The organism is Bacillus sp. CH_48, assembly GCF_038008465.1.
Classification (GTDB): domain Bacteria; phylum Bacillota; class Bacilli; order Bacillales; family Bacillaceae_G; genus Bacillus_A; species Bacillus_A thuringiensis_S.
On record NZ_JBBOZF010000001.1, the window covers coordinates 1973872 to 2031542 of the forward strand.

Below are 57671 nucleotides of genomic sequence, written 5' to 3' on the forward strand. Positions count from 1 at the left end.
ATACTTCAGTCGAGATAGAAGCGATGTTATTAAGTGAAGCATTCATTTCTTCAGCACTTGCAGCCATCTCTTCAGCAGTTGCTGATATGTCTTGCATTTGAGTAGATACTTTATTTACTTGTTCTACAATTGTTGTGAAAGAAGTACCAGCTTCACGAATAACATGAATGCCTTCAAATGCTTCAGAACGGCCTTGAGACATCATAGAGCTAGCAGTTTCTGTATCATTTTGAATTTGATGTAGTAATTGATTAATGTCTGTTGCAGCTGTTTTAGATTGTTCAGCAAGCTTTCGAACTTCGTCAGCTACGACAGCAAATCCTTTTCCTTGCTCGCCAGCACGAGCTGCCTCAATAGAAGCATTTAAAGCAAGTAAGTTTGTTTGCTCAGCGATATTAGAAATAGATTGTACAGCGGTATCGATATATTTCGTATGAGTGATTAGACGTTCAACCACTTCTGACGTAGCATTTACAGCTTCGTGTATCGTTGTCATTTGTGAAACGGATTTTTGGATAACGGTACTTCCATCGCTAGCATGTTCAGATGTGGCAACAGCAAGTTCCGCTACAGATGAAGCAGATTCAGCAATACGTTGAACACTTACTGCCATATCGTCCATTGCAGTTGAACTTTCTTCCATACTAGAAGCTTGTGATTGAATACTTGCGTTTAAGTTAGACATTGAGCTTTGGACTCTTACTGTCGCCTCACGTGATGTATTCGTTTTTTCTAGCATGTTTTCAGAAGCGGTTTGTACTTCCACTGATGTTTTTTGAACACGATTAATAATATGTTGTAGGTTTTCTAACATTTTATTAAATGATGCTGCGATAGCACCGATTTCATCGTTGCTATTTACTTGTAGACGTGCCGTTAAGTCACCTTCTTGAGAAGCTAACTCTTTTAGTTTCGTGTCAATTTGTTGAATTGGTTTCACAAGTTTACCAGAGAACCACCATGCAAGAATAATTGCAGCGACAATACAAATAACAAGTGATAAGAAAATAACATATTCGATTAAGAGTGCAGATTGGTCAATTTTTTCAATAGATTGTTCACGTAATGTAGCTTGTTCATTACTATAATTTGTGAAGTCACCAATTACTTTATAGACAGTTCCGTTTTCTGAAGAAGCTACTTGTAAAGCTTCTTCCCATTTTTGTTCTTTTGCAAGAGTGAATACTTTTTCTTCAACGAACTTTCTCCAAGTAGACCCTAATTCCATTGTGCTTTTTACGGATGAAGAAAGATTTGGATTAGAAAGAAGTTTATCTTTTGAATCCTCAAGACGTTTACTCATCTCATTAAACTTGTCTAATTCGACTTGATCATGTTGTAGTAAATAACCTCTTAAAGCAGAGAGCTGTACTTGATAAGCATCTCCACGTTCTTTCAATTCTGTTGCCAGTGGAGAAATTTCTTTTTGTAATGTTTCAGCTTTACGAGATTGGTCAATAGCAAAAAATAAAATAAATGCTAAGGCGATACCAAATAAAGCGCAAATCGTTCCCATCATGAACATAAGTTTTTTTCTGATACTTACAAAATTCATATGATAAAAAGCCTCCTTTGTGAAATCTTAGTATTAGAATTAATTAATGTAAAAAATGAAAGAAAGCTTTACTCCAGTTGGAATAAAGCTTTCTTATTTCCTTTAGGAATTATAGCAGACGGAATGAGAGATAGAAAGATATATTTTAAAGTGAAAAAAGAGAGACTGTAAAACTTTCTTTCCTATACCTTTGAGCTTTTGTCATTTTCACTTTAAGCGTTTGTTTTGAAATGAGAAACGAGAATTTCAAGTTCTTGTACGATTGTTTTCATTTCAGATGATTTGTTAGCCACGATACTCATTTTGTTTACTTGATCACCAGCTGAATGTGCTGTTTGTGATGTTTCTGCAGCAACTTCGTTTGAAATAGAAGCGATATTATTTAAAGCTGCGTTCATTTCTTCAGAGCTTGCAGCCATCTCTTCAGCAGTTGCAGACATTTCTTGCATTTGCGTAGAGACTTTGTTAATGTGGTTAACAATTTCTGAGAATGAAGATCCAGCGGTACGAATAACCGTAATTCCTTCAGAAGCCTCTGCTTGACCTTGTGTCATCATGTCATTTGCTATTTTTGTATCGGCTTGAATTTGATGCAGTAAATGGTTAATGTCAGTTGCGGCTAGTTGAGATTGTTCAGCAAGTTTTCTAACTTCATCAGCAACAACAGCGAATCCTTTGCCGTGTTCACCAGCACGAGCTGCTTCAATAGAAGCATTTAAAGCGAGTAAATTTGTTTGCTCGGCGATATTAGAAATAGATTGAAGTGCAGTATCGATATGATTTGTATGTGTAATGAGTCGCTCAACTACTTGTGATGTAGCGTTAACAGCTTCGTTAATTGTATGCATTTGTGTAATAGATTTCTCAATGACTTTATTCCCATCATCTGCTTTTTCTGAGGTTGTGACAGCTAAACTAGTAACAGAAGAGGCGGCCTCAGCAATACGCTGAACACTCGTTGCCATGTCATCCATTGAGGTTGAACTTTCTTCAATGCTAGAAACTTGTGAACGAATATTGTGTTCAAGAGCATTCATAGTTTCTTGTGTCCTTGCGGTATTTTCCATAGAAGCGGTTGTTTCGATAAATACATTTTCGGAAGCTTCTTTTACACTTGTTGATGTTTGTTGAACTTGTTTTATTATATGCTGTAAGTTAGTGAGCATTTGATTAAAGGAATTTGCAATGTCACCAATTTCATCTTTACTCGTTACGTGTAATCTAGCCGTTAAATCTCCATCTTGAGAAGCTAATTCTTTCAACTTCTCATCAATTTGTCGAATTGGTTTAACGAGTTTACCAGAGAACCACCATGCTAATAAAATAGACGTTAATGTACATGTAATGAGTGAGAAGAAAATAATATATTGAATAAGTGATGAAGAAGACTCGACGTCAGCAATTAATGCGTCACGTTTCTCATTTTCTTCATTTGTATATTTATTAAAACGACCTAACAGATCATTTACATAATCTGTTTGTGCTAAAGCAATTTTAGATGCTTCGTCCCATTTTCCTTCATGCGCAAGAGGTAGTACCTCATTATCTATGACGCTACGCCATTTTCCTCCCATTAAAATGGCTTCTTTCATTCCTTCTGGGAGCTTCTTGTCACTTGTTACTTTCTCTCTAGTATCAGCTAATTTTTTCCCTTCTCGGTTGAACTTATCTAATCCTTTTTGATCATGTGATAGCAAATATTCTTGTAAACCAGCAACTTGTGCCTGGAACCAATCGCCACGTTCTTTTAAAATCGTCGCTCTTTTCGATACATCATTTTTTAACGTTTCGATTTCACTTGCTTGATTCATGGCGAATGAAAGAATAACAATAAGAGCAATGCTAAATAAAGAAGAAATGCTTAAGAGTGTGAACAGTAGTTTTTTTCGAATACTAACATATTTCATCGTTACCCCTACCCTCATTTAAACTGTTTATTATGATTTATAGATATTTGAAGCGGAATTAATAAAAACATTATTATGAAGTTATTAATCTGTTCAATGAAAATTATAGCAGATAATGGAAGGAGTCAGATTGGTATTAGAAAAAGTTCTTAAAATGTATACATTTGTATATCATAAAATCCATAAATAAATATTAGAAATGCTATTGAAATTTGAAATAACATCATGTATACTTCTAATTAGTTGATAACGATTATCAGTATCAACTAAAACATTACTCTTCGTTATGTTGGTCATACCCCTTTTTGACGACGTAAGTCAGAGACGAAATGTTGAAATATCTTGTGTCCTATTCTACAGAATTATGGTAATCTCCAACCTCAACTTATATGCGCGAGCATGCAAAAAGGATCCTATCCGTGAAGGGATCCTTTTTTGCATGCTCGCGCAATTATTGTATATAGACCGGGTATTTGTTCTTCAATTCCTTCTGGGGCAGTAGAAGGGAAGACCCACTTTTGATGAGGTCCCTGTTCTTCAATTAGTTTTTCAATCTTAAAATGTTCTTCGGCGAGTGTTGTAATAATTTCTCCTAATGTCCAGCGACGGATGGTTGTTTTCGGTAACGATTCTTTCTGCGCTTCTGTAAGAAGAATGCTATAAGCAACATCATCTTCAATCAATTCTTCATCGAAATAATTTCCATTGGCCCGAAACGATGGGTGGTCTACTCCTAATAGCTTTGTGTATATTGGATGGTAATCGCGGAGGATAAGTATTCCATCTGGCTTTAGTAGTTGAGAGATTTTGGTGAAAAGTGGTTTTAAATCTAGAAAGTAATGAAGTACACCAAGCTCCAGTAATACGATATCAAATGATTTGGAGAGATTTACATCTAGTACATCAGAAACGATGTAATGAATAGAAACGCCTGCGGCATCAGCAAGTTCATTTGCATATTTTGCATTACTTGCTGAAATATCAACAACTGTTACGTCAGAGCCTAAAAGGGCGAGAGCAACGGCCTTATTCCCTTTTGATCCTAGTAAATTAATAATACGTTTTCCTTTCGGAGATTGTATGTAAGGTAAATAGTGATCTACCTCGCGCATAGGGTCTTCCATGATTTTTTTCGCATAATCCTCCGGTGCCCCATGGCGATTCGTCCAAGCTTCATAAGCAGCTGTATTCCAGCTTTTTTCATTAATAGTGCTTAGTTGTTTTTGGTTCAATGTTATCACTCCTTTTGTGAACGTATAGTTATTCGGCAGGGGGATGGGATTTCCTTTTCTTTCTGAATAAAAGTTTGATTTTTCTGTGATTAAGTCGTACAATACTTTTTATACGTAAAAGCGTTGAAAAGGAAAAGTAGGATGAACACATTCTTTCCAGAGAGCTTCGGTAGCTGAGAAGAAGCAAGAATATTCATTTGAACAATGGCCTTTGAGCTTCGTCCTGAACTTATCAAATGATAATAGTAGGCGGCGACGAGAGTTGGTACTCGTTATCAAAACCACAGTATAAGAGCATATAGCTCCGTACTTGTTAAGGCTAATTATGTGAGTAATTGGCGAAATAAGGTGGTACCGCGACTGTTTATACAGCCCCGCCCTTATCTTTTTTAAGATAAGGGCGGGGCTTTTTTATATTTAAAAGGAGGAATGTAAGATGAGTATTTTTATTGGAGGCGCTTGGCCGTATGCAAATGGCTCGTTACATCTTGGTCATATTGCGAGTTTGTTACCTGGAGATATTTTAGCACGTTATTACCGGGCAAAAGGTGAGAATGTGTTGTATGTTTCGGGCAGTGATTGTAATGGAACACCGATTGCAATTAGAGCAAAACAAGAAGGTGTGACAGCAAAAGAAATTGCTAATAAGTACCATGAAGAATTCCAGCGATGTTTTCGTGATCTCGGTTTTACGTATGATTGCTATACACGTACCGATAGCGAGCATCATCATGAAACTGTTCAAAAAGTTTTTTTACGTTTATTGGAAGAAGGCTATATTTATAAAAAAACAGTGGAACAAGCGTACTGTAAAACGTGTACGCAGTTTTTACCGGATCGTTATGTAGAAGGAATATGTCCACATTGCCATGAAGCAGCAAGAGGCGATCAATGCGATGCGTGTTCAGCTATTTTAGATCCACTCGATTTGTTAGAAAAGACATGCAAGTTATGTGGTAGTACACCATCTGTAGAGGAAACAGAGCATTTTTATTTTGCATTGCATACATTTCAGCAGCAAATTAAAAAAGTTGTAGAAATCGCAAAAGAAAAAGGAACATGGCGTGATAATGCAATTCAATTAACGGAAAGATATGTAAAGGAAGGGTTACAAGATAGGGCTGTATCAAGAGATTTACCAATCGGGGTACCAATTCCAGTGAAAGGGTATGAAGATAAGAAAATTTACGTATGGATAGAAGCAGTGGCAGGATATTATTCAGCGAGTAAATATTGGGCTGAAGAAACAGGAAAAGATGATCATGAGTTTTGGAATAGCGATGCGCAAACATATTATGTACACGGCAAGGATAATATTCCATTTCACTCCATCATTTGGCCAGCGGTTTTACTTGGAATAGGAGAGGAAGCAATCCCGCGTCATATCGTTTCGAATGAGTATTTAACAGTTGAAAAAAGAAAGTTATCTACGAGTAAAAACTGGGCAGTATGGGTGCCTGACATATTAGAACGTTACAATCCAGATTCTATTCGTTACTTTTTAACAGTAAATGCACCAGAAAATCGTGATACTGATTTTTCATGGCGTGAATTCATTTACAGTCATAATAGTGAACTGTTAGGTGCATACGGGAACTTCGTGAACCGGACATTAAAGTTTATTGAAAAATATTATGATGGCATTGTGCCGCAGGGAACTATCAATGTAGAACTGAAGGATAAAGTAGAAGGATTATATAAAAATGTAGGAGAGGCGATTGAGCAAACTACATTTAAGGTGGCGCTAGAAACAATATTCGATGCCGTACGTTTTGCAAATAAATACTTTGATGAGAGGCAGCCTTGGAAAGAAAGAGAAGATAATCCAGTTTCATGTGAAGAAACGATTTATAATTGTATTTATCTTATTGCTAATTTTGCAAATCTCCTTGAACCATTTTTACCATTTTCAAGTGAAAGAGTTCGAAGCACATTGTCGATTGTGAACCGAAATTGGGAACCGCAAAATACGTTGCCGAATAGAATTGATAGCGTGCAGCCATTATTTGAGCGAATCGATGTAAAACAAATTGAGCATGAGATAGAGAAGCTGTATGGAGCGGCAAAATGAGATAGAGAAAAAGACCTTTCAAGTAAATGAAAGGTCTTTTGTTATGCAGTATGATTCTCTTTCTTATCTTTCAAAAAGAAAAGTACAGCAAGGATTACAAGAATAATAGCTGCAATATCATACGTTATTTTAAATGTAGTATTAAAGTTTAAGTACTCTACGAAAGGAGTTTTCACTGCTCCTGCATATATACAAACGGGAATGAGAAGTAAATCGTAAAATTTCTTTTCTTTCATATATCTTATTAGGAAGAAGATACACATAATAGCAAAAAATACGATGCTTAAAATAGTCATTTATACCTCCCGATAAATTTACTTATTTTAATTGCAGTTATATTTTTATCCCGCATTAACGGGCAGTAAGACTCCACCTCAAAATTCAGCGAAAGCGAAGCAGTTAGGTGGGGATCAACTGCCCGTAAAAGCCCGATTGGTGAGGGCTGATAATCAGTGGGGGATGAACAAAACCCCCACTAATTAAAGTTTTACTTTATATAAATTCTGTATTTTTTTCAAGCGCTATGCACGCGATTATGTTTCCTTTCTTTCCTAGCCGTAAGCAGCTGGGGAGTGAAAATTCCAAGCAATATAAAAATAATTCCAATCCACTGCATGAAGGTTACGACTTCATGTACAAGTGTAATAGAAGCGATAATAGCAGTTGGTAATTCAGCTGCACCTAATATCGTGCTAAGTCCTGTTCCAACTTTTGGTACACCGATTGAAAAACAAATGACAGGTACAACAACGCCGAATAATCCGAGGAAGAAAGCATATTTCCATAGACCAGCTTGCAGGGCACCATCTGTTAAAAAGGTCGGCGGGAAGAATAGGCATACGATAAGAGTTGCACTTGTTGTCATAAGAAAGCTTTTCGTATAAGGGGGAACATCTGTAGCAACGCGTCCGCTTGCAAAAACATAGAATGAAAAAGAGACAGCAGCTAATAGTCCAAAGATAATCCCTTTCGTAGAAAAACTTTGTCCGAGGCCTTCAAATATACCACCTGCAAACAATGTACCAGCAAATAAAATAAGGATAGATATGATCTTATCGCGGCTTGGAAATGTTCGATTTGCAATTGCTTCGATAATGACACCAATCCAAGTGAACTGAAAGAGTAGGACGACAGCGATAGATGCGGGTAGCTCTTCTACAGAAATAGCGTAGAAAATTCCAGTCATACTCATTGTTGTTCCGACGGTTAGTAATGAAAAGAATTGTTTTTTTGTTACTTTATGACGTGAAAAGAAAAGAACGAGTAGAAATAGTCCAATCCATCCGAAGACATATTGTCCCCCTAATAGTTGATGTGCTGAAAATCCACTTAGGAATCCGAGTTTGAAAATAGTTGAAAGTATGCCGTAGCTGCAAGCACCGAATAAAACGAGCAATGAATATTTAAACTTATCCATAAAAAATCCTCCTTTTAAGTAATAAAAAACGCCCGCTATCCAAATAAGGATAACGGGCGAACGAAACAGAGTAAGACACTCTACAAAATTCCGCCACTCACACATAAAGTATGAGTTTGGGGTATGTAATTATAGTGAATGCTACATTGCTTTTGGGAATACAATGGAGCATTTTACACCTTGAGCTGTGTTTTGTATTCCGTAAGGAAATTGATGTTTATCTAATATTTGTTTCACGATATATAATCCAAGACCGCTACCTTGTACTAAACCGTGTTTATCAGGGTTTGCACGATAGAAAGGCTCAAATAAATGAGCAAGTTTATCTTCATCAATTTGTGAACCTGTATTTAATACTTCTAATGCGTAACCGTTTGGTTTTTCATAAAGCTTTATATATACGTGCTGGTGGTCAATTGTATAATGAATTGCATTTGAAATAATGTTAAAAATAGCAGTTTGAATAAATTTAGGATCAGCTAAAATTTGTACGTCGTGTTTAATATTAGATTGTACATTTAATTGTTTTACAGATACAAAGTAATCTACTTTCTTCATAACATCCTCAATAATATTAGATAAAGAAATGACTTCTAAATTCGGTTTAAATTGAGGGTTTTGTATTTTGGATAATTCCGACATTTTTTCCGTTAATATGTTAATATCTTGCATCATTTCATAGGAACGTTTTAAATATTTATCTCTATCTTTATAAGCTCCAATTCCGTGAATCATGCCATCTAGTTGTCCCATAACGGCTGCGATTGGTGTTTTTAATTCATGGGATACCATAGACATAAATTCTTTACGAGATTGCTCTAATTGTTGTTCCTTTTTGAGCTCATTTCTTAAATCTTGATTGCTTGCATGTAAATTCTTCACAATATTTGGTACTTGTGAAGCGGCTACTTGCAAATTAAAATCTGTTTGATCTGTATTTTTGTTAAGTAGTTTTTTATCTGAGAAATCAAGATTCATAATATCTTTTAAAGCATCGCTCATATATTGAAAAGGTTTGGCAATTAGTTTTGTATAAATTAAAGATCCGAGTAGTGATAATGCAAGCATTGTCGCGCCAATATGTGGAGCTAATTGCTGCAACGCATCTGCTAACTTTGGATTATCATTTATATCATTTATTTTACTTGCTGCATTTTGTGTATGTAAGGCATCATTATTAGCGGCTTTCTTTTCTGCTTCTGTAAGCGGATTAGAAGTGCTATTTTTCCCCGAAAGGTTTTGTGTATGTTCTTTTGCTTTTGCAGTTTGGCTAGGCTGCAAAAGGTGATTGATAGCTGTAGAAAGAGATTTATAATCTATAATAGAAGATTGGAAATTGGAAATACTTCCCTCTGACACAGCTTTATTTTGATTCGTTTTACTTTGATTGTTTTGCCTATCTAAATCCGCCTGTTCTGTAGTCGGCGTTCCATTTTCTTTCGCAAAATGTTCTTTATCGTAGTTTGAAGCTAGAAAGTAAATAATTTGATAAAGACAAAGTGATAAAAGAATACAAAATAATAAGGTTTTGATGAAAATATTTTTGGTGATGTTGTCTTTGCTACGATTCGATTTTGTAGCCAATGCCTTTCACCGTTTTAATATAAGTAATTCCTAATTTTTTTCTTAAGTTTTTAATATGTGTATCTATAACTCTTACATCACCATAATGTTCATAGCCCCATACCTTATTCAACAAATCACTTCTTGATAATACTTTTCCTCGATTTTGCAGTAAAGTATAAATAATTTCAAATTCTTTTGTTGTCAATTCAATTTGATTACCATGAACATAAGCTGCATATGCTGTAGAGTTTAACATCAATTCATGGAATTGTAGTATAGTTGCAGCTTCTGCTTCCTTCGTTGCTGCCCTTCTTAATACAGCCTCTACACGCTTAATAAATACAGTGTAATGGAACGGTTTCGTAATATAGTCATCAATACCTAACTCAAATCCTTTAATTTCACTTTCTTCATTATGTAAGCCTGTTAACATAATGATTGGTACATCAGATTGTCCTCGCATAATTTTACAAATACTATAGCCATCTATATCTGGTAACATTACATCGAGGAGGACAAGATCGTATGAATTTTTTTGGAAAAGAAGAATACCTTCTGTTCCAGCACCAACTACATCAACAGTAAAGTTTTGTGCCATTAGAAATTCACGAATTAGTTCTTGTATATCTGGGTTGTCTTCAATCACCAGTATATGCGTCATAGTAACACCTCCTAAATAACGCTTTTTACTGCAATATTCGAATTCATCATTTTTCGAGTGACTCAGATTGTTTATACATATAATAAGCCCCCGCTATAAAATAATCATGAAGGTAGCAAGGGGAATAGTTTAGTGTTACTGAATAGTTCAGAATTACAGTAGTTCTATTATAGTATGTATTATAAAATTTATAAAACATTATAACTGTATAATTTTAATATCTACGTTTATCAATGTTTAAATATCAGCTAATCAAATCTATTCCTATTATATATGTAAATACAGTTGTTTTGCTACTGTAAATGAATAAATAAAATAAGCCAAGACATAAAATTCTTGGCTACACATAAATCTTGTTTTTAGGCTATTTTACAGTGACAGTAGCTTGCTGCTGAACGCGCTCAAATAACCAGTGTATATCATTGTTATACATACGAATACAACCAAGTGTTGTTGCTTTGCCGATTGCTTGATTATTGTTAGTTCCGTGAATTGCATAAGTTGTTCCGTAAGTTCCTGCCATATTTAATCCGAGCCAACGGTCACCAAGTGGATTACGTGGATCGCCGCCTTTAATTTTGCCTGTATAATAAGGGCGGTTTTTAATTTTATTTACGATTTGAAAAGTTCCTTTAGGTGTAGGTGTTGCTGCTTTTCCAGTAGCGACAGTAAAACTTTTTATAAATTTTCCATCCTGATAATAATCCATTTTATTTAACTGAGTGTTTACGATTAATTGATCTTTCGTTGTAGCGGCCTCTGCGCTAGCGAATGGAAGAGTTAAAAATCCTAATGATAATAGTGCGCTTAATAATAATTTTTTCATTGTTATTCTCCTTTTACTATCGTAATAGTCTTACATACAATGAAGTTGTAATCCTCGTAAAGCTTTATTTACATTTTCATCTAATGTTTCAAAGAATGCAGTGATTTTGCTGTTGTGTTTGTTGTTTTTATCAATAAGTAATCTTTCATTTAATAAAAGCTCACCACGTAGTCCAAAACTTTGAACTTGAATATTTAGCTCATCTTCATTTTCAGAAATGATTGGTAAGAAATAATGAAAAGCTTTTGTTGGAATGATGTAGCTTTTGCCAATCATGCTTTCTTGATTTGAATTAATCCATTTTTTCGTGACAATTTTAATATTCTTTTTTGAAACGATAAAAGATAGTGTTGTAGATTTTGTTAAACTTACGTCAAATTCACTTGTTTCACACATGTGTAAATTAAAAACGGTTTCATTTTGATGAGATTCAACATTTGTATTAATAAAATCGTGCATTTTATATGCTTCCATTTCGTATTCACCCTTTTTTCAATTTCGAAAACGACTTATATTTATTCAAATTAATGCTTAGTCATATATTGGTTAAATTTTTCAACAAATTCCGATATAATCTTACAATACGTATATGAAGCTAATATGAAGTTAGGATGAGTTTGTGGTGGTTTTTTATTGAGAACAAAATTAGAGGGGTTTTTAAGTGTTAAAAAATGGATAAAATTTGCATGATATTAATGCGTCTTTTTGTTATTTTGACTTAAAAAATGATTTTTACTAATTAATAAAGAACAGAAATCATTAGTGTGACCCTTACAAAAATGTAATAAAAATGTAAGCTATTGTGATAGTTATTTCGACAATTTTTTTATACAATAATAGTAAGAAGTTGTACGTGATTGAAAGGAGAGATGACATGGAATGGATTCATGAATTATTTCAGCAATACGGGTACTATGTTGTACTTGTCGGCTTGCTGTTAGAATATATTGCACTTCCGTTTCCGGGAGAGCCCACATTAGCATATGCGGGATTTTTAGCGCAGAAGGGTGATTTAAGTTTACCGATTTTAATCATTCTATCCTTTATTGGGACAAGTGTAGGAATGACGATTCAATACTTTTTAGGAAATAAATTAGGTATGCCTTTCATTCAAAAGTATGGAAAATACGTATTTTTAACACAAAGAAAAATTGATTTAACGAGAATGTGGTTTGATAAGTATGGGTACTTCCTGATTTTTATTGGTTTCTTTATTCCTGGTGTACGTCATTTCACAGGATACTTTGCAGGAATTATTAATTTACCATTCCGTCGTTTTGCCATTACAATTTATTCAGGCGCTCTATTTTGGGTATCATTCTTCTTAATCGGTGGTTACTGGTTAGGTGGAAACTTACATGATATCTTTGGAGCGTTAGAAGGTCATATCGGTAAAATCATTTTTGGAGTGATTGTGATTGTAGCGGTTACGTTAAGTATTCGTTTCCGTAAGCAGTTAAAACGAGTATTACTACAAAACGCAAGCTAATATGAAATCCATTCTATGTCAGAATTTAGGAGAGCAGTGCAAAAGCACTGCCTTTTTTATTTTATCCCGCTATTTGCCGGGCGGTAAGACCCACACCTCAAAATTCAGCGGAAGCAAAGAAGTTAGGTGGGGGCCCTGTTGCCCGTAAAAGCCCGATTGGTGAGGGTTGATTAAAATTTTACTTTATATTCCAATCTATTTTTAACTTTCCTTTTAGCTGATTTCCACTAACTATAATGTAATAAGTTCCTGTCTTAATTGCCGCGAAATGATATGTATTAGGGCCAGCTGGAGCTAAGTAATTTTCTTCCTCTTGAAATTCACTAGCCATTTTTACGTCTCCCATGTAGCCATTCGAATTTTCAGCTCGTGATTCAATGGTGAATTCTAATATGTCACCTCGTTTTAGTTCAATTGGGACTTTATGTTCACCACTAAAATGTTGAAAAGATGCTTCGAAAGAGTTATCTGTTTTTGTTTCGACCCATTGTTCTTTTGATGTTCCAAACCTTTCTAAATCTACTAATTTGATTGTAATAAATATAATAAACATAATGCTTGGTACGAAATATTGTACCCACTTAAATTTTGTTGCTATGACTGTAAATAAAAAGAAAGAAAGAGAACATACTGCTCCAATTGATCCGAGTAACAAGAACTGTATTAGACTAGCTTCTTTAAATATTAGGAAGGGAAGAAAAAATAAATAGCCGCAAAAAATATAAAGTAATATTGTCTTCATTCTTGTATGTGTTTTTAATTTCAATTTATCGATGCAAATAGAACAAAAAATTGCATATGCAGCAAGAATAGGAACGAAGGGAACAAATAGTAGTTCTCGTAATCCAGCTAAGAAACTATATAATGTTTGTTGACTAGTTGTTAAGAGAAGCGTGCTAATAAGTGATAATAACAAGAAAGTCGCTGTAAGCTTAGTAAGAATATAGGAAAAAGTAGATATTTTATTCATATGTCACTTCCTTTGTTTAATATTTCACATTCATTATATAGGTTATTTCCATCATAATACATATTTATTTTTGTCAATTATTAACGTCAAAATGACAATTATAATTGACAAAAATAAGGATATTATTTACAATTTTAATTAAATAAATGAAAAAGAGGGAAGACATGAAGCTTCAAAATCGAGTGAGGGAATTGCGAGCAAAGCATCGTTTATCACAAGGGGATTTAGGGAAAGCGATTGGATCATCACGGCAAACGATTAGTTTAATTGAGCGCGGGGATTATGCACCATCTATTGTATTGTCGTTAAAAATCGCACAAATTTTCAATGTATCGGTGGAGGAAATATTCACGTTAGTGGAGGGGGAAGAGGATGATGAAGAGTAAACGAAAAAAACAATTTGATTCTGTGGGGAAAATAGCATTAAGTATGATGGGTGGCTTTTTAACGTCTTATATAGCTTTAAATTTACTCTCGGATGAACCGAGAAAATTATCATCCAATACATTTATAGGCATATGTACTATTTTTGGAATCTTAATGATGTACTACACTTGGAAGAATACGCGTATGTTAGCGGAGGCACGCGATGAAGAAGAGAGCGTACAAGGCAGAAAATTAGGCATTATAAGTATATATTTACGTGTAGGTGATATAGTGACGCAGGCATGGTTTGTATATGCAGTTATTACATGTAGACGTGCACTGTTGCAGGATACTAATGTTTCATTTGCGGTGTGGAATTTAGTAGCTTCTATTGTTTGTTTAACTACTGTAGTGATTATCGGGCTCATAACAAAAAATCGTTATAATAAGCTATACCCTGAACAAGGTGTAACGTATATGGAATCTATGAAAATGTGGACGAAAAACGCAGATGAAGGATTAAAGCACATTGTGCATGAGGCTGGATATAAAGCGTATGAATTTACGAATACAATATTGGCATATGTATGGTGGGCTGCCGTTATATATACAGCTGCTAGTGATATCGATTTTGTGTTAATTGGTTTAATCTCATTTATTTGGATATTGCATCTCGGGAAGTTCATGTACGAAATGCAGAGAAAAATGATTTATTAAGGGGAGAAAAAGGTGGATATTTTAAGAAGGCCAGCTGGCTCAATGACAGTGGCGCTAATTCTGTCCATTTTATACGGAGTAATCCGAACTGGGAAATTAGAAGTAATTTTGAACCTATGGGCAATAGTTGGAATTTCATTGTTAGTGTTAGCCATTCATGAGCTAGGACATGTAGTATTTGGTGTAATAGGTGGTTTAACATTTAAATTTATGACAGTAGGACCCATTACTATTCAAAAAGAAAAGGGAAAATTACGCATTCGAGAAAATAAATTATGGGCGTACTTTGGAGGTGTTGCAACATTAGTACCACCTTCTATAGAGACACCGAATCTTTCGAAAAAGTGGGCGTGGCTCACTTTAGGTGGACCGATTACGAGTTTACTATTTGGTATTACTTCCGGTTACATATACATGGTGAGTTATTATCAATATCTTTTATATTTTTCCTTTTTCCATTTTGCAATCTTTGCGGTTACAATTGTGCCGATAAAAGGAATGCTTATGAGTGATGGGATGCAATTTCTTATTTTAATTAAAGATGATGAAAGAGCTAGAAATCACTTATATGAGATTCAAATATCGAGTGAGTTATTTAGTTATAAAAGACCGAAAGATTGGGATGAAAGATTAGTAGAACTTAGTGAGGAGAAAATAAAAGAGAATAAAGGGATAAGGGAGATAATGAGTAGACTTATGCTCGTCTTTTTTGCTCGTGCAGATCAAGAGGGAATGGAAAGAGCGATACCGTATATAGAACGAATTGTTCAATTACCTGTAACGAAAGAAAATAAGTTTTTCGTTAGTAGTTTTCATAGTTGGTACCTTTTATATAAAGCCCTTTATCAGATGGATAGTCTTTCTTTGCAAGAAGCAAAGGAACATGCAAAGGCTATTACAAAAATGGACCTAAGTGGATATTACCGTACACAAGGGATTATTAAATATGTAGAGGGCAATATGGAAGCGTCCCGTACTTATATGAAGAAAGCCGATCAAGAATTAAAGAGCGCCGAGAAGAGTGAGATGGGATATTTACAATTAGAAAGAGAATGGTTTAAGCAGCTGAAAGAGAGGGTATCTTACGATGGGTGAGGTATCCTCTTTTTTATATGTCATCTTATGCCGTTCCATAAACAGCCTAGGGCGAGTAAAATGAGATAAGAAGAGCAAAGCTTGGAGGAAGTAAATATGGAAATTTTATCAATTATTTTGATAGTCTTGCTCATTTATGTTGTTTTTAAAGTAGCATATGTAGCATTAAAGATACTCGCGATCCTATTGATTATCTTTTTAATCGTAGAGTTCGGCAGTAAGTTGCTTGGGGGATAGGGTATGTTGTACGTTTTGGATGTCTAAGGTTGTCGTTAAATCGATATCTTGTGCCGAATCGTTGATATAATGAAAAAATCGTTGATATAAGTGGAGAAACGATCGATATATTTGAAAAATCGTTGATATATTTAAGTGAATACGAAGTGGGGTATGTGGAAAAGAAGTTGCCGTTGGGTAGCTTCTTTTTATTGTAGTGCCGGTGTATGCAAACCAACATAAAAAAGCTGGAAGAATTCCTTCCAGCTTAAGAGTTACTTTCAATTTGGCGACCGCTATCTTCTTCATTGTCTTGTAATAGGTTGAATACGTCTGCTAAGCAGAATGCAATGAACCAAGTCCATAGACCGTGGAAGAAAGCTGAGCTTAATTGAAGTGGTAATGTATAGTTTGTCATTGAGTAGGAAATACATCCACCAACGATTCCAATCATTGTTAATAACATTGTTTTCTGAGCATTTTCTTCTGGATTGAAGAGGAAGTAAATGTATCCGCCTAAAATTGAAGCGCTTACAAGTGTTTCGATTCCATTAAAAATGATATTCTCTCCAAGCTGTGTGTTTGTCCAGAAACAAATCGTACCGCCGATAATAGCAAACAGGACAGCTATTGTATATCGTATATATTGATTCATATGTTCATCTCCCTATGTAATAAGATGATTTGGAAGTCAAAAAGGTAGGTATAGTATATTGAAGTGAGTTTTAATTGTACGTATCTTTTTATAAAAAGATCATTGAAGAGTAACTAAGATGATCGGTTGTTTAAACCGTTACGTGTATGGTGTCTGAAATATACCCGACTGCTCGTTTCTTTTTGCTTGTAAAATAAGAGAAACTTCCAAGTCTATATACTCTTTTTTTGTGAGTCTGCTTTCATTATAACACATTTAGGGACATAATAATAGAATTATCTGATTTTGTAATAAGTGTAAAAAATAAAAAGCGTAAGGAAATACCATTAACAATGCAGTTTAGTGGAAGAAGGATTTTAATTTATTATGATGAAATATGTAATCAAGGTGAGATCTAAGAAGGAGGCTTAAATACAATAAAAAATGTTTTGTAGCATGAATGTAAGGGAGGGGAGCTAACTTGGAGATCACAACAGAAAGATTAATAATTAGACCTTTTAAGAGTACTGATTTACAGGATGTATTTGCTATTTATAATAATGATGATACATGTAAGTTCCTATTACATAATAAGTGGACTCATGAAGACATGCAGAAAAGATTTAATAAGAAGCTAGCAAACAATGCACTTACTGAAGAATCAATATTAAGTTTGGCAGTTATATACAAGACTAAAGTAGTTGGTGATTTATCCGTATGGTACACAAATATGAAGGATACTGTTGAGATTGGTTATAGTTTTTCAAATGAAGTAGTTGGAAGAGGTTTGGCAACAGAAGCAGTAAGTAGTTTGGTATTTAAATTATTTAATGAATGTAATGTACATCGTATACAAGCTAATCTTGATGCACGTAATACAGCTTCAAAAAAATTGTGTGAACGAATAGGTATGAGAAAGGAAGCCCATTTCATACAAGATTTTTGGAATAAAAATGAATGGACAGATAGTTTTGTATATGGAATGCTATCCTCCGATTTGTAGTAATAAACTTCGTGATTTTATTATGCTAAAGGGTGCGTTAGTTGAATAACAAAGGGCATAACATAGTATATATGACTAATATGTTATGCCCTTTAATGTATTAACCTTTTTTATATACGTTTGAAACGGCCGACAATTTCAACTGTTTCAGTAATGTTCATAAATGCTTTGTTATCCACTTGACGGATAATACGTTTCATTTCGCCTAACTCATAGCGAGTCACGACAGTGTAAATCATTTTTTTCTTATGGTTTGTATAGCCGCCGACAGCGTCTACCATTGTCACCCCGCGTATGCCGTGATGTAGTAGTGCGCTTTTTATTTCCTCGCCTTTTTCTGTAATAGTCATTATCGTTAATTTAATATGTTTCGTATGCACAGCATCGATAACTTTGCTGACTACAAATCGACTAATTAACGTATAAAGTGTAATATCCCATCCGAAAATAAAACCTGCTGCGACAAGTAAGATTAAGTTGAATACAAATATGATTGCTCCAATTGAAACATCTCGATATTTTGCTACAATCAATCCAACAACATCAAAACCACCTGTTGAAGAAGCAAATCGGAATATAATTCCTGAAGCTGCTCCGCAGATAACACCACCGAATACAGAAGAAAGTAAAATATCGTCTGAAACTTGGTGTACCGGGATAATATTCATCGCTAAAGATGACACAGCTACAAAGTACGCTGTTAAAAAGGTTGTCTTCTTGCCTAAGTAAAAGTGACTTAAAATAAGAAGAGGAATGTTTAGTAAAAAGATAAGTGCACCGATATTGTAGTGCATTAAATAACCGATAATCATCCCTACACCAGCGAATCCACCGCTAATCATATTATGCGGGATAAAAAACATATTCATAGAAATTGCATACAAAATAGAAGCTATAAAAATAACAACCAACTGTATCATAAATTCTAAATGAAATGTTTTAGCTGCTGGGAAGGATAAAAAGGCGGTGTCGGGAACGTAATCGGCGTCTCCTAGTTGACCCATAGTATGTTTCATCTCCATATTCATTTTTGATTACAAGAAGAGAATAAAGGTTTTTTCAAAAACTGGCAATAGTTTTATTATAATGCAAAAATTTTATAAATTTCTAATAAATCAAGCCTATTCATTGATGTGCGTGAATATACTAAAGAAAGCGAATACAACGTTTCTTAATTATTGTTTTCTTGAGAAAATATGCAAAATACTTTTTTTGAAAATAAAAGGAAATAGAGAATGTTTGCCTAATGTGCTAAAATGACCTTATTAAGGATGTGAAGCGATGGAATTTTTATTGCAGGATGCAATTTTATATATATCGTTTGTAACGACGGCACTTTGTTTATTAGAAGTTTTCTTCCTTGCTAATGTTTCTCGCTTTGTGCGTCAACAAGCATCAAGCGGTAGACAAAGAGCTTTTGCGTTAGTTGATACATGTGAAGATAGTGCGGGAAATGTACCGCTATTTTCTATTTTTTATAAATATGGAATGATTCGTTCTGTACGTAGACAAGAATCAAGTGAAGAGAATGATGAGGTCGGTCCGTATACACCAATGTTTCGCTAAATAATTACGAAACATTGGAGGAATGAACATGTTAAAATCATACCGAGCTGTGCTCGTTAGTTTATCATTATTACTTGTTTTTGTTTTATCTGGCTGCAGTAATGCAGCCCCAATTGATGCACATAGTACTGGGATTTGGGATCATTATTTCGTATATCCAATCTCGTTTATGATTCAATTTGTTGCTCATCATATACCTGGAGCTAGCTTTGGGATTGCAATCATTATTATGACGCTCGTTATTCGTTCAGCAATGATTCCATTAGCTGTTTCACAATATCGTAGCCAAGCGAAAATGAAGAAAATGCAACCTGAATTGCAGAAGCTAAAGAAAAAGTACGGTGATGTAGGCAAAGATCTTGAAAAACAAAAGCAGTATCAAAAAGAAATGTCAGAGCTAATGAAATCAGGCGGTTGGAATCCACTTGCTGGTTGCTGGCCAATTTTTATACAAATGCCGATTTTCTCTGCTTTGTATTATGCGATTAGCAGAACGGAAGAGATTCGCACATCTTCTTTTTTATGGGTGAACTTAGGACATGCAGATCCATATCATATATTACCGATTATTGCAGCGTTAACGACATTTATTCAGATGAAAGTTTTCCAATCTAATATTACACCTGGAGAACAAGTACAGATGCTAAAGATACAGCAAATTATGATGCCGGCAATGATTCTATTTATGGGGTTTGCGGCGCCATCAGGACTTGTATTGTACTGGATAACAGGTAACTTATTTACAATGACACAAACAATCGTATTAAGAAAAATAATGGAACGTGAAGAGTTACAATTACAAAAAGCATAGAGAAACACCGCTCATTATGAGCGGTGTTTTTTATTCGAAACGTTAAGGGAATTTTAAGAAACCAACATTACTATTGGCATTGTATACGAAAGTGTACATGCTTTAGAAATATGAAGGAGGAAATTTCCTATGAAGAAGAAAACAGTTGGGTATTTAGCGATTGCAGGTGCTTTATCATTCGGAATCATTGGAGGAGTCGGTATTCCGGCATTCGCGGCAACGAATACTCCAGCAGCTGAACAGTCTACAAAAACGGCGAAAAAGGATTTGGATGACGCTACAAAACAAAAAGTAAAAACAATTATGGACGATACAAAGAAACAGTTAGAGAAACTAGGTGTAAAGCTTCCGGAGAAAGAGAAGCGTAAAGACATGTTTGCAGGATTAGATGATCAGGCGAAAGCAAAAGCGAAGTCGATTTTAGAGCAAAAGAAATCTGGAAAATTAACGCATGAGCAAGCAAAAGAGGAATTAACAAAGCTAGGCGTGAAAATGCCGGAGAAAGGTAAGCATGGAGACATGTTTGCTAACTTAGATGAACAGGCGAAAGAGAAAGCGAAGTCGATTTTAGAGCAAAAGAAATCTGGAAAATTAACGCATGAGCAAGCAAAAGAAGAATTAACAAAATTAGGTGTGAAACTTCCAGAAAAAGAGAAGCGTGAAGACATCTTTGCGGGATTAGATGAAGCAACAAAAACAAAAGCAAAAGCGATTTTAGACAATGAAAAGAAACAATTAGAGGAATTAAATGTGGATCTTCCGCATCACAAGTTTTTTATGAAAAAAGAAGATAAATAATTGATTTATGTATCTTTCGTGGGGCAACCGGAAGGTACATGCGAGGACCGATTTCTACTTATAGAAATCGGTCTCTTTTAATGATTCAATAAGATTCTTTTCATTGTTAGTATGTATCCGAAGACGCAGTAGAAGATTGCAAAACCGATAAACACTTCCGTATATTGATATTTACCCAATACGTAGAAGGAAACAGCTGGTATAATAGCTACCGCTAAAATGCTATAACCAGGATACTTGTTTCGATACATGATAGCGAATAGAACAGAGAGAAACGTAGCGATGATACAAAAGACAGCAATCATTATTGGTACACCTCCTAAATGAATTATACCATTTTTAGGGAATTAGAGAAGTTTTGTATCTTCTGTTATAATATAAGAAGAGAAATATTTCCTATGTTATATAAAAAAATATATTGATTTTTTCTAACAATTCAATATAATGAACAATAACTACAAAATTCGACATCAAGAAGTGATGATGAGGACACGATTAATTTTTTACGATTCCCAGAGAGGGAAGCCTTTGGCTGTGAGCTTCCTAATACGGAAAAATAGATTACCACCTCTGAACTGCAGCAGTGAACGAACATCTAGTAATTGCTTGCCGGCAAAAACCGTTATTTAGACTTGAGAAATTGGTGAAGTGTGTTACTTTGCGAATTGAAACAAGGGTGGAACCACGAATACAACACTCGTCCCTTTTTTAGGGAGGAGTGTTTTTTTATTTCATTTTTGCATCACACTAGAATTGGAAGGAGGATACGCAGCATGCATCATGATGAGAAGAACAAAATTGGTTTAACAGTAGCACTTTCTATCGTAGTAGGAACGATTATCGGGTCTGGTGTATTTATGAAACCAGGAAGCGTATTAGATTACTCAGGGAGTTCTAATATGGCCATTCTTGCTTGGGTAATTGGTGGTCTGTTGACGTTAGCGAGTGGTTTAACAGTAGCCGAAATTGGAGCGCAAATCCCGAAAAATGGTGGGTTGTATACGTATTTAGAGGAGATTTACGGAAGTTTTTGGGGATATTTATCAGGCTGGATGCAAACAATTGTTTATGGACCAGCTATTATCGGAACATTAGGTTTATACTTTAGTTCTTTAATGATTAATTTTTTCTATTTAGATAAAGTGTGGAATTTACCAATCGCAATCGGAACAGTTGTGTTCCTTGGCTTTGTAAATAGTATGGGAACAAAATACGGAGGTATCGTTCAAACAATCACGACAATTGGGAAAATGATTCCGATTGTATTAATTGTCGTGTTAGGTTTTTGGAAAGGAAACAGTGATATTTTTAACGTAGTAGTGCCGATATCAGAAAATCAAAGTATCGGTATGGCAATTTTAGCAACGTTATTTGCTTATGACGGCTGGATTTTACTTGCTTCGATTGGTGGAGAAATGAAGAATCCAACAAAGTTATTACCGAAAGCAATGACAGTGGGGATTTTAATCGTAACTGCTGCTTACGTATTAATTAACTTGGCGTTATTAAATGTATTACCAGCAGCAAAAATTGTAGACCTTGGAGAAAATGCAACAGCGACAGCTGCTGGTATGTTACTTGGAGAATATGGTGGGAAAATTATTAGTATCGGTATTATCGTTTCTATTTTCGGTTGTTTAAATGGAAAGATTTTAACGTTCCCACGTATTCCAATGTCTATGGCAGAACGTGGACAACTTCCATTTGCTAAGTTTATTGCAAAGGAAAGTCCGAGATTTAAAACACCAGCAAATGCGATTACTGTTGAAATCATTTTAGGAATTATTTTAATGATTATTAGTGATCCAAATAAGCTATCTGAGATTTCCGTATTCATTATTTATATTTTCTATGTAATGACGTTTATTGGTGTCTTCATTTTAAGGAAACGTAATAAGAATAAAGAGCGTGCATATAGTGTACCGTTATTCCCAATCGTACCAATCGTTGCGATTTTAGGTTCGTTCTTTGTAATCGGTAGTGCGATTATTAATGATCCGGTAAGTTGTTTCTTATCAATTGGAATTGTCTTTACGGGACTTCCGGTGTATTGGTACTTGAATAAGAAGAAAGAAACAGAATGATGGAAGGGTAGGCGTATAATACGCCTACCTTTTTTACTGTAAAAAAATTGTACTTGCGTCCACTTTCTATTTTGGTTACTATAGTCGTAGTAACCAAAATAGAAAGCGTGGGGAAAGACTTGAATTTTCGTGTTTATATTTTAGCTATCGCGGCTTTCGTAGTCGGAACGGTTGAGCTAATTATAGGAGGAACGCTCGATTTAGTTGCCAATGATTTAGGAGTATCTATTAGCGCAGCTGGTCAGCTTATAACAATATTTTCGGTAGTATTTGCTTTGTCAGGTCCAGTTTTATTAGCTTTGACAGGGAAGTTTGAAAGAAAAACATTGTATGTTGGAGCATTATCGATTTTCTTAATCGGAAATATTATTTCGGCATTTAGTGTGAATTACGGAATGCTAATGTTCTCAAGGGTTATTTGTGCGGCGAGTGGTTCATTAATTATTGCACTATCGGTAACACTTGCTTCTAGTGTAGTAGAACCGCATTTTCGTGCGCGTGCAATTGGAATCATTTTTATGGGAATTAGTGGATCACTTGTACTTGGAGTACCGCTCGGTCTTGTACTCGGAAATGCATACGGATGGCGTGCGCCATTTGTATTGATTTCAGTATTAACAGTTATGGCAATTGCTTGTATTTCATTGTTCTTAACGAAAGTACCACCGACATCGGTATTATCAATAAAAGAACAACTTGCTACTTTAAAAGATAAAAAAATTGTAAGTGCACAGTTAACATCATTTTTGTTTTTAACGGGGCATTTAACATTGTATGCATATTTAACACCGTTTTTAAAAGATGTTATGCATGTTGAAGCAAATTGGATTAGTGTGTTTTACTTCATTTTCGGAATCGCAGCAGTAATCGGCGGTGGATTCGGTGGATGGCTTGCTGATAAATGGGGATCGAAGAAAAGTATTATCTCGATTATTATCGTATTTGCATGTGCAATCTTCATGTTGCCATTAATGACATTCTCATTCCCACTCTTCATCATTATGATGGGACTTTGGAGTATGCTGAGCTGGGCGATTTCACCAGCACAGCAAAATTATTTAATTGAAATTGCACCGGAATCAGCTGGTATCCAGCAAGGTTTAAATAACTCTGCGCTTCATTTAGGAATTGCACTCGGTTCAACAGTAGGCGGAGTTGTTATTGAAAAATCATCTGTTATATATAACGCTTGGGTAGGCGGTGGCTTTATTATATTAGCACTGCTTTGCGCGATTTTCTCGATTACGAGAGGACGCTCTACTCAGTTTGCGAAAGGAGAATCTATCGTTTGATAGGTTCTTTTTTTATTTGTAAAAAATTGCAGGTTTTAGTAGGGAAATGGAGAAAGGGTGTATAGCGAGGTGAGGTATATGTATACGAATTTTTCAATTATTGGTCTTCTAATTTCAATGCTCCCTTTGTTTCTTATTATTCTTGCACTTAGATGGGTTCGTTTCATCTATAAAAATTCAGAGAAACAGGTAGAGCAAAATGAGAAAATCATTGAGCTGTTGATGGAGATAAAGGAACAAAACGAAAAGGAGTCTAAGTGAAAAACTAGACTCCTGTTTATTATTTAATTAGTATCTTAACTTCATCAACAAACTCTTAATTTCCTCATCTTCCATAAAGAGATCATGGTGTTTTTGAGTAATCTTTGCAAGTGCAACGTCGTGATAGAAAAATTCTGTAAAGAACTTTACGAAAGGTTGTGACATTGTTTTCATCGCTTGCCATGACTCTTGTTCTACGCCAGCAAATAAAATTTCACGATCGTCAACGATGAGTAGCAAGTAGCGCTCTAATGCATTAGGCTCTTCAGCTGGGATTAGAAAATGCATGTTTTCTAAGTCTGTTTCTACTTCTCCAACAATAAGGGATTCAATTTGAACACCTTGTTTTGCTTTTTGTTCTAGTAAAGGAAGATATTCTAAAAGAGTATCATTCCAAGCTGAAATACGGATTGATTCTTTTGCACTTTCAATGAGTTCTTTACTTTGAACTCGAATAGAAGATTGCATCTTTAAGCTCCAAACACGGTCATCTGTAAATGATTTTTTTGATATATTTGTTTCCAGTTCCTTAATATTTGATTGAAATTCTGTCGTTAATTTTTCAATTGCTAGCTTTAGTGGTAATGCTGTATACAATTTTTTCTTTTCTGAAACAGAATCCATTACCATTCCTTTATCGATTAGGCGTGCTAGTACTTCATATATTTTTGCTTTTGGAACACCTGAATGCTTCACAATTGTTGTAGCATCTAATGGTTCATTGCTTGATACGACAACTTCATAAGCTTGGCTTTCATATTGTGAGAAACCGAATTTTTGTAACATAGTTCCCTCCGAACGAATGAGATTATATTTTAAGGATAATGAACTATTTGTTTTTGCACAAGTGGTAGTCCGTTTTCTAATTGTATTAAGGTGAGAATTAATTTCAATTTTTTAATTTTATCTATTATACTTAATATAATGATTAATAATATTTCAATTTAATGCGAAGGGGATGCTGGGGGGAAGATGTTAAGAAGTTTACGTTTAAAAATTGCGGTAGTGTTTTCAGTACTTATTTCTATGATGTTCGTAATATTGGGTACAGCTGTGTATCAATTACAGAAAGAAAAGGAAGTGCGTTCCTTAGACGAGTATTCTCAAAATGCGATGGATCTTGTGACAGAGCAACTTACGACATTTGTTCAAAGAACGGATGAAGATATGGGGTATTACGCGAACAGTGAGATGATTCGTAATATGCTTCAAGGTGGGGTTACTCCAGAAGAGGAAGCGTTTTTAACGAAAGAGTTTGCGGAGTATAAAAAGAATCATCCTGGTATTTTAGATTTATATATTGGTACGAAAGATAAAAAAACATTAAGTGCCAATCTTGCTGAAGGTGGGCAAGTGCCAGAAGGATATGATCCAACGACAAGACCATGGTATAAAGATTCAGAGGCTGATGTAAAAAAGGTCCATTGGGGACAACCTTCTTATGAAATTGCAACAGGAAAGTTAAGTGTAGGTGTTTCTAAAGCAATTACAGCTCAAGATGGATCTGTATTAGGCGTTGTTGCGATGGATGTATCGCTTGGGACGATTCAGAAGTTGCTTCACAATATTCAATATAATAATGACGGAGAAATGTTTATTATAAATGATAAAAATATGGCTCTTGTTTATCCAGAAAAGATAGGGAAAGATGTTTCTAAAGAGCCACTTATAAAGAGCTTAAATAAAGAGGTAACAAAATATGCGGTCACTACAATAAAAGGTGAAGATGTAGTTGTTTATAGTCAATCATTTGATACGATGAAATGGACGATAGGAATCTTTTATCCGAAAGAAACGATCGATGGGCTATTAAATAGTACGAGAAATACAGTCATTATGATGGCGTGTATTAGTTTATTAGTTGGAATCGTAGCTTCCTACTTGTTCTCAAGAAGATTAGCAAGACCACTGCAATTATTAAAGAATCACGTTCAAAAAGTAGCAGAAGGGGATTTAACGCTGCGAATGAAGGTGACAAGTAAAGATGAAGTTGGAGAGTTGACGAAGCACTTTAATGATATGGTTGAACAAATGAATGAAATGGTAAGTAAAATTAAAAACAGCGTATCAACAGTGCAACAATCAACGAATAGTTTACATTATTTAACGAACGAAACAGTAGCGGCTAGTAGAGAAGTTTCCGGAGCAATGGATGATGTGAGCGGGGGAGCTTCTACTCTTGCGAATAGTGTGGATGAAGTTTCAGCTCAGCTCGAGAATATGGCAGAGTCAGTGGAACAAATGAATAGCTCCGTTGGTGAAATAAAAGGAGTGACTGGCAAAGCGGAAGAGGCATCTAAGCAAGGATTAAATACAATGAGGAACTTAGTCCGTACGAGGGGACAATCATCTTCGATTGTTGTTCATACAGAAGAAGCATCGGATAAGTTAGAACAAAGAGTTGGATCGATTCAAAATGTTGTTGAGCTTATAAAAGGTATTTCGGATCAAACAAATTTACTTGCTTTAAATGCCTCGATTGAAGCTGCCCGTGCAGGTGAGCAAGGTAAGGGATTTGCGGTTGTTGCTGAAGAGGTTCGGAAATTAGCGGAACAATCAAAAGAGGCAACAGGAGAAATCACAACGATGATTGGTGATGTGCAATTAGAAGTAAAAAGGGTTGTAGAAGTTGTAAGTAAATTGAAAGACATTGCAGATGTGCAAAATAAAGTGACGACAGAGGCAGAAATGGAGTTCCGCACAATTATGTCAGTTGTAAATACGATTAGTACTTCAGTTGAAAAAATTGTAGAAGAGGTACATAACATAGGTTACGAGCAAGGAGAAATTACAGCGGTAATGCATACAATTGCTGGTACGAGTCAAGAAAGTGCAGCTGTTTCTGAAGAGGTACATGCTGCAACGGAATCACAGGTTAATCATCTAGAAAAGGTAGCCCACACGATGGAAAGTTTGACAGAGCATATGAAAGATTTAGAAAGATTAGTTGAGCAGTTTAAAGTGGAAGAGTAACATATTAGTAAAATGATGAGGATTTCGGTAAAATAGACAATGGATATATAAGAAGCGATTATAGGAGGAAGACTACTATGGCAATTGTTGACGTATCGATTATTCCGGTAGGAACAGGTAATCCAAGTGTTAGTGAATATGTAGCAGAAGTACAAAAGGTGCTAGAGAAAAATGCGGATCGCGTGAAGTATCAATTAACACCGATGAATACAATTATTGAAGGAGATCTTCCTGTCATTCTAGAAGTAATTCAACAAATGCATGAAGTTCCATATACGAAAGGTGCACAGCGTGTTGCAACAACGATTCGTATTGATGATCGTCGTGATAAAGTAAGCACAATGGAGAAAAAATTAAACTCTGTCCGATCAAAATTATAAGAAAAAGCAGCGATCTTCGCTGCTTTTTTCATATAGGAGGTAAATAAAATGAGTGAAAAGTTTAACGAGCAGTTTGACGGTTTACTAGAGAAATACACTGAGCTGTTACTTGGCGAGAGTAATGAAGAGCGAAAAGAACAGGTAAAGAAGTGGGCACTTTATTCTTACATAGCGAAGACGATGCCAGCTTTAGTGAAGCATTGGAATGAAACTTATCCAGATGCGAAAGAAGAGATGGTACAGTTAATTACGGATATTAAAAGGCTGAATGAGGAGAAGCGAAATGAGAATTAAAAAACTTAGGTGATGCTACTTTAAGTTTTTCTTATTAATATCCTTATATAATTTACATGGAATATTAAGGGTTTTATAGGCATGTCGAATATTTTCGGTATGCCTATTTTTGCCCTAGTAAACCCGTTTTTTCTAAATGTCGAAAAATATTCCCTTCATATTTGCATGCGAGAATATAGGTTTTTAAATGTTTTTATAGTATTTTATAAATTATCTAAATAATTATTTGTATCCAATAATTTTAAACAGTGATATAATTTTGAAGAGGGGTAAAAAACAGATAAATTACAGTCATAGGGGTGAATTACATGGAACAATTAATGCGAAATTCGTTTCTTTTCTTATCTAAAAATAAAGCGCTAACAAAACTGGCTAAAAAGTACGGTTTACGCTTTGGTGCAGGTCGCTTCGTCGCAGGGGAGACGATTGAATTAGCGACAGCTGCCATTCAGGCATTAAATAAGCAAGGTCTTTGTGTAACAATCGATTATTTAGGTGAATTCGTTGATAATGAAGCGGAAGCAAATGAAATGGCTAACCAATCGATTGAAGCGATCCGTGCAATTGGAAGAGAAGGTCTTGATTCGCAGCTTTCTTTAAAGATGACTTCTATGGGATTAGATATCTCTGATGAAATCGTAATGAACAATATGCGCCGTATTTTAGAAGCTGCAAAAGAAAATGGTGTGTTCGTTACCATTGATATGGAAGACTATACACGCTGTGGTAAAACAATTGATATCTTTAAACAATTAAAATCTGAATACGATAATATTGGTACTGTTATTCAAGCTTACCTATATCGTACAGAAAAAGATATTGAAGATTTAAATGCTTATAATCCTAATTTACGTCTTGTAAAAGGTGCTTATAAAGAACCTGAAGAAGTGGCGTTCCCGGATAAGAAAGATGTAGATGACAATTATAAAAAAATTATTAAAATGCACTTATTAAATGGAAATTATACTGCAATTGCTTCACATGATGAAGCGATTATTGAATATACAAAAAAACTTGCTGAAGAACACAACATTCCAAGGGATCAATTTGAATTCCAAATGTTATATGGAATTCGTAATGAGCGTCAACTTGAGCTAGTAAAAGAAGGTTACAAAATGCGTGTTTACGTACCTTATGGAAACGACTGGTATGGCTACTTCATGCGTCGTCTAGCAGAGCGTCCAGCAAACGTTGCGTTCGTATTAAAAGGTATGGTTAAAAAATAACCAAGGAGAAAATACTCCTTGGTTATTTTAATTGCTGAAATGCATAATGTGCCATTTTCTTCGTATCAGGATATAGTTGCGCGCGAGTAGAAGATAATACGACGTTAATGACGCGTTTACCGTCTTTTTCATCGACTGTTACGACTGTATATTTGCCAAGTGCTGATAGACCACTTTTACTTCCAATCGCATATGGATCGTCATATAGTTCTTCTCGTCCATAGTTTGCGATGTTTGGAGAGCGTTCTGAAGTATGTAGAGTTGTACGTGTTGAATTCATATATTCTAAAACAACTGGATACTTTAATGCTTCTTTCGTAATAATAGCAATGTCATATGGTGATACTTTATTCCCAATTGCATCAGCACCACTTGCATTCTTGAAAGTCGCATGCTTTGTACCAAGTTCCTTCGCTCTAGCATTCATCATCTTCACAAATTCATTTTTTGATCCTGCGATATGTTCTGCAATTGATTCAGCTATTGGATCTGCACTAATGATAAGCATAAGTTTTAATGCCTCATCACGCTTTAATTTTTCCCCAGCACGAAGTTTAATTTTCTTACTTTGACTTTCTGTTTTAATTGCGTTTTCTGTAACTGTAATTTCTTCATCTTCTTTTACATTCTCTAGTAAAAGAAGGGTTGTCATCATTTTGGCTATACTAGCCGGATAAGAACGTTCGTCTTCGCGTTTCCCATACAAAATTTCACCTGTGTCTGCATCGATTGTAACGCCATATTGCCCAGTAATCTTAGGTTGATCAGCTCTTACAGCTTGTTGCCTCTGTGCATAAGAGAAGAAAATCATCCCTGTAAATAGTGTAGCAATCATTACAATCATAACTATTGTTCGTTTCATCATCGTTCCCTCTTTTGTTTTCCATATGTACAAATAAATTGGGCAGAAAAAGCAGCCATTAATCATTATGCCACGTTCTCTGCCCAAAAATATAGCGTTATTTTTCGCCCATATTATGCTTCTTATATTGTTGATTATTACCTTGGCGTCCTTTTTCAACACCGTGATTATGCGGACCTGCATTTCCAGTTACACTAGCTGCACTAATTCCAGCCTTTGAAGGGTTCTTCTTAAGTTTTGCCATATATATTCCTCCAGTTTCGTCAGATTATAAAAAGGAAAAGTGCATTTAAACAAAGAAAATACACATGTATAGCATAGCCAAATGAAAGAAAAATATTTATTTCAGAAAATTTTATCAATAAATATATTGCGAAAATTTAAACAGTATCATATATTTATTAGTAGAGGCTCACTCATTGATTGCGACTTATGTCGAAAAATTGAATGAGCATTCATTCAAGAATAGGGGGAGAATTGGATGTTCCAAATTAAAAAGGCTGCTGTTCTAGGTTCAGGCGTAATGGGTTCAGGGATTGCGGCACACTTAGCTAATATTGGTATTCCGACATTATTGCTTGATATTGTACCACCTGCGCTAACAAAAGAAGAGGAAGCGAAGGGACTTACATTAGAACATAAAAGTGTGAGAAATCGTTTTAGTAATACGGCTGTGCAAAAATTATTAAAGCAAAAACCAGCTCCTCTGACAGTGAAAGGAAATTTAGCACTGATTGAAGCAGGTAACTTAGAAGATGATCTTGAGCGTCTAGCTGATGTAGATTGGATTATTGAAGTAGTAGTTGAAAACTTAGATATTAAAAAGAAATTATTTGAAAAAGTAGACGCTGTTCGTAAACCGGGTTCTATTGTAAGCTCGAATACGTCAGGCATCTCAGTTGAAAAAATGGCAGAAGGTCGTTCAGACGACTTCCAGAAACACTTCTTAGGCACACACTTTTTTAACCCACCACGATATTTAAAACTTCTAGAGGTAATACCGACGAAAGAAACAGATCCACAAGTATTAAGCTTCATGAAACTATTTGGCGAAGACGTTCTTGGAAAAGGCGTTGTTATCGCAAAAGACACACCAAACTTTATTGGAAACCGCATCGGTACGTACGGTTTATTAGTAACTCTTCAAGAGATGATAAAACGCGGCTATAGCATTGGGGAAGTTGATTCTGTAACAGGCCCACTTATTGGTCGTCCGAAGAGCGCGACGTTCCGTACATTAGATGTTGTCGGTTTAGATACATTCGTACACGTTGCAAATAACGTATATGAAAACGTACAAGAAGAAGAGCGTGATGTATTTAAAGTACCAGCTTTCATGCATGACATGCTTGAGAAAAAATGGCTTGGAAGTAAAACGGGTCAAGGCTTCTTCTTAAAACAAGGAAAAGAAATTTTAGAATTAAATCCTGAAACGATGGAATACGAAGCGCGTAAAAAATTAAAAGCTGCATCCGTAGAGTTAAGTAAACAAGAAAAAGGATTAGCGAATAAATTGAAAGCGCTTGTATACGCGAAAGACCGTGCAGGAGAGTTGTTATGGAACATCATTACACCAACTCTTTTATACTCTGCAAAACTTCATAAAGAGATTGCTGACGATATCGTTGCAATTGACCAAGCGATGAAGTGGGGCTTCGGCTGGGAGCAAGGGCCATTTGAAGTGTGGGATGCAATTGGTGTTGAAAAATCTGTTCAAAAGATGGAAGAAAACGGCGTAGTTGTTCCTACTTGGGTGAAAGAAATGTTAGAGAAAGGTTTCACTACTTTCCACAAACATGATAACGGAGATAGCTACTATTACGATAATGGCGAATATAAGCGAATCGAACGTAATAAAAAGGCAATTTCTCTTAAGCAATTAAAAGCGAAAAATGGCGTATTAAAGAAAAATAGCGGAGCGAGCTTAATTGATTTAGGTGACGGTATCCTTTGCTTAGAATTCCATTCGAAGAGCAATGCAATTGGTATGGATATTACGCAAATGATTAACTACGCTGTTGATGAAGTAGAAAAGAATTATAAAGGTCTTGTTATCGGTAACCAATCGAAGAACTTCTGCGTTGGTGCGAACCTAGCAATGATCTTAATGGAAGCACAAGACGACAATTACTTTGAAATTGAGTTGGTTGTGAAAAACTTCCAAGATGCAATGACGAAAATTAAGTACTCTTCTAAGCCAGTTGTAGCAGCACCATACGGTATGACGCTTGGCGGAGGTACAGAAGTTTGCTTACCAGCAGCTAGCATTCAAGCTTCTAGTGAAACGTATATGGGCTTAGTAGAAGTTGGTGTTGGTTTAATTCCTGGCGGAGGCGGTAATAAAGAGCTATACATTAAACACTTAAATAAAATGCCAAACGGTGTAGAGTTTGACCTGCAAAAAGTTGCGAATAAAGTGTTCGAATCTGTAGCGATGGCGAAAGTTTCTACATCAGCACAAGAAGCTGTATCGAACAACTTCTTAGGCGATAAAGACGGTATTAGTGTGAATGGTGATCACTTACTATATGATGCGAAACAAAAAGCACTTGCTTTATATGAAGCTGGCTATAAAGCGCCGATTCGTAAAAAGATACCAGTTGTTGGTGAAACAGGATATGCAACTCTTGTACTTGGTGCAGAAGCAATGCATTTATCAGGTTACATTTCTGAACATGATCTTCACATTGCGAAGAAACTTGCATATGTCATCGCGGGCGGAAAAGTACCGTACGGAACAGAAGTTGATGAGCAGTATTTATTAGATGTAGAACGTGAAGCATTTATTAGCTTAGTAAGTGAGATGAAATCACAAGCAAGAATGCAGCACATGCTTGTAAAAGGAAAGCCATTACGTAACTAATAACGAGGGGAGATATCGTTCATGAGAGAAGCTGTCATTGTTGCGGGAGCAAGAACACCAATTGGAAAAGCAAAGAGGGGTTCATTAAAAACAGTTCGTCCTGACGATCTAGGGGCATTAGTAGTAAAGGAAACGTTAAAGCGTGCGAATTATGAAGGACCAATCGATGATTTAATTTTCGGTTGTGCGATGCCAGAAGCAGAGCAAGGTTTAAATATGGCTCGTAATATCGGCGGATTAGCAGGACTTTCTTACGATGTTCCAGCTATTACGATTAACCGCTACTGTTCTTCAGGTTTACAAAGTATCGCTTACGGAGCAGAGCGTATTATGCTTGGTCACTCTGAAGCTGTATTATCAGGCGGGGCAGAATCAATGAGTTTAGTTCCAATGATGGGACACGTTGTTCGTCCGAATAGTCGCCTTGTAGAAGCAGCTCCAGAATATTATATGGGTATGGGACATACAGCAGAGCAAGTTGCTGTGAAATATGGAATTTCTCGTGAAGAGCAAGATGCATTTGCAGTAAGAAGTCATCAACGCGCTGCGAAAGCATTAGCGGCAGGTAACTTCGCTGATGAAACAGTATCTGTAGATGTGACGTTACGTACTGTTGGATCAAACAATAAACTGCAAGAAGAAACAATCATTTTCGCACAAGACGAAGGTGTGAGAGCAGAAACGTCGCTAGACATTTTAGGTAAATTACGTCCAGCATTTAACGTTCGCGGTTCTGTAACAGCTGGTAACTCTTCACAAATGAGTGACGGTGCAGCATCTGTACTATTAATGGATCGTGAAAAAGCGGTGAGCGATGGCATGAAGCCGCTTGCGAAATTCCGTTCATTTGCAGTAGCTGGCGTACCACCAGAAGTAATGGGAATCGGCCCAATCGCTGCAATTCCAAAAGCATTAAAACTAGCTGGCTTAGAGCTATCTGATATTGGCTTATTCGAACTAAATGAAGCATTCGCTTCTCAATCAATTCAAGTTATTCGTGAACTTGGTTTAGATGAAGAAAAAGTAAACGTAAACGGTGGTGCAATCGCACTTGGACATCCACTTGGCTGTACAGGAGCAAAACTAACACTATCTCTTATTCACGAAATGAAACGCCGCAACGAACAATTCGGTATCGTAACAATGTGTATCGGCGGCGGAATGGGAGCAGCGGGAGTATTTGAATTACTTTAAAAAGTGCAGGTGGCTCGTTTAGAACAGGAGGGGGATGGAGCTTCAGACGTAGAGGCGCTCTTTACCTCGTAGGAAGAAGCGAAGCCACCGAACATTCTAGCCACTGGAACTGGATTATAAAAAAAGTGCAGGTGGCTCGCTCAGAACAGGAGGGCGTTGGAAGCCCTGACGAAGAGGCGCTTTTTGCCTCACAGGAAGGGGTGAAACGACCGACTGTTCTAGCCACTGGAACTGGATTATAAAAAAAGTGCAAGCGGTTCGCTCAGAACGAGACGACGCTAAAGCAAAGAATGGAAGCAACCAAGGTTTATAAAAAATAAAATTGAGAGCCAGCTTCTTTCAAAAAGAGAGAAGCGGCTCATGAAAATATGAAGGAGGAAATTTTCATGGAAAAAACAGTAGGAAATGCGGTTAAAGGCGGTAGCTTTTTAGTTGATGAGATTACGATTGATCAAGTGTTTACGCCAGAAGATTTTTCATCTGAGCATAAAATGATTGCAAAAACGACAGAGGACTTTATCGTAAATGAAGTTCTTCCAGAGCTTGAATATTTAGAACAACATGAGTTTGATCGTTCTGTTCGTCTTTTAAAAGAAGCTGGGGAGCTTGGTTTATTAGGCGCTGACGTACCAGAAGAGTACGGCGGGATTGGTCTTGATAAAGTAAGCTCAGCGTTAATCGCAGAGAAATTCTCTCGCGCTGGCGGCTTTGCAATTACTCACGGTGCTCACGTAGGTATCGGATCGTTACCAATCGTATTATTCGGTAACGAAGAGCAAAAGAAAAAGTATTTACCATTACTTGCAACTGGTGAGAAATTAGCTGCATACGCATTAACAGAGCCAGGTTCAGGATCTGACGCATTAGGTGCAAAAACAACTGCACGTTTAAATGCAGAAGGTACACATTATGTATTAAATGGTGAAAAACAATGGATTACAAACTCTGCATTCGCTGACGTATTTATCGTGTATGCAAAAATTGATGGAGAGCACTTCTCAGCATTTATCGTAGAGAAAGAATATGCTGGCGTATCTACAAGCCCAGAAGAAAAGAAAATGGGTATTAAATGTTCTTCAACTCGTACGTTAATTTTAGAAGATGCATTAGTACCAAAAGAAAACTTACTTGGTGAAATCGGTAAAGGTCATATTATCGCTTTCAACATTTTAAATATCGGCCGTTATAAATTAGGTGTTGGTACAGTTGGATCTGCGAAACGTGCAGTAGAAATTTCAGCACAATATGCAAACCAACGTCAACAGTTCAAGCAACCAATCGCTCGCTTCCCATTAATTCAAGAGAAACTTGCGAATATGGCAGCAAAAACATATGCAGCTGAAAGCTCTGTATATCGTACAGTAGGTTTATTCGAAAGCCGCATGAGCACATTATCTGAAGAAGAAGTAAAAGACGGTAAAGCAGTAGCAGCTTCTATCGCTGAATATGCAATCGAGTGCTCTTTAAATAAAGTATTCGGTTCTGAAGTACTAGATTATACAGTAGATGAAGGTGTTCAAATTCACGGTGGTTACGGATTTATGGCAGAGTACGAGATTGAAAGAATGTACCGCGATTCTCGTATTAACCGTATTTTCGAAGGAACGAATGAAATTAACCGCCTAATCGTACCAGGTACGTTCTTACGTAAAGCGATGAAAGGTGAATTACCACTTCTTCAAAAAGCACAAAAATTACAAGAAGAGTTAATGATGATGATGCCAGAAGAAGTAGGCGATGAGCCATTAGCACTTCAAAAGTATTTAGTAACTAATGCGAAGAAAATTGGTTTAATGGTAGCTGGATTAGCGGCTCAAAAATACGGTAAAGCATTAGATAAAGAGCAAGAAATTCTTGTGAATATCGCTGACATCGTAAGTAACCTATATGCAATGGAATCAGCTGTTCTTCGTACAGAAAAAGCAATTAAAACAACTGGTCTTGAAAAGAATAAACAAAAAGTGTTATACACTGAAGTATTCTGCCAAGAAGCATTCAACGAAATCGAAGCAGATGCGAAAGAAACACTTATCGCAGTTGAAAACGGCGACATGCTGCGCATGATGTTATCATCATTACGTAAATTAACTCGCCACACACCACTTAACGTAATTCCGAAGAAACGTGAAATTGCTGCGAAAATTTTAGAAGATGAGCGTTATACAGTTTAATAGATGAAAGAGAACCAGTAGCCGATTGGCTACTGGTTTTTTATTGCTGAATTCTTGAATAAAGCTGTTTTACATATGTATGTGTAAACAGCTCTTTTTTATGGAGGTAAAGAAGATGAAGGTAATAAGTGTAGGAACAGTTCATCAAATCGCATTTTTACCGCGTCTATTTCCAATTAACTGTTACTTCGTTGAAGAAGAGACAGGATTAACTTTAATTGATGCGGCTTTACCGTTTTGTGCAAAGAAGATTTTACAATCAGCTCGGAAAATAGGAAAACCGATTACGAATATCGTTATTACACATGCGCATGATGACCATGTAGGAGCGCTTGATGTTATAAAACAAGTGCTGCCGGATGTTCCGGTCTATATTTCAAAAAGAGATGCATGTTTACTTGAAGGAGATAAGGTACTGCAAGAGGGAGAACGAAATACATCAATAAAAGTGGGAGTGTCAAAACAGATAAATACGATTCCAGATATTCTTCTTCAAGAGGGAGATAAAGTTGGTTCTCTTGTAGCGATTGGAGCTCCAGGTCATACACCGGGATCAATGGCGTTTTTAGACACAAGAAATGATGCACTCATTGTTGGAGATGCATTTCAAACGAGAGGAGGATTAGCGGTAGCAGGACAGTTGAAGTGGCTTTTCCCGTTTCCTATGTTTGGTACGTGGGATGCAGAAGTTTCATTAGCAAGCGCGCAGAAATTGCTGGAGTATAAGCCGTCTTTATTGGCGACAGGACATGGGAAAATGATTGAAAATCCGTTAATACAAATGCAACGGGCGATTGAAGAAGCGGAAAGGAATTTAAGTAGAAAGAGCCTCTAATCGTTTAGAGGCTCTTTTTAGTTAAATGATTATTTAGCAGACTTTTTAATGAATACGATTTGAAAAAAACAGAATACTAAAGAAGAATGAAAGAAGAAAGGTAGGAGTATTCCATGCAAAATTTAACAGAGCTTGAAGTAGAAAACTTACGTCATTTAATTGGTGGACACGCAACAATTATTAACAAGTTGGAGCAGTATGCACAGACGTGTACAGATCCACAACTGAAACAAATGCTACAAAAAGATGCGCAAGATGCAAGAAATACGAAACAGCAATTAATGACTTTCCTAGGATAGGAGGAAGTAAAAGATGAATGAAAAAGATATGGTAAATGATTATTTAGCAGGATTAAATGCAAGTTTAACAAGTTATGCAAATTATATTGCTCAGTCTGATAATGAACAGTTACATCAAACGTTAATCCAAATTCGTAATCAAGATGAAATGCGTCAACGTAATATGTATGAGTACGCAAAGCAAAAGAGTTATTATAAACCAGCAGCACCTGCGAATCCGATGATTGTGCAGCAATTGAAAAGTCAGTTAAGTGCAGAATAATAGGATGAAAAAACGAGCGAAAATGAATTCGCTCGTTTTATTTTTTGTATGTCAATAAATACATAATAAATATTTTTCCAGTTGTAACAAATATGACGAAAATGGAATATAACAATTCACAAAAAGGACAAAAACTTTGTTCAATATTTCACAAAGTATCCATGGTTTCTATCGTGGGAACCTCTATAATTAAGAATGTAAAGAACAAAAGAAATAGATTATATGATCAATTAGGAGAGATTGCTATGAAAAGACATACAAGAAAAATTGCAATTATCGGTACTGGATTAGTTGGATCAAGTTGTGCGTATTCCATTGTAAATCAAGGGATTTGCGAAGAGCTATTATTAATTGATATAAATCATGAACGTGCAGTTGGGGAAGCAATGGATTTATCACATTGCATTAACTTTACAAATACAAGAACAAAAGTATATGCAGGAAGCTATGAAGACTGCAAAGATATGGACATTGTCATTATTACAGCAGGACCAGCACCAAAACCAGGGCAAAGTCGCTTAGATACTTTAGGAGCGAGTGCGAAGATTATGGAAAGTGTTGTTGGTGGCGTAATGGAAAGTGGATTTGATGGTATTTTCTTACTTGCATCGAACCCAGTTGATATTATTACATATGAAGTTTGGAAATTATCTGGATTACCTAGAAATCGCGTAATCGGTACTGGTACATCACTAGATTCTTCTCGCTTAAGAACAATTTTATCTGAAATGCTACATGTAGACCCTCGTAGTATTCATGGGTATTCATTAGGAGAACATGGTGATTCTCAAATGGTTGCTTGGTCTCACGTAACTGTTGGTGGAAAGCCAATTCTGCAAATTTTAGAAGAACAAAAAGAACGATTTGGTGAAATAGATTTAGATGAAATCGTTGAGAAGACTGCAAAAGCCGGATGGGAAATTTATAAACGTAAAGGAACTACTTATTACGGAATCGGAAATTCTCTAGCATATATTGCAAGCTCAATCTTTAATGATGATCACCGTGTCATTGCTGTATCAGCCATTTTAGATGGTGAGTATGGTGAATATGATATTTGTACAGGAGTACCAGCTATTATTACTAGAGACGGTATAAGAGAAGTTGTAGAACTCAATTTAACAGAGGATGAAGAATCTCGATTCGCAAAATCAAACGATATTTTACGTGATTATATGAAAACAATTGGTTACTAACTTATAGAAGAAGGTGAAACAAATGAAGGAATATATAATGTCTCGTGTATTTAAAGCATCTGCTGGAATCGCACAAGGTATTTTCGTATCCCTCGGAATTGGTTTACTGATCGAAAATATAGGAAGAATTGTTGATATACCATTACTTATTACAATCGGAGTTGTTGCAAAATCACTTATGGCACCAGCAATTGGTGCCGGAATTGCTTTTATGCTCGGTGCAAATGGCCTTGTAATCTTCTCGGCTATGGTGGCTGGAGCAATTGGTGCCGGATCCATTTCAATTACTGAAGCAGGTCTAATTATTAAAACAGGTGAGCCAATCGGTGCTTTATTAACAGCAACTTTAGCTGTATATATTGGTAAACGTTTAAGCGGAAAAACTGCGTTAGATATGATGCTCGTTCCATTTGCGGCAATATTAGGTTCTGGTTTAGTAGGTATTTGGTTATCTCATAATATTACTCCTGTTTTAAATGCAGTTGGAGCGTTCATTAAAGATAGCTCAGCTGGTAGCCCGTTTATCGCTTCTATCGTCATTGCAGTAGTTTGGGGACTATTACTTATCTCTCCAGCTTCATCAGCTGCGTTAGCGATTGCACTTAGTTTAGACGGTGTTGCAGGTGGTGCAGCTCTTGCCGGATGCGTTGCTCAGTTTATCGGATTCTCTGTCATCTCAGCGAAAGAAAACAATTTAGGTGGCATATTAGCTCAAGCTCTTTGTACTCCGAAAGTACAGTTGCCAAATATCACTAAAAACCCAATGATTCTCGTCCCAACTGTCGTCGCCAGTGCTATAGTCGGTCCGGTATCCGCATTAATTTTCCAACTGGAAGCAGGAAAAGAAATTGCAGGTCTTGGATTAAGTTCTCTTATCGCACCAATTAATTTAATTTCCAGCGAAGGATGGGAAGTTCTCCCGGCGATGGTAATTACTTATATCGTCATTCCAGTAGCTGTTTCTTATATACTTTACATTGCTCTTAAAAAAGCAGGTCGTATTCATTCTGGTGATATGACTGTACCGCAATCTTAAATTGAAAATCTCCTTAATAATAGATAAAAGCAGACTGAGAAGCCACAGTCTGCTTTTTTGTCATGTTACATTCTATGATTTTGTTTTACTGGAACTCTTATTGATTCTTTTGCTAATAAGAGCTGAACTCCGAAGTATAGTATGCTTGCAAGTGTCATTCCAGAAACGGCATCTAAAAAGGCATGCTGCTTCGTAAATAGCGTTGATAAAATAATAAGTGTACCGAAGAAAGTAAGGATGTAATATTCAAAAGCATGTTGTTCTCTACGCTTAAAGGCAGCTAACATAATTACAAATGTAGTAAGAACGTGAATGCTAGGGAAACAGTTTACCGGTTGATCGATACTATAAATATAGCGAACTAGTTCAGAAAATACATCTGTTCCAACGACAGTCGGACGCGGTACAGTTGTTTGCCAAAAATAATAAATAGAAAAACAAGCAAGCTTTCCAAAAATAACACTACTTAAAGTGACATAATATTGCTTTCGGTCAGCGAAGCAGTAATAAATAAGTGCGCCGTATAAGTATGGAAACCAAAGTAAATAAGGAATAATAAATGCTTTTACAAATGGAATCCAATCATCTACTACAGTTGTAACGTCTACTGCGTGAACAGTCGATTTATTTAATACGTCGTAAAGGGGACTTACGAGTACGAGTAGAAGTATATAACTTAACGGAAGAAAAGATGAAAGTTTAAATTTCTTCATGTTGATCTCCTATGTTTAGTAATGTAAGTAAATTCAATTGATTATAATATAGAAACGTGAATTGGGCTATCGATTTTACTTACATTTTCTTGAATTAACCTTACGTTTTTGTCACTTGACTAAAAAGAAGGGTGAGGGTGCTAAATGAAGCGTTTATCATATTTTTTAGTTTTTATATTGTTATGCCTAGTAGGTGCTGGGTGTGCAAAGAATAACGAAGGAGAAAAATTAGAATATAACGGAAGAGCACTCGTAATTGGAGTTGTTGGAGAAAAGCCGAAAGATACGTTTAGGAATGTAAAGTTTGAGGAAATGAAGTTAGAGGCACTGGAAAAGAAATCTAAGGAAGTGGATGGTTTTCTAATAATGAAAGATCACTTTCAAGAAGCCTCAACAGAGCAGTATAAAAATGTATTTTCATCGCTAAAGAAACCAGTATTTTTTATCGGTTTACAAGATAAATTATATTCAATTTTTATTACAAAAGGGATAGAGTATAACAGTGCACGAAAAGATGTAAATGCGATGTATACGCAAGGTTTTGCGAATATCGGAAGTGGTGAAGGGCAACAATGGGCAATTGGTTTATCAAATGGTGGAAACACAGAAGAAAGTATTCATAATATGTATATCGTAGTATTTCAAACAATTGCAGATTATTTGAATAGATGATGAAGGAGCCTGCAAAAGAGGCTTCTTATTTTTTTAAATAAACGTTTGTTTAAGCTGTATGTTCGGTAGGAAGAAACCGATGTAACTTAAGGGTTAAGAAAGAAAAATGGAGAATTAATCAAACGTTTGTTTAAGCTGTATGTTCGGTAGAAAGAAACTCATGTAGTTCAAAGGTTAACGAAGAAAAATGGAGAATTAATCAAACGCTTGTTTAAGATATATGTTTGGTGCAGAATCTAAAAAATTTATATATTTATTTTTTTCTTAACAAATGGCGGAAAAATAAGAAAAATTCGCAGGATTATTAAAAATTATCACGAAATAAGTAAAAGTTTAGCGAATAATGGTTTGAAATAATAAAACGTTTTCTATATGATAAAGGTAAAGGTTAGTAAAAAAGTAGGTGAATTTATGACAGTAACATTTTATTCATATCCAAAGTGTGGCACATGTCAAAAGGCAAAGAAATGGTTTGAGGCAAACGATGTAGCATATGAGATGATTCATATTGTTGAAAATCCACCATCAAAAGAAGATTTACGTAATTTACATGAAAAAAGTGAATTACCATTAAAAAAATTCTTTAATACAAGTGGAATGCGTTACCGTGAACTTGGTCTGAAAGATAAGTTGAAAGATGCAAGCGAAGACGAAATGTATGAGCTTTTAGCATCTGATGGCATGTTGATTAAACGTCCAATTGTAACAGATGGAACGAATGTAACACTTGGTTTTAACGAAGAGCAGTTTGAAAGTGTGTGGAAAAAGTACCAATAAGGTATTTTTACATAATTAATACATTCACTGGAGGTACAGTCATGAGCATTCCAAATAATTTACGTTACTCTGAAGAACACGAATGGGTAAAAACTGAAGGTAATGAAGTTGTTATCGGTATCACTCACTTTGCACAAGGTGAGCTAGGCGATATCGTATTCGTTGAACTTCCTGAAGTAGGTGCAACAATCGAAGCTGACGAGCCATTCGGAAGCGTAGAATCTGTTAAAACAGTTTCTGAGTTATACGCACCTGTAAGCGGTAAAGTTGTAGCAGTAAACGAAGAATTAAGTGACCAACCAGAACTTGTTAACGAATCTCCATACGAGGGTGCATGGATGGTTAAAGTTGAACTTTCTGATGCAAGCCAAGTTGAGAAGTTATTAACTGCAGAAAAATATGCAGAAATGACAAACCAAGACTAATTATAGTCGACTAAAGGACAGCCTTTGTGCTGTCCTTTTTTATTTTATGTAAAATAATGAATGTAGAATCATATACTAATTATCGTGTAGGAGAACGTTTTTTGAAAAAAATTTTCGTTTAATCTTTATGCAGGTTTAGCCGTTTTTGCTTTTCGTTGTCTAGCTCCAGCGACTAGATTGTTCGGTGGCTTCGCTTCTTCCTACAAGGCAAAAAGCGCCTCTACGTCAGAAGCTCCATCCCCCTCACAATCTAAACGAGCCGCTTCCGCTTTTCATTGTCCATCTCCAGCGGCTAGATTGTTCGGTGGCTTCGCTTCTTCCTACAAGGCAAAAAGCGCCTTTACGTCAGAAGCTCCATCCCCCCTCACAATCTGAACGAGCCGCTTGCGCTTTTCATTGTCCATCTCCAGCGGCTAAAACAGTCGGTCATTTCACTCCTTCACTTGAGGCAAAAGGCGCCTCTAGTTCAGGAGTTCCAATGCCCTCCTGTTCTGAACGAGCCGCTTGCGCTTTTCATTGTCTAGCTCCACCTCCTAGCCCTTCATGTCTAAGAACCTTCCGCACGAGAAGACAAAAAGCGTCTTCTGTACGGAAGAACCTTAGCCAACAGGGCTAAACAGTCGGTTTCGCTTTTCTTTTGCAAAAATAAACAGGAAACAACATGAAAATAACGAATATACTATATACTAAGTTCAAGGTTATATAGTATATGGTGATCGGGTGATGACATATGATTTATGTAGAAAAAGTCATTATTGTAGAAGGTACATCAGATAGAAGAAAGATTGAATCTATTATTCGTGAACCGGTGGAAATTGTTTGTACAAATGGTACAATTGGTTTATCGAAAATGGATGAGCTCGTTGATCAGTTTTTTGATAAGGAAGTGTATGTGCTAGTAGATGCTGATGATGCTGGAGAAAAGTTAAGGAAACAATTTCGAAAAGAATTTCCGCAAGCCGAGCATATCTATATTGATCGCTCGTACCGAGAAGTGGCAACTGCGCCATCTACACACTTAGCAAATGTATTATGGGGAGCCGACATTGACGTTTATACAGAATATTTACGGTAAGGAATGATAGAAGTGATTGATTGGACAGGAGCCGAAGCTACATCCCTAATAGAGAACGAAGAAAAAACAGTGTTATATGTATATACTCCAATGTGTGGAACATGCCAATTAGCAAAAAAGATGTTAACAGTCGTTGAGATGACAATTGAAGAGTTGAAAATTGGGATGTTAGATTTAAATTATGCTCCACATTTAGCAAAAGAGTATGGGATTGAAAGTGTACCTTGTTTACTTGTTTTTGAAAATGGGACACTGATGAAGAAGATATACGCATTTCATTCGGTTGAATATTTATATACGGAATTAAAGTAGGCGGCAAAATTTTTGCCGCCTCGACATATTTCTTGGGAAATATGTCGAGATGCAGGATGGATACAGTATTTGTCGAGCGAAAATAACAGGATTGCTCTTTAGTGAGAGGGAATGGTATGTAATAGAAAGTGATATGAAGGATGTGATTTAGGGTGAGATTATATTCTTTGCTTCAATCATTTGTAAATTACGCTAATGGTCAATATCATTTAGAGCCGCTTTTAAGACGAGAGGAAAAAACTGTTAATTTTCGTTTGGGAGATGAAAGTTGTTCGTTACAAATTTCAAGAGATTATATAGAGCTGGTACATGAGGAAAGAGGAACGGAACAAATCATTTGCTTAGACGAAAAGGATATAGAACAATTGGTTAATGGAAATGTACGATTGCAAATGTTAATGAACGATGGACGTGTACAATATTCGGGAACGTATCGAACGATGCTATTAGTCGAATCGATGTTTCATATATGTAAACCGATGTCAGTAGGTGCTTAAAATTCTGAAGGTTCATTTTTTGCGAAAATTTCTGTTGACATGGTGTTTGGATATTGATACAATTCAATTCATAAAATATAGACAATTTCATAAATTACAAATCAGACGAAAATTGAATCTGATTTCTCTTATCAAGAGAGGTGGAGGGACTGTGCCCTGTGAAGCCCGGCAACCGTCAACTTATGTTGAAATGGTGCCAATTCCTGCAAAGCAAATGCTTTGAGAGATGAGAGAGAGGGATAATGTTGTTATATACGCACATAAACCTTTCTGCTTCTCTAAAGCAGAAAGGTTTTTTTATTGTTTGAATGTGGAGGACATTCAAACAATAAAAGTAGTGATAACGGTGGACTACACGCATTAAACATAAAAAATTGCGGAGTCGACCTAAACAAAAAAAGGGGTGATACATCATGATTCTATTAGAGAATGTAAAGAAAATATATAAAGCAAAAAGCGGTGATGTCACTGCTGTAGATAACGCCAATTTAAAAATAGAAAAAGGCGAAATATTTGGTGTTATCGGATATAGCGGCGCTGGGAAAAGTTCTTTAATTAGATTGTTTAACCAGTTAGAAAAACCGACTTCTGGACAAATTACAATTGCGAATCGTGTTATATCAACAATTACAGGAAGTGAACTTCGTAAGGCAAGGCAAGAAATCGGAATGATTTTTCAACACTTCAACTTACTTTGGTCACGAACTGTACGTGAAAATATTGAGTTTCCACTTGAAATTGCAGGTGTTGATAAAGCGAAGAGAAGAAAACGTGTTGATGAATTAATTCATCTTGTCGGATTAGAAGGAAGAGGAGACGCATACCCATCTCAGCTAAGCGGAGGACAAAAGCAACGCGTTGGGATTGCAAGAGCATTAGCTAACAATCCACAAGTACTTTTATGTGATGAAGCAACGTCAGCTCTTGATCCAGAAACGACAGATCAAATTTTGGATTTACTATTAGACATTAATAAGCGCCTTGGTTTAACGATTGTACTGATTACACATGAGATGCACGTGATTCGAAAGATTTGTAATCGTGTGGCGGTAATGGAGAGAGGAAAGATTGTAGAAACGGGTCCAGTACTTGATGTATTCCGTAATCCGAAGCAAGATATTACAAAACGATTTGTACAGCAGTTAACAGATTCTGAAGATACAAATGAAACGATTGAAAGTTTAATTGAAAAATATCCAGATGGAAAAGTAATTCGTTTGCAATTTATCGGTGAGGCTGTAGAAAGACCAGTGCTTCAACGATTGATGCAACGCAGTGATATAGAAGTTAGCATTTTGCAAGGAAATATCGCACAAACGAATAACGGTTCTTACGGTAGTTTAGTTGTTCATTTAAATGGTGAGGAAACAGCGATCCAGCAAGCAATAGAAGGAATTCATCAAGATCAAGTAGAGCTGGAGGTGATTGCACATGGATAAGTTACTCGCAAATGTTGATTGGAATCAAATGTTAGAAGCAACGGGTGAAACGTTATATATGACGGCAATCGCAGCTCTTGCGACATTTGTTTTAGGACTAATTTTAGGATTGTTACTCTTCATGACAGCAAAAGATAATTTATGGGAAAACAAATCAATTAATACGGTGATTGGAGCATTTGTAAATATATTCCGTTCTATACCGTTCATCATTTTAATTATTTTATTAATCCCATTCACAAAGATTCTTCTTGGAACAATTCTTGGAGCAAGTGCAGCGCTGCCGGCTTTAATTATTGGAGCGGCACCATTCTACGCGAGAATGGTTGAAATCGCACTTCGCGAAATTGATAAAGGTGTAATTGAAGCTTCAAAAGCAATGGGAGCAAAAACAAGCACAATTATTTTGAAAGTGTTAATTCCAGAATCGTTACCAGCATTAGTATCTGGTATTACGGTTACGACAATTGCTTTAGTAGGATATACAGCAATGGCGGGAGTTGTTGGTGCTGGTGGCCTTGGAACACTTGCTTACTTAGAAGGATTCCAAAGAGGAAATAACGATGTAACAATCGTTGCGACAATTTGTGTATTACTAGTTGTATTTTTAATTCAGTGGATTGGTGATAGTTTAACGACTCGAATAGATAAACGATAATAAAAAACGGGAGGATGTTTCAAATGAAAAAATTATTACTTACGGCACTTATTTCAACTTCAATTTTTGGCTTAGCTGCTTGTGGCGGGAAAGATAAAGATGAAAAGAAGCTTGTTGTTGGTGCTTCTAACGTACCGCACGCTGAAATTTTAGAAAAGGCAAAACCGTTACTTGAGAAAAAAGGAATTGAATTAGAAGTGAAAAAATTCCAAGATTACGTGTTGCCAAATAAATCGTTAGCGGATAAGGATTTAGATGCAAACTACTTCCAGCACATTCCGTATTTAGAAAAAGAAATTAAAGATAAAAAGTATGACTTTGAAGTAGCAGGGAAAATTCATTTAGAGCCAATTGGTGTATATTCTCAAAAATATAAGAGCTTAAAAGAACTTCCGGACGGAGCGACAATTATTATGAGTAATTCTGTTGCTGACCATGGACGTGGTTTAGCAATTTTACAAAAAGAAGGTATTTTAAAAGTTAAAGATGGGGTAGATCCAGTTAAAGCAACTCCAAAAGATATTGCAGATAATCCGAAAAATCTAAAATTCAAAACGGATATCGAGCCTGGTTTATTGCCACAAGTGTATAACAATAAAGAAGGCGACGCTGTTTTAATTAACTCTAACTATGCAATTGATGCAAAGTTAAATCCGGAAAAAGATGCAATTGCAATTGAAGGAAATGATTCACCGTACGCAAACATAGTAGCTGTTCGTAAAGGCGATAAAGATAAGAAAGAGATTAAAGCTCTTGTAGAAGTATTACATTCTAAAGAAATTGAAGACTTCATTAATAAAGAATATAAAGGGGCAGTTGTTCCTGTAAAAGAATAATTGCTGAAAAGGGCTGGTGTATGCCAGCCTTTTTTATAACTACATAACTATAGGGGAGAAGGGGACATAATATGAGAAAGATTCTATTGTCAGTTGTTACAGCGCTGTCTGTATTTACATTAGCTGCTTGCGGAGGGAAAGAAGAGAATAAGCTTGTTGTTGGAGCTTCTAACGTGCCGCACGCTGTTATTTTGGAGAAAGCACAGCCAATCTTAGAGAAAAAAGGCATTAAGTTAGAGATTAAAAAGTTCCAGGATTATGTACTGCCAAATAAAGCGTTAGCGGATAAGGAAATTGATGCGAACTACTTCCAACACATTCCTTACTTAGATAAAGAAATTCAAGAAAAGGGATATAAAATTGTAAACGCAGGAAAAATCCATTTAGAGCCAATGGGGATTTATTCTAAGAAATATAAAAGTTTAAAAGAATTGCCAGATGGCGGAACAGTTATTATGAGTAATAACGTAGCGGAGCGTGGCCGTATGCTCGCATTGTTACAAAAAGGCGGCGTTATTAAATTAAAAGACGGTGTAGATGTTGTTAAAGCGACAGTAAAAGATGTTGTAGAAAATCCGAAAAACTTAAAGTTTAAAACAGATGTAGAGCCTGGATTGTCACCAAAGTTGTATGAAAATAATGAGGGAGATGCTTTATTTATTAATTCGAACTATGCAATTGATGCAAAATTAAATCCAACGAAGGATGCAATTGCGATTGAAGGATCAGACTCTCCGTATGCAAACATCATTGCAGTTCGTAAAGGTGACGAGAAGAAAAAAGAAATTAAAGAATTAGTAGAAATATTGCATTCAAAAGAAATTCAAGACTTTATTAATAAAGAATATAAAGGTGCTGTACTTCCGATAAGTGAATAATTATAAGGAAAGGACTGGGAATTTACCGGTCCTTTTTTCTTTATATAAATAAGAAGAAAGGTGTATCATATAAAGGTGAAAAGGAAATACTTATATACATTTGTGAAAAAACGGTTACTTTTTTTCGTCGTTTGCGATATCATTTTATTTGATATAAAATTAGAATGAGAATAAAATGAGAATATGAACGTTTTAGGAATTTTTAAAATGTATATATAGGATTAATGGAGGTATTGAGATGGCTGGTTCTACATTAACGGTTAAAGACTTACACGTATCAATTGACGGCAAAGAAATTTTAAAGGGTGTAAACCTTGAAGTAAAAGGTGGAGAAATCCACGCAATTATGGGACCTAACGGAACAGGTAAATCAACTTTATCTTCTGCAATTATGGGTCACCCAAAGTATGAAGTAACAGAAGGTAGCATCATCATCGACGGTGAAGATGTATTAGAAATGGAAGTAGACGAGCGCGCACAAGCGGGTCTATTCCTAGCAATGCAATATCCAAGTGAAATTAGCGGAGTAACAAACGCTGACTTCTTACGTTCTGCAATTAACGCACGTCGTGAAGAAGGCGATGAAATTTCTCTTATGAAATTTATCCGTACATTAGATAAAAACATGGAATTCCTAGAAATGGATCCAGAAATGGCACAACGTTACTTAAACGAAGGTTTCTCTGGTGGAGAGAAAAAACGTAACGAAATTCTTCAATTAATGATGATTGAGCCAAAAATCGCAATCTTAGACGAAATCGACTCAGGTCTTGATATCGATGCATTAAAAGTTGTATCTAAAGGTATTAACCAAATGCGCGGCGAAGAGTTCGGTTGCCTAATGATTACGCATTACCAACGTTTATTAAACTACATCACTCCAGACTTCGTTCACGTTATGATGAACGGTCGTATTGTTAAATCTGGTGGCCCTGAGCTTGCACAACGTCTAGAAGCTGAAGGTTACGACTGGATTAAAAAAGAATTAGGTATTGAAGACGAAACAGCAGAGCAAGAAGCGTAAGAGAGGAGCATAAACATGACAATCGGTACATTACCTTTCGATCAAGAAACAATCCGTCAGCGCGCAAGCGAAGTAAACGAAGCTGCTTGGTTGACTGAGTTCCGCTTACAAGCTCTTGCACAAGCTACAGAACTTCCAATGCCAACGCCTGATAAAACGAAAATTGAAAAATGGGACTTTATCGGAAAAGGCGACGCTGCTAAGCAAGAGCCTGTAAGTTCTTTAACAGAGCTTCCAGAAGCAGTGAAAAACTTAATCGATGAAAATAACAGTGTATTAGTACAACGTACTGGTACAACTGCGTTCGTTTCTTTAGCAGACGAAGCAAAAGAAAAAGGTGTTATTTTTACAGACATCGTAACAGCTGCAACAGAGCATGCTGAACTATTACAAAAGTATTTAATGAAAGACGGCGTGAAGGTAGACGAGCATCGTTTAACTGCACTTCATGCTGCATTAATCAACGGCGGTGCATTCGTATATGTTCCGAAAAACGTTGTTCTTGAAACTCCACTTCAAGCTGTATTCTTAGTAGACGGCGAAGAAGCTAACGTATATAACCATGTATTATTCGTAGCTGATGCGAACAGTACTGCAACTTATGTAGAAAACTATGTTGCAAATGAAAATGCTAAAGGTATTGCAAATATCGTAGCAGAAGTAATCGTGGAACAAGGCGCACAAGTTAAATTTGGTGCGGTTGATCTATTAGCAAAAGACGTAACAACTTACGTTAACCGCCGCGGTGTTGTTGGACGCGACGGCCGCATTGATTGGGCTCTAGGCCTTATGAATGACGGAAATACAATTTCCGAGAACGTTACAAACTTAATGGGCGACGGTTCATATGCTGATACGAAAACAGTAACAATTGGCCGTGGTAACCAAACACAAAACTTTACAACTAAAGTTGTTCACTTCGGTAAACACTCTGAAGGTTGGATTTTAAAACACGGTGTACAAAAAGATAGTGCAACATCTATCTTTAACGGGATTGGTAAGATTGAACACGGTGCATCTAAATCAAACGCACAACAATCTTCTCGCGTTCTTATGTTAGATGAGAAAGCTCGTGGGGATGCAAACCCAATTCTTTTAATCGACGAAGATGATGTAATGGCAGGTCACGCAGCTTCAGTAGGCCGCGTAGATCCGTACCAATTATACTACTTGATGAGCCGTGGTATTCCAAAACGCGAAGCAGAACGTTTAGTCATCCATGGATTCTTAGCACCTGTAGTAAATGAGCTTCCAATTGAAGGAGTAAAAGCACAGCTTGTTGAGGTAATTGAAAGGAAAGTTCGCTAATGAATATTCATGAAATACGCAAACAGTTTCCAATTCTTGATCAAAAAGTGAACGGCAAACAACTTGTATATTTCGATAGTGCAGCAACTTCTCAAAAACCAATTCAAGTCATTGAAACGTTAGAACGTTACTATAAAGAATATAATTCTAACGTGCATCGCGGTGTTCATACGCTCGGTACGAAAGCTACCGACGCGTATGAAGGTGCACGCGAGAAAGTTCGCAAGTTTATTAACGCGAAATCAATGGAAGAGATTATTTTCACGCGCGGAACGACAACTGCATTAAATACAGTAGCGGCTAGCTATGGTCTTGAAAATGTAAAAGAAGGCGATGAAATCGTTATTTCTTACATGGAGCACCATAGTAACATCATTCCGTGGCAACAAGTTGCGAAGAAAACTGGTGCAACTTTAAAATACCTTCCGCTTCAACCAGACGGTACAATTTCTTTAGAAGATGTTCGTCAAACAGTTACACCGAATACAAAAATCGTTTCTATTATGCAAGTTTCAAACGTGCTTGGAACGATTAACCCTGTAAAAGAAATCGGAGCAATCGCACACGAAAATGGCGCAATTATGGTCGTTGACGGTGCACAAAGTACACCTCACATGAAAGTAGATGTACAAGATTTAAACTGTGATTTCTACGCATTATCTGCTCATAAGATGTGCGGACCTACAGGCATCGGTGTATTATATGGTAAAAAAGAATTGCTGAACAATATGGAGCCAATTGAATTTGGCGGTGAAATGATTGATTTCGTAGATTTACAAGAATCTACTTGGAAAGAGCTTCCGTGGAAGTTTGAAGCAGGTACACCGATTATCGGTAATGCAATCGGACTTGGTGCGGCAATTGATTTCCTAGAAGAAATCGGTCTTGATAATATTGAAAAGCATGAACATGAATTAGCGCAATACGCTTTAGAAAGACTATCAGAAGTAGATGGCGTTACAATTTATGGTCCAAAGCATCGCGCTGGTCTTGTTACATTTAATATTGAAGACGTACATCCTCACGATGTAGCGACTGTATTAGATGTAGAAGGCATTGCAGTTCGCGCAGGACATCACTGTGCACAACCGCTTATGAAGTGGCTAAAAGCTTCTTCAACAGCACGTGCGAGCTTCTATTTATATAATACAAAAGAAGAAATTGATACATTTGTTGAATCGCTAATCAAGACAAAGGAGTATTTCACAAATGTCATTTAATAATTTAGATACGTTATATCGTCAAGTTATTATGGATCATTATAAGAATCCTCGTAACAATGGCGTGTTAGAAGATAGTGTTACTGTTAACTTGAACAATCCAACTTGCGGCGATCGTATTCAACTTACGATGAAAGTAGAAGAAGGTATTGTGCAAGAGGCGAAGTTTGAAGGCGAAGGATGTTCAATCTCAATGTCTTCAGCTTCAATGATGACACAAGCAGTAAAAGGTAAGAAAATTGAAGAAGCACTTCAGCTTTCGAAAATTTTCTCTGACATGATGCTAGGAAAAGAGTACGATGACAGCATCGATTTAGGAGATATTGAAGCATTACAAGGCGTATGCAAGTTCCCTGCACGTATTAAATGTGCAACATTAGCGTGGAAAGCGTTAGAAAAGGGCTTAAACGAAGGTAAGTAATGTTAAAGGTTCCTAAAAATGAGGTTATCTAAGGAGGGACACACCAACATGGCGAAGCAACTGCCAGATATCGGCGATTACAAATATGGTTTCAAAGACAAAGACGTTTCGATTTTCCGTGCTGGACGCGGTTTAACAAAAGAGATCGTTGAAGAGATTTCACGTATGAAAGAAGAACCACAGTGGATGTTAGACTTCCGTTTAAAATCACTGGATAAGTTCTATGAAATGCCAATGCCACAATGGGGCGGCGACTTAAATGACTTAGATTTCGATGAAATTACGTACTACGTAAAACCATCTGAGAAATCTGAGAAGTCTTGGGATGAAGTACCTGATGAAATTAAAGCAACATTTGATAAATTAGGTATTCCAGAAGCTGAGCAAAAATATTTAGCTGGTGTATCTGCACAGTACGAATCTGAAGTTGTATACCACAACATGAAAGAAGACCTAGAAGCTCTAGGAATCGTCTTCAAAGATACAGATAGCGCATTAAAAGAGAACGAAGATATTTTCCGTGAGCATTTCGGAAAAGTAATCCCACCAACAGACAACAAATTCTCTGCATTAAACTCTGCAGTTTGGTCTGGTGGATCATTCATCTACGTTCCAAAAGGTATTAAAGTTGATACACCACTTCAAGCGTATTTCCGTATTAACTCTGAAAATATGGGACAATTCGAGCGTACGCTTATCATCGTAGACGAAGGTGCACACGTACACTACGTAGAAGGTTGTACAGCACCTGTTTACACTACTAACTCACTTCACAGTGCGGTAGTAGAAATCATCATTAAAAAAGATGCGTATTGCCGTTATACAACAATCCAAAACTGGGCGAACAACGTATACAACCTAGTTACAAAACGTGCGGTTTGTGAAGAAAACGCGACGATGGAATGGATTGATGGTAACATCGGATCTAAATTAACGATGAAATACCCAGCAGTTATCTTAAAAGGCGAAGGCGCTCGTGGTTTAACATTATCAATCGCGATTGCTGGTAAAGGCCAACACCAAGATGCTGGTGCGAAAATGATTCACTTAGCACCAAACACGTCTTCAACAATCGTTTCTAAATCGATTGCGAAGCATGGTGGTAAAGTAACTTACCGTGGTATCGTACACTTCGGACCAAAAGCGAAAAACTCTCGCTCTAACATCGAGTGTGACACGTTAATCATGGATAACCAATCTACATCTGATACAATTCCTTACAACGAAATCAAAAACGATTACGTTTCACTTGAGCATGAAGCGAAAGTATCGAAAGTATCAGAAGAACAATTATTCTACCTAATGAGCCGCGGTATTTCTGAGCAAGAAGCTACAGAAATGATCGTAATGGGCTTCATCGAGCCATTCACACGCGAACTTCCAATGGAATACGCAGTTGAAATGAACCGCCTGATCAAGTTTGAGATGGAAGGTTCTATTGGTTAAATAGAAATGCGGAGCCGACTGTTCAGACCCGTTGGCTAAGGTTCTTTCGCACAGAAGATGCTTTTTATCTTCTCGTGCGGAAGGTTCTTAGACATGAGGGTTTAGGAGGCAAAGCTGGACAATATTTAAAGTGGAAGCGGCTCGTTCAGAATGTGAGGGGGATGGAGCTTCTGACGTAGAGGCGCTTTTTGCCTCATAGGAAGAAGTGAAGCCACCGAACATTCTAGCCGCTAGAACTGGATAATATATGTATGAAGAAAGCGCCCTGCTGTGCAGGGCGCTTTTTTGTTTTGCGGATTTGTCTTGGCTTGGGAGAGGATACCCGGGTGGGTGTTCAGCTAAATATATCAACGATTTTTCAAATATATCGATCATAAACGGGAATATATCAACGATTATTTCAATATATCAACGTTTCGACAAGGAATATCGATTTGTCGACAAGATAAGACAAAAGAAAATTCTCACATACCCCAAACATTTTATAAGAACAGAGAACGACTAGGTTTAAGACAAAGAGACTGACAAATCCACTTGAACAATCAACCACTGAATTTTATATTAAACTTTTTGACAAATCCACCCCTCCTTCCACTATCTGGAATTCTTTCCTGCATTAGCAAAAGTTTCTCATATAAAAAAGGGCAATCTTTTGCTTTTTCTCACAATGCGAGTACAATGTAAAATAGCAAGAAAAGACGAAAAGTATTTACAGGATTATTGTGTGCGCATAGCGTAAATGGCAGTAAGGAACTGAGAGGAGGTTTTTTCTCTGAATATAAATAAGGAAACAATCATCCACCTTTATCATACAAACGATATACATAGTCATTTTGAAAATTGGCCGCAAATTTCTCGGTTTGTACAGGGAGAGAAAAAGCGAAGACAGGAAGCGGGAGAGACCGTTTTGACGGTTGATATCGGCGATCATGTGGATCGTTTTCATAGTATTTCGGAAGCTACGAATGGACTTGGCAATACGAAGCTTTTAAATGAGGCGTTATATGATTATGTAACGATCGGAAATAATGAAGGAATTACGTTAGCGAAGGAGCATTTGAATCGTCTATATGATGAGGCTGGATTTGAAGTGCTTGTCGCGAATTTATTTGAAAAAGAAGGTGTACGTCCGGAGTGGGCAAAGCCTTATAAATTACATACAACGACAGATGGGATTACGATTGCCTTTATCGGGTTAACGGTAGCTTATCCAGAGTTTTATCATATGCTCGATTGGCATATTGAAGATCCGCTTATCCATTTAGAGTCTATTTTAGAAGAAGTGCGAGATGAGGCTCATATTACAGTTGTCCTTTCTCATCTTGGAAAAAGCATGGATGAGTATATGGCAGAGCATTATGATATAGATGTTATTTTAGGGGCACATACGCATCATTTATTTGAGCGTGGCGTTCTTATGAATAATACGTTACTTTGTTGTTGTGAAAAGTGGGGGCGTTACGTTGGTCACGTACAGCTTACTGTGGATATAGAGACGAAGAAACTACTGAAAAAAGACGGTAGAGCAATTAAGACGGAACGGTTAGGGGCTTATAGCGAGCCGTTATCCACAATTGAAATACTGCAGGAAGAAAGTAAGCATATAATGGCAGAGCCTGTCGTTCATTTAAAAGAGTCATTACCGGTTGATTGGTTTCATGAGACGCCGTTTTCTCATATGTTAGCAAGTGCGCTGAAAACATGGTGCAGTGCAGAAATTGGAATGGTGAATGCTGGTGTACTTCTTGAAGGATTAGAAGAGGGTGTTGTAACGCGCGGAGATATTCACAGAATTTGTCCACATCCAATTAATCCGTGTGCTTTGAAAGTTCCAGGAAAGATATTAAGAGAAGTTATTTTGAAAGCACGTAAACCGAATATGGAGAACCTTGAGGTGAAAGGATTCGGATTTCGGGGGAAAGTGATGGGGAAAATGATTTACGCTGGTGTAGAAGTAATTCCAGATACGATTCCTGGGAATAAAATTTTATTAGAAGATGTATTGATTAACGGCGAATCGCTGGAGTTAGACCGTATATATACAGTAGGAACAATTGATATGTTTACGTTTGGATACTTATACCCAGAGCTATCCACACTTTCTAGCAAACAATATTATATGCCAGAACTACTTAGAGATGTGTTAACAGATATGTTAATAACTTATACATCTTCCGTTAAACTATAGGCTAGTTAACTTGTAACACTCATTTTTCTCTTGTCATACAGATAAGAAAGAGAGGAGTGTGAACTATGGTTAATGTGGAGCCAATTATAATTGATAATTATACGTTTATTGCAGTTAGCGTCAAACTTCCAAAGACGAATTTGCTAGCTGTAATGAGCGATAAAGGATATATTATGTGTGGTGCATTAGATGTAGGTCTTTTAAATGAGAAGTTAGGTGATCGAGGAATTATTGCTGGCCGTGCGGTTGGTGTAAGAACGATTGAACAACTTCTTGAAGCGCCACTAGAATCGGTAACGACTGGAGCTGAAGCATTAGGCATTCCAGCAGGAACGATTGGAAAAGAAGCATTATTAAAAATGAGATAAGCATATATCGTCCCTCCTTCTTGCATAGAAATGATATAAGAAGGAGGTTTTTTTATGAGTATATTTCGCTCGAAAAACTCGCGGTTTCGAAAGGGACCTATTGCCTTTCGGTATATACTGCTTATGTCGTTTATTCTTTTTGTTATATTACTTACGCAAGGGCTGTGGATTGTGAATAATAGTATTCAGCCGACCTTAATTAAATATGGAGAAGTAGAGACAAAGAAAATGGCGACTGCAATTATGACGAAGGCGGTAAAGGATCGAATTAATGAAGGATTCGATGTCGATTCATTAATGAAAGTACAAAATGATAAAAATGGGAAAGTATCCACAATTAATTTAAATACAAAGCAAGTAAATGAAATCGTAACGTCAACGACTACGTACATAGAAAAATATTTGCAGCAAGTAGAACAAGGGAAGTTGAAGGAGCTAGGTATTTCTGAAAAAAACGGGGCGACTATGGCAGTTCCTTTTGGGCGTGTAACTGATAATGCGCTTCTTGGTAATATAGGACCAGATATTCCGATTCAGTTCACGCCAATTGGGCATGTGAATACAGATATTAAACAAAAAATTGAGCCGCACGGGATCAACACTACAGCGATTCAAATTGTTATGGAAATGGAAGTAACGTTGCAAGTAATCATTCCATTTCATACGAAAGAGATAACGGTGAAACAAAATGTTCCGATTGCGACGCGTATCGTTCAAGGGGAAGTGCCTACGTATTATGGAAGCGGAAGTGTTGCTGTACCTGATAAAAAGAAAACAGATAGTTAATTGCATATAAAGTGAAACTTGAATCAATCGGGCTTTTACTGGATAAAAAATAACCGTAGCAATGCGCTACGGTTATCGTTTTGTATTTGCTCGTTCTTTGCGTTCCCAAAGGCTTAAATGCATATATGGATCGAAGGCCCATTCTGTATAGCCATTGTCTTTATATATGCCAAAATGTAAGTGGGGTGGGAATTTTCCGGCTGTACCAGGGGGGCCATAGCCAGTGCTACCAACAAACCCGATTACTTTTCCGGGCTCAACAATTTGTCCAAGCTGTATTTCTTTTGAGAACCCGCCTAAATGAGCGTAATAATGGTAATTGTTATGAAGGTCGCGAATACCAATGCGCCATCCACCAAGGCGGTTCCAACCTTTCGTTTCAATAATGCCATAGCAAGTCGATCTTACTGGCACGCCATATCCGGCAAAAATATCGGTTCCTTCATGAACTCGTCTGCCCCCAAAACTTCTTCCAGCACCGAAAGTACTACGGTAGCTAT

Annotated in this window: 61 protein-coding genes, 1 riboswitch and 2 other annotated features (2 of these 64 only partly in view); of the genes, 43 read left to right on the top strand and 18 right to left on the bottom strand. The window is 36.5% G+C overall.

The window, feature by feature from the left end; all coding sequences use genetic code 11:
- The 3 genes from N2V92_RS09680 to N2V92_RS09690 all read right to left on the bottom strand — a co-directional run.
- Positions 1-1555, bottom strand: partial view of a methyl-accepting chemotaxis protein gene (locus N2V92_RS09680; protein ID WP_001012200.1) — the 5' portion only. Its footprint begins 137 nt before the window's first position; 1555 of the gene's 1692 nt are visible here — the first part of the coding sequence; the start codon lies at positions 1553-1555; the stop codon falls past the left edge of the window.
- Between the two features lie 212 nt (positions 1556-1767).
- A complete protein-coding gene (locus tag N2V92_RS09685) occupies positions 1768-3462 on the bottom strand; it encodes a methyl-accepting chemotaxis protein (RefSeq protein ID WP_000878434.1) in 1695 nt (564 codons plus the stop codon).
- Positions 3463-3875: 413 nt separating this feature from the next.
- The gene (locus N2V92_RS09690; RefSeq protein ID WP_001072257.1) at positions 3876-4694 is read right to left on the bottom strand and encodes a class I SAM-dependent methyltransferase; all 819 of its coding nucleotides are present in this window, start codon (positions 4692-4694) and stop codon (positions 3876-3878) included.
- A 114-nt stretch (positions 4695-4808) separates the two neighbouring features.
- Positions 4809-5079: a binding site (T-box leader), on the top strand.
- Positions 5080-5130: 51 nt separating this feature from the next.
- Here N2V92_RS09690 and metG point away from each other — a divergent pair.
- The gene (metG, locus tag N2V92_RS09695) at positions 5131-6765 is read left to right on the top strand and encodes a methionine--tRNA ligase (RefSeq protein ID WP_000021588.1); all 1635 of its coding nucleotides are present in this window, start codon (positions 5131-5133) and stop codon (positions 6763-6765) included.
- Positions 6766-6806: 41 nt separating this feature from the next.
- On the opposite strand, the gene N2V92_RS09700 is transcribed toward metG, so the two are convergent.
- From N2V92_RS09700 to N2V92_RS09725, 6 genes are all read right to left on the bottom strand, one after another.
- Positions 6807-7061, bottom strand: coding sequence for a hypothetical protein (locus tag N2V92_RS09700; RefSeq protein ID WP_000154129.1), 255 nt, complete (start codon positions 7059-7061; stop codon positions 6807-6809).
- 218 nt (positions 7062-7279) lie between these two features.
- Complete coding sequence (locus N2V92_RS09705; RefSeq protein ID WP_000357151.1) at positions 7280-8182, bottom strand: EamA family transporter; 903 nt, start codon at positions 8180-8182, stop codon at positions 7280-7282.
- Positions 8183-8323: 141 nt separating this feature from the next.
- Positions 8324-9766, bottom strand: a complete 1443-nt coding sequence (locus tag N2V92_RS09710; RefSeq protein ID WP_000201951.1) for a sensor histidine kinase — start codon at positions 9764-9766, stop codon at positions 8324-8326.
- Positions 9744-10409 (bottom strand): response regulator transcription factor, encoded by a 666-nt coding sequence (locus N2V92_RS09715; protein WP_000148834.1) that lies wholly within the window; start codon positions 10407-10409, stop codon positions 9744-9746. Before N2V92_RS09715 ends, N2V92_RS09710 begins: the two co-directional genes overlap by 23 nt.
- A 364-nt stretch (positions 10410-10773) precedes the next feature.
- Complete coding sequence (locus N2V92_RS09720; RefSeq protein ID WP_000735061.1) at positions 10774-11235, bottom strand: L,D-transpeptidase; 462 nt, start codon at positions 11233-11235, stop codon at positions 10774-10776.
- A gap of 30 nt (positions 11236-11265) precedes the next feature.
- Entirely contained in the window at positions 11266-11709 is a 444-nt protein-coding gene (locus N2V92_RS09725; RefSeq protein ID WP_000388763.1) for a DUF3978 domain-containing protein, read from the bottom strand.
- A gap of 400 nt (positions 11710-12109) precedes the next feature.
- On the opposite strand from N2V92_RS09725, the gene N2V92_RS09730 reads away from it, so the two are divergent.
- Positions 12110-12724 (top strand): DedA family protein, encoded by a 615-nt coding sequence (locus N2V92_RS09730; protein WP_000454763.1) that lies wholly within the window; start codon positions 12110-12112, stop codon positions 12722-12724.
- 178 nt (positions 12725-12902) lie between these two features.
- On the opposite strand, the gene N2V92_RS09735 is transcribed toward N2V92_RS09730, so the two are convergent.
- On the bottom strand, positions 12903-13694 hold the full coding sequence (locus N2V92_RS09735; RefSeq protein ID WP_016078143.1) for a hypothetical protein: 792 nt from the start codon (positions 13692-13694) through the stop codon (positions 12903-12905).
- A gap of 164 nt (positions 13695-13858) precedes the next feature.
- Between N2V92_RS09735 and N2V92_RS09740 the strand changes: the two genes are divergently transcribed.
- The 4 genes from N2V92_RS09740 (at position 13859) to N2V92_RS09755 (ending at position 16109) form a co-directional block, all read left to right on the top strand.
- The gene (locus tag N2V92_RS09740; protein ID WP_000776170.1) at positions 13859-14080 is read left to right on the top strand and encodes a helix-turn-helix transcriptional regulator; all 222 of its coding nucleotides are present in this window, start codon (positions 13859-13861) and stop codon (positions 14078-14080) included.
- The gene (locus N2V92_RS09745; protein WP_000837717.1) at positions 14070-14777 is read left to right on the top strand and encodes a DUF3169 family protein; all 708 of its coding nucleotides are present in this window, start codon (positions 14070-14072) and stop codon (positions 14775-14777) included. The genes N2V92_RS09740 and N2V92_RS09745 overlap by 11 nt, the downstream gene beginning before the upstream one ends.
- A 42-nt stretch (positions 14778-14819) precedes the next feature.
- The gene (locus tag N2V92_RS09750) at positions 14820-15872 is read left to right on the top strand and encodes a hypothetical protein (RefSeq protein ID WP_002083694.1); all 1053 of its coding nucleotides are present in this window, start codon (positions 14820-14822) and stop codon (positions 15870-15872) included.
- Between the two features lie 96 nt (positions 15873-15968).
- A complete protein-coding gene (locus N2V92_RS09755; RefSeq protein WP_000404758.1) occupies positions 15969-16109 on the top strand; it encodes a DUF3985 family protein in 141 nt (46 codons plus the stop codon).
- Positions 16110-16356: 247 nt separating this feature from the next.
- Here N2V92_RS09755 and N2V92_RS09760 read toward each other — a convergent pair whose 3' ends face one another.
- A complete protein-coding gene (locus N2V92_RS09760) occupies positions 16357-16743 on the bottom strand; it encodes a DUF3938 domain-containing protein (RefSeq protein ID WP_001077773.1) in 387 nt (128 codons plus the stop codon).
- A 460-nt stretch (positions 16744-17203) separates the two neighbouring features.
- Between N2V92_RS09760 and N2V92_RS09765 the strand changes: the two genes are divergently transcribed.
- The gene (locus tag N2V92_RS09765; RefSeq protein ID WP_000406909.1) at positions 17204-17725 is read left to right on the top strand and encodes a GNAT family N-acetyltransferase; all 522 of its coding nucleotides are present in this window, start codon (positions 17204-17206) and stop codon (positions 17723-17725) included.
- Between the two features lie 110 nt (positions 17726-17835).
- Here the strand turns inward: N2V92_RS09765 and N2V92_RS09770 are convergent, their stop codons facing one another.
- The gene (locus N2V92_RS09770) at positions 17836-18729 is read right to left on the bottom strand and encodes a YitT family protein (RefSeq protein WP_000530044.1); all 894 of its coding nucleotides are present in this window, start codon (positions 18727-18729) and stop codon (positions 17836-17838) included.
- Between the two features lie 277 nt (positions 18730-19006).
- Here N2V92_RS09770 and N2V92_RS09775 point away from each other — a divergent pair, with 277 nt between their 5' ends.
- From N2V92_RS09775 to N2V92_RS09785, 3 genes are all read left to right on the top strand, one after another.
- Complete coding sequence (locus tag N2V92_RS09775; protein ID WP_000394930.1) at positions 19007-19291, top strand: hypothetical protein; 285 nt, start codon at positions 19007-19009, stop codon at positions 19289-19291.
- Positions 19292-19319: 28 nt separating this feature from the next.
- Positions 19320-20102 carry a membrane protein insertase YidC gene (gene yidC / locus N2V92_RS09780; protein ID WP_000920528.1) on the top strand — a complete coding sequence of 261 codons (783 nt, stop codon included), beginning with the start codon at positions 19320-19322 and terminating at the stop codon, positions 20100-20102.
- 129 nt (positions 20103-20231) lie between these two features.
- Complete coding sequence (locus N2V92_RS09785) at positions 20232-20900, top strand: hypothetical protein (protein ID WP_000730844.1); 669 nt, start codon at positions 20232-20234, stop codon at positions 20898-20900.
- Positions 20901-20977: 77 nt separating this feature from the next.
- Here N2V92_RS09785 and N2V92_RS09790 read toward each other — a convergent pair whose 3' ends face one another.
- Complete coding sequence (locus tag N2V92_RS09790; RefSeq protein WP_000562245.1) at positions 20978-21205, bottom strand: hypothetical protein; 228 nt, start codon at positions 21203-21205, stop codon at positions 20978-20980.
- Positions 21206-21371: 166 nt separating this feature from the next.
- Positions 21372-21608 (top strand) — a binding site (T-box leader).
- Between the two features lie 65 nt (positions 21609-21673).
- Between N2V92_RS09790 and N2V92_RS09795 the strand changes: the two genes are divergently transcribed.
- The 3 genes from N2V92_RS09795 (at position 21674) to N2V92_RS09805 (ending at position 24537) form a co-directional block, all read left to right on the top strand.
- A complete protein-coding gene (locus tag N2V92_RS09795; RefSeq protein ID WP_000546306.1) occupies positions 21674-22984 on the top strand; it encodes an APC family permease in 1311 nt (436 codons plus the stop codon).
- A gap of 107 nt (positions 22985-23091) precedes the next feature.
- On the top strand, positions 23092-24276 hold the full coding sequence (locus N2V92_RS09800; RefSeq protein ID WP_074790675.1) for an MFS transporter: 1185 nt from the start codon (positions 23092-23094) through the stop codon (positions 24274-24276).
- 78 nt (positions 24277-24354) lie between these two features.
- Positions 24355-24537: a hypothetical protein gene (locus N2V92_RS09805; RefSeq protein ID WP_000288473.1), complete on the top strand. Its 183-nt coding sequence runs from the start codon at positions 24355-24357 to the stop codon at positions 24535-24537.
- A 27-nt stretch (positions 24538-24564) separates the two neighbouring features.
- On the opposite strand, the gene N2V92_RS09810 is transcribed toward N2V92_RS09805, so the two are convergent.
- Positions 24565-25323, bottom strand: a complete 759-nt coding sequence (locus N2V92_RS09810; protein WP_000939479.1) for a TrmB family transcriptional regulator — start codon at positions 25321-25323, stop codon at positions 24565-24567.
- Positions 25324-25509: 186 nt separating this feature from the next.
- On the opposite strand from N2V92_RS09810, the gene N2V92_RS09815 reads away from it, so the two are divergent.
- From N2V92_RS09815 to N2V92_RS09830, 4 genes are all read left to right on the top strand, one after another.
- The gene (locus N2V92_RS09815; protein ID WP_000946369.1) at positions 25510-27510 is read left to right on the top strand and encodes a methyl-accepting chemotaxis protein; all 2001 of its coding nucleotides are present in this window, start codon (positions 25510-25512) and stop codon (positions 27508-27510) included.
- A gap of 77 nt (positions 27511-27587) precedes the next feature.
- Positions 27588-27890: an MTH1187 family thiamine-binding protein gene (locus N2V92_RS09820; RefSeq protein WP_001018860.1), complete on the top strand. Its 303-nt coding sequence runs from the start codon at positions 27588-27590 to the stop codon at positions 27888-27890.
- A 48-nt stretch (positions 27891-27938) separates the two neighbouring features.
- Positions 27939-28184, top strand: coding sequence for a YusU family protein (locus tag N2V92_RS09825; protein WP_001290589.1), 246 nt, complete (start codon positions 27939-27941; stop codon positions 28182-28184).
- 308 nt (positions 28185-28492) lie between these two features.
- Positions 28493-29410 (top strand): proline dehydrogenase family protein, encoded by a 918-nt coding sequence (locus N2V92_RS09830; protein WP_000436780.1) that lies wholly within the window; start codon positions 28493-28495, stop codon positions 29408-29410.
- 22 nt (positions 29411-29432) lie between these two features.
- Here N2V92_RS09830 and N2V92_RS09835 read toward each other — a convergent pair whose 3' ends face one another.
- Together N2V92_RS09835 and N2V92_RS09840 are read right to left on the bottom strand one after the other, a co-directional pair.
- Positions 29433-30272: a D-alanyl-D-alanine carboxypeptidase family protein gene (locus N2V92_RS09835; protein ID WP_000831456.1), complete on the bottom strand. Its 840-nt coding sequence runs from the start codon at positions 30270-30272 to the stop codon at positions 29433-29435.
- A gap of 97 nt (positions 30273-30369) precedes the next feature.
- Positions 30370-30516 carry a YuzL family protein gene (locus N2V92_RS09840; protein WP_001096344.1) on the bottom strand — a complete coding sequence of 49 codons (147 nt, stop codon included), beginning with the start codon at positions 30514-30516 and terminating at the stop codon, positions 30370-30372.
- 237 nt (positions 30517-30753) lie between these two features.
- Between N2V92_RS09840 and N2V92_RS09845 the strand changes: the two genes are divergently transcribed.
- From N2V92_RS09845 to N2V92_RS09880, 8 genes are all read left to right on the top strand, one after another.
- Positions 30754-33135 (top strand): 3-hydroxyacyl-CoA dehydrogenase/enoyl-CoA hydratase family protein, encoded by a 2382-nt coding sequence (locus N2V92_RS09845; RefSeq protein ID WP_016078142.1) that lies wholly within the window; start codon positions 30754-30756, stop codon positions 33133-33135.
- Between the two features lie 21 nt (positions 33136-33156).
- Positions 33157-34329, top strand: a complete 1173-nt coding sequence (locus N2V92_RS09850; protein ID WP_001206339.1) for an acetyl-CoA C-acetyltransferase — start codon at positions 33157-33159, stop codon at positions 34327-34329.
- Between the two features lie 386 nt (positions 34330-34715).
- The gene (locus N2V92_RS09855) at positions 34716-36500 is read left to right on the top strand and encodes an acyl-CoA dehydrogenase family protein (RefSeq protein ID WP_000416287.1); all 1785 of its coding nucleotides are present in this window, start codon (positions 34716-34718) and stop codon (positions 36498-36500) included.
- 115 nt (positions 36501-36615) lie between these two features.
- Positions 36616-37335, top strand: coding sequence for an MBL fold metallo-hydrolase (locus N2V92_RS09860; RefSeq protein ID WP_000864826.1), 720 nt, complete (start codon positions 36616-36618; stop codon positions 37333-37335).
- Between the two features lie 113 nt (positions 37336-37448).
- Positions 37449-37634, top strand: a complete 186-nt coding sequence (locus N2V92_RS09865) for a hypothetical protein (RefSeq protein ID WP_001180555.1) — start codon at positions 37449-37451, stop codon at positions 37632-37634.
- A 13-nt stretch (positions 37635-37647) separates the two neighbouring features.
- Entirely contained in the window at positions 37648-37896 is a 249-nt protein-coding gene (locus N2V92_RS09870) for a spore coat protein (RefSeq protein ID WP_001002987.1), read from the top strand.
- A 245-nt stretch (positions 37897-38141) separates the two neighbouring features.
- A complete protein-coding gene (locus tag N2V92_RS09875) occupies positions 38142-39092 on the top strand; it encodes an L-lactate dehydrogenase (RefSeq protein ID WP_000820650.1) in 951 nt (316 codons plus the stop codon).
- Positions 39093-39114: 22 nt separating this feature from the next.
- Positions 39115-40128, top strand: coding sequence for a PTS transporter subunit IIC (locus N2V92_RS09880; protein WP_000666168.1), 1014 nt, complete (start codon positions 39115-39117; stop codon positions 40126-40128).
- Between the two features lie 65 nt (positions 40129-40193).
- On the opposite strand, the gene N2V92_RS09885 is transcribed toward N2V92_RS09880, so the two are convergent.
- A complete protein-coding gene (locus N2V92_RS09885) occupies positions 40194-40841 on the bottom strand; it encodes a phosphatase PAP2 family protein (RefSeq protein WP_016078141.1) in 648 nt (215 codons plus the stop codon).
- Between the two features lie 144 nt (positions 40842-40985).
- Between N2V92_RS09885 and N2V92_RS09890 the strand changes: the two genes are divergently transcribed.
- From N2V92_RS09890 to yunB, 18 genes are all read left to right on the top strand, one after another.
- Entirely contained in the window at positions 40986-41513 is a 528-nt protein-coding gene (locus tag N2V92_RS09890; protein WP_016078140.1) for a lipoprotein, read from the top strand.
- Between the two features lie 411 nt (positions 41514-41924).
- Entirely contained in the window at positions 41925-42290 is a 366-nt protein-coding gene (locus N2V92_RS09895) for an arsenate reductase family protein (protein WP_000218968.1), read from the top strand.
- A gap of 41 nt (positions 42291-42331) precedes the next feature.
- Positions 42332-42715, top strand: a complete 384-nt coding sequence (gene gcvH / locus N2V92_RS09900; protein WP_000026896.1) for a glycine cleavage system protein GcvH — start codon at positions 42332-42334, stop codon at positions 42713-42715.
- A gap of 730 nt (positions 42716-43445) precedes the next feature.
- Entirely contained in the window at positions 43446-43790 is a 345-nt protein-coding gene (locus N2V92_RS09905) for a toprim domain-containing protein (protein ID WP_000640870.1), read from the top strand.
- Between the two features lie 3 nt (positions 43791-43793).
- On the top strand, positions 43794-44102 hold the full coding sequence (locus tag N2V92_RS09910; RefSeq protein WP_003280640.1) for a thioredoxin family protein: 309 nt from the start codon (positions 43794-43796) through the stop codon (positions 44100-44102).
- Positions 44103-44254: 152 nt separating this feature from the next.
- Positions 44255-44599 (top strand): hypothetical protein, encoded by a 345-nt coding sequence (locus N2V92_RS09915; RefSeq protein ID WP_001242143.1) that lies wholly within the window; start codon positions 44255-44257, stop codon positions 44597-44599.
- A 125-nt stretch (positions 44600-44724) separates the two neighbouring features.
- A riboswitch (SAM riboswitch) is annotated at positions 44725-44832 on the top strand.
- 180 nt (positions 44833-45012) lie between these two features.
- Positions 45013-46038, top strand: a complete 1026-nt coding sequence (locus N2V92_RS09920) for a methionine ABC transporter ATP-binding protein (RefSeq protein WP_016078139.1) — start codon at positions 45013-45015, stop codon at positions 46036-46038.
- Positions 46031-46696 (top strand): methionine ABC transporter permease, encoded by a 666-nt coding sequence (locus N2V92_RS09925; RefSeq protein ID WP_000359401.1) that lies wholly within the window; start codon positions 46031-46033, stop codon positions 46694-46696. The genes N2V92_RS09920 and N2V92_RS09925 overlap by 8 nt, the downstream gene beginning before the upstream one ends.
- 23 nt (positions 46697-46719) lie before the next feature.
- Complete coding sequence (gene metQ / locus N2V92_RS09930) at positions 46720-47532, top strand: methionine ABC transporter substrate-binding lipoprotein MetQ (RefSeq protein ID WP_000735090.1); 813 nt, start codon at positions 46720-46722, stop codon at positions 47530-47532.
- 71 nt (positions 47533-47603) lie between these two features.
- Positions 47604-48410 (top strand): methionine ABC transporter substrate-binding lipoprotein MetQ, encoded by an 807-nt coding sequence (gene metQ / locus N2V92_RS09935; protein WP_016078138.1) that lies wholly within the window; start codon positions 47604-47606, stop codon positions 48408-48410.
- A gap of 238 nt (positions 48411-48648) precedes the next feature.
- Positions 48649-49434: a Fe-S cluster assembly ATPase SufC gene (gene sufC, locus N2V92_RS09940; RefSeq protein ID WP_000929162.1), complete on the top strand. Its 786-nt coding sequence runs from the start codon at positions 48649-48651 to the stop codon at positions 49432-49434.
- A 15-nt stretch (positions 49435-49449) separates the two neighbouring features.
- On the top strand, positions 49450-50742 hold the full coding sequence (gene sufD, locus N2V92_RS09945; protein ID WP_000152177.1) for a Fe-S cluster assembly protein SufD: 1293 nt from the start codon (positions 49450-49452) through the stop codon (positions 50740-50742).
- Positions 50742-51962: a cysteine desulfurase SufS gene (gene sufS, locus N2V92_RS09950; RefSeq protein WP_001020767.1), complete on the top strand. Its 1221-nt coding sequence runs from the start codon at positions 50742-50744 to the stop codon at positions 51960-51962. The genes sufD and sufS overlap by 1 nt, the downstream gene beginning before the upstream one ends.
- Entirely contained in the window at positions 51952-52383 is a 432-nt protein-coding gene (gene sufU, locus N2V92_RS09955) for a Fe-S cluster assembly sulfur transfer protein SufU (RefSeq protein ID WP_016078137.1), read from the top strand. The genes sufS and sufU overlap by 11 nt, the downstream gene beginning before the upstream one ends.
- A gap of 48 nt (positions 52384-52431) precedes the next feature.
- A complete protein-coding gene (gene sufB, locus N2V92_RS09960; RefSeq protein WP_001118824.1) occupies positions 52432-53829 on the top strand; it encodes a Fe-S cluster assembly protein SufB in 1398 nt (465 codons plus the stop codon).
- A 796-nt stretch (positions 53830-54625) separates the two neighbouring features.
- A complete protein-coding gene (locus N2V92_RS09965; protein ID WP_080117618.1) occupies positions 54626-56017 on the top strand; it encodes a bifunctional metallophosphatase/5'-nucleotidase in 1392 nt (463 codons plus the stop codon).
- A gap of 65 nt (positions 56018-56082) precedes the next feature.
- Entirely contained in the window at positions 56083-56385 is a 303-nt protein-coding gene (locus tag N2V92_RS09970) for a YunC family protein (RefSeq protein ID WP_000248466.1), read from the top strand.
- A 54-nt stretch (positions 56386-56439) separates the two neighbouring features.
- Positions 56440-57171: a sporulation protein YunB gene (yunB, locus tag N2V92_RS09975; RefSeq protein ID WP_000021796.1), complete on the top strand. Its 732-nt coding sequence runs from the start codon at positions 56440-56442 to the stop codon at positions 57169-57171.
- 72 nt (positions 57172-57243) lie between these two features.
- On the opposite strand, the gene N2V92_RS09980 is transcribed toward yunB, so the two are convergent.
- Positions 57244-57671: the final stretch of a M23 family metallopeptidase gene (locus N2V92_RS09980; protein ID WP_000944693.1), read on the bottom strand. Its footprint extends 556 nt past the window's final position; the window shows 428 of its 984 coding nt (coding positions 557-984); its start codon lies off the right edge, out of view; the stop codon is at positions 57244-57246.

Bases quoted from the DNA above. Each gene is read 5' to 3' on its own strand.
- N2V92_RS09685 (WP_000878434.1), bottom strand. From the start codon at position 3,462: ATGAAATATGTTAGTATTCGAAAAAAACTACTGTTCACACTCTTAAGC.
- metG (WP_000021588.1), top strand. From the start codon at position 5,131: ATGAGTATTTTTATTGGAGGCGCTTGGCCGTATGCAAATGGCTCGTTA.
- N2V92_RS09700 (WP_000154129.1), bottom strand. From the start codon at position 7,061: ATGACTATTTTAAGCATCGTATTTTTTGCTATTATGTGTATCTTCTTC.
- N2V92_RS09705 (WP_000357151.1), bottom strand. From the start codon at position 8,182: ATGGATAAGTTTAAATATTCATTGCTCGTTTTATTCGGTGCTTGCAGC.
- N2V92_RS09715 (WP_000148834.1), bottom strand. From the start codon at position 10,409: ATGACGCATATACTGGTGATTGAAGACAACCCAGATATACAAGAACTA.
- N2V92_RS09720 (WP_000735061.1), bottom strand. From the start codon at position 11,235: ATGAAAAAATTATTATTAAGCGCACTATTATCATTAGGATTTTTAACT.
- N2V92_RS09725 (WP_000388763.1), bottom strand. From the start codon at position 11,709: ATGGAAGCATATAAAATGCACGATTTTATTAATACAAATGTTGAATCT.
- N2V92_RS09730 (WP_000454763.1), top strand. From the start codon at position 12,110: ATGGAATGGATTCATGAATTATTTCAGCAATACGGGTACTATGTTGTA.
- N2V92_RS09735 (WP_016078143.1), bottom strand. From the start codon at position 13,694: ATGAATAAAATATCTACTTTTTCCTATATTCTTACTAAGCTTACAGCG.
- N2V92_RS09740 (WP_000776170.1), top strand. From the start codon at position 13,859: ATGAAGCTTCAAAATCGAGTGAGGGAATTGCGAGCAAAGCATCGTTTA.
- N2V92_RS09745 (WP_000837717.1), top strand. From the start codon at position 14,070: ATGAAGAGTAAACGAAAAAAACAATTTGATTCTGTGGGGAAAATAGCA.
- N2V92_RS09750 (WP_002083694.1), top strand. From the start codon at position 14,820: ATGACAGTGGCGCTAATTCTGTCCATTTTATACGGAGTAATCCGAACT.
- N2V92_RS09755 (WP_000404758.1), top strand. From the start codon at position 15,969: ATGGAAATTTTATCAATTATTTTGATAGTCTTGCTCATTTATGTTGTT.
- N2V92_RS09760 (WP_001077773.1), bottom strand. From the start codon at position 16,743: ATGAATCAATATATACGATATACAATAGCTGTCCTGTTTGCTATTATC.
- N2V92_RS09770 (WP_000530044.1), bottom strand. From the start codon at position 18,729: ATGGGTCAACTAGGAGACGCCGATTACGTTCCCGACACCGCCTTTTTA.
- N2V92_RS09775 (WP_000394930.1), top strand. From the start codon at position 19,007: ATGGAATTTTTATTGCAGGATGCAATTTTATATATATCGTTTGTAACG.
- yidC (WP_000920528.1), top strand. From the start codon at position 19,320: ATGTTAAAATCATACCGAGCTGTGCTCGTTAGTTTATCATTATTACTT.
- N2V92_RS09785 (WP_000730844.1), top strand. From the start codon at position 20,232: ATGAAGAAGAAAACAGTTGGGTATTTAGCGATTGCAGGTGCTTTATCA.
- N2V92_RS09790 (WP_000562245.1), bottom strand. From the start codon at position 21,205: ATGATTGCTGTCTTTTGTATCATCGCTACGTTTCTCTCTGTTCTATTC.
- N2V92_RS09795 (WP_000546306.1), top strand. From the start codon at position 21,674: ATGCATCATGATGAGAAGAACAAAATTGGTTTAACAGTAGCACTTTCT.
- N2V92_RS09805 (WP_000288473.1), top strand. From the start codon at position 24,355: ATGTATACGAATTTTTCAATTATTGGTCTTCTAATTTCAATGCTCCCT.
- N2V92_RS09810 (WP_000939479.1), bottom strand. From the start codon at position 25,323: ATGTTACAAAAATTCGGTTTCTCACAATATGAAAGCCAAGCTTATGAA.
- N2V92_RS09815 (WP_000946369.1), top strand. From the start codon at position 25,510: ATGTTAAGAAGTTTACGTTTAAAAATTGCGGTAGTGTTTTCAGTACTT.
- N2V92_RS09820 (WP_001018860.1), top strand. From the start codon at position 27,588: ATGGCAATTGTTGACGTATCGATTATTCCGGTAGGAACAGGTAATCCA.
- N2V92_RS09825 (WP_001290589.1), top strand. From the start codon at position 27,939: ATGAGTGAAAAGTTTAACGAGCAGTTTGACGGTTTACTAGAGAAATAC.
- N2V92_RS09830 (WP_000436780.1), top strand. From the start codon at position 28,493: ATGGAACAATTAATGCGAAATTCGTTTCTTTTCTTATCTAAAAATAAA.
- N2V92_RS09835 (WP_000831456.1), bottom strand. From the start codon at position 30,272: ATGAAACGAACAATAGTTATGATTGTAATGATTGCTACACTATTTACA.
- N2V92_RS09840 (WP_001096344.1), bottom strand. From the start codon at position 30,516: ATGGCAAAACTTAAGAAGAACCCTTCAAAGGCTGGAATTAGTGCAGCT.
- N2V92_RS09845 (WP_016078142.1), top strand. From the start codon at position 30,754: ATGTTCCAAATTAAAAAGGCTGCTGTTCTAGGTTCAGGCGTAATGGGT.
- N2V92_RS09850 (WP_001206339.1), top strand. From the start codon at position 33,157: ATGAGAGAAGCTGTCATTGTTGCGGGAGCAAGAACACCAATTGGAAAA.
- N2V92_RS09855 (WP_000416287.1), top strand. From the start codon at position 34,716: ATGGAAAAAACAGTAGGAAATGCGGTTAAAGGCGGTAGCTTTTTAGTT.
- N2V92_RS09860 (WP_000864826.1), top strand. From the start codon at position 36,616: ATGAAGGTAATAAGTGTAGGAACAGTTCATCAAATCGCATTTTTACCG.
- N2V92_RS09865 (WP_001180555.1), top strand. From the start codon at position 37,449: ATGCAAAATTTAACAGAGCTTGAAGTAGAAAACTTACGTCATTTAATT.
- N2V92_RS09870 (WP_001002987.1), top strand. From the start codon at position 37,648: ATGAATGAAAAAGATATGGTAAATGATTATTTAGCAGGATTAAATGCA.
- N2V92_RS09875 (WP_000820650.1), top strand. From the start codon at position 38,142: ATGAAAAGACATACAAGAAAAATTGCAATTATCGGTACTGGATTAGTT.
- N2V92_RS09880 (WP_000666168.1), top strand. From the start codon at position 39,115: ATGAAGGAATATATAATGTCTCGTGTATTTAAAGCATCTGCTGGAATC.
- N2V92_RS09885 (WP_016078141.1), bottom strand. From the start codon at position 40,841: ATGAAGAAATTTAAACTTTCATCTTTTCTTCCGTTAAGTTATATACTT.
- N2V92_RS09890 (WP_016078140.1), top strand. From the start codon at position 40,986: ATGAAGCGTTTATCATATTTTTTAGTTTTTATATTGTTATGCCTAGTA.
- N2V92_RS09895 (WP_000218968.1), top strand. From the start codon at position 41,925: ATGACAGTAACATTTTATTCATATCCAAAGTGTGGCACATGTCAAAAG.
- gcvH (WP_000026896.1), top strand. From the start codon at position 42,332: ATGAGCATTCCAAATAATTTACGTTACTCTGAAGAACACGAATGGGTA.
- N2V92_RS09905 (WP_000640870.1), top strand. From the start codon at position 43,446: ATGATTTATGTAGAAAAAGTCATTATTGTAGAAGGTACATCAGATAGA.
- N2V92_RS09910 (WP_003280640.1), top strand. From the start codon at position 43,794: ATGATAGAAGTGATTGATTGGACAGGAGCCGAAGCTACATCCCTAATA.
- N2V92_RS09920 (WP_016078139.1), top strand. From the start codon at position 45,013: ATGATTCTATTAGAGAATGTAAAGAAAATATATAAAGCAAAAAGCGGT.
- N2V92_RS09925 (WP_000359401.1), top strand. From the start codon at position 46,031: ATGGATAAGTTACTCGCAAATGTTGATTGGAATCAAATGTTAGAAGCA.
- metQ (WP_000735090.1), top strand. From the start codon at position 46,720: ATGAAAAAATTATTACTTACGGCACTTATTTCAACTTCAATTTTTGGC.
- metQ (WP_016078138.1), top strand. From the start codon at position 47,604: ATGAGAAAGATTCTATTGTCAGTTGTTACAGCGCTGTCTGTATTTACA.
- sufC (WP_000929162.1), top strand. From the start codon at position 48,649: ATGGCTGGTTCTACATTAACGGTTAAAGACTTACACGTATCAATTGAC.
- sufD (WP_000152177.1), top strand. From the start codon at position 49,450: ATGACAATCGGTACATTACCTTTCGATCAAGAAACAATCCGTCAGCGC.
- sufS (WP_001020767.1), top strand. From the start codon at position 50,742: ATGAATATTCATGAAATACGCAAACAGTTTCCAATTCTTGATCAAAAA.
- sufU (WP_016078137.1), top strand. From the start codon at position 51,952: ATGTCATTTAATAATTTAGATACGTTATATCGTCAAGTTATTATGGAT.
- sufB (WP_001118824.1), top strand. From the start codon at position 52,432: ATGGCGAAGCAACTGCCAGATATCGGCGATTACAAATATGGTTTCAAA.
- N2V92_RS09970 (WP_000248466.1), top strand. From the start codon at position 56,083: ATGGTTAATGTGGAGCCAATTATAATTGATAATTATACGTTTATTGCA.
- yunB (WP_000021796.1), top strand. From the start codon at position 56,440: ATGAGTATATTTCGCTCGAAAAACTCGCGGTTTCGAAAGGGACCTATT.